Raw genomic sequence first — 57,671 nt, 5'->3', positions numbered from 1 at the left:
GAGTTCTTTGGATTCAATATTTGCAGAGTTGTCTAAAAAAAGTAAATAGTAAGTGATATGAAAAAAATATATAAATTAGCATTGACGGAATTGCAAACGTTGTTTTATTCCCCGGTAGCCTGGTTAATTCTGGTTATTTTCTTGTTTCAAGTTGGAATGACTTATTGTTCTATTCTTGAGCCGAAAGTGATGGGGCAGGAGTTAGGGCGTGTGCAAGGGAATTTGACGATGTCTATATTTTCAGGACTGAGAGGGTTATTCGAGTCAATTCAACGAAATTTGTATTTTTACGTTCCTTTGCTAACGATGGGGTTGATGAGTCGGGAATTTGGTAGTGGTTCTATAAAACTTCTGTATTCTTCCCCGATCACGAATACTCAAATTGTTTTGGGTAAGTTTCTTGCCATGATGGTGTATGGGTTATGTATGATGGGGGGAGTTTTTATTGTGGTATTGTATAGTGCATGTATCGTTCAGAATTTTGATATGCCGGTTGTTCTGGTGGGTATGTTGGGCGTCTATTTGTTATTTTGTACTTATGCGTCTATTGGTTTGTTTATGTCTTGTTTAACTTCCTATCAGGTCGTTGCGGCAATTGGAACGATTGCGATGTTTGCCGTGTTGGGATATGTTGGGAATTCTTGGCAGCATGTTGAATTTGTACGGGATTTGACTTATTGGTTGGCTATTAACGGACGTGCTAATCAATTTGCTAATGGGATGATCTGTTCTGAGGATATCGCATATTTTGTTTTGGTTTCGGCCCTTTTTATCTCGTTGTCTGTCTTGCGTTTGAATGCTGTTCGGCAGAAAAGTACTTTAGCGATAAATTTGGGAAAATATATTGGGATTTGTGTGTTGGCTGTTATGCTCGGATATTTTACGACGTTGCCCGTGTTGAAATGGTATCATGATGCTACCCGAATGAAAGTAAATACATTAACTCAGAATAGTCAGGAAATCGTGAAAATGGCAGAAGGAGGAATGACAATTACTACGTTTTCGAATTTGATAGCCCCGTCGCGTAATGCGTATGCCTCGCCTGAAAATATAAATCGGGATAAAGAGCGTTTGTCTAAGTTCATTCGTTTTAAGCCTGAGATTAAATTGAAGTATGTTTATTATTATGATACGACCACGAATGTGGTGTTGGATCGTCATTTTCCGAATCATACTTTACGGGAGAAAATGGCAGAGGTAGCTGAAGTTTGGAAATTGGATACCGCAAAGGTACGCCCTTATGAAGAGGTGGTTGTACAATACCCGGAATTGGCTGGGGAGGCCAAGAATTTTGTACGTTTGATCGAGCGGGAAAGTGGAGAAAAGACTTTTTTAAGGATATACGATGATATGATCGTGCATCCAGATGAAAAAGAGATAGCTGCGGCGATCAAGCGGATCGTGATGAAACTACCCAAAGTGGGTTTTGTAACGGGACATGGGGAGCGTGATATTCACAAAGGAGGAGATCGTGATTATTTGCGTTTTTCTTACGATAAACCGGCTAGATATGCTTTGATTAATCAAGGTTTTGACGTGTGCGAAGTTCGTTTGGAACAGGATATCCCGGAAGAAATAAGTATTTTAGTTATAGCGGATGTCAAGACTGCTTATTCTCCAGAAGAATATGCCGTGTTAAGTCGATATATAGATCGTGGGGGGAATTTGTTGGTAGCAGGAGAGCCCCGGAGAGTTGAGGAGATGAATCCGATCGTGGAACCATTGGGTGTTCGTTTTCTGCCGGGCGTGTTGGTACGTCCGACAGAGGATTATCCGGCAGATTTGATATTAGGTAAAGCTACTCCGGCAACTGTTACGGATATCGCTTATGCTTTTACTTCTATGGTACGTTATGGAACGGTAGCTACAATGCCCTCTTGTTGTCCGATGGAATATGCTGAGGATAAAGGGTTTCGGGTGATACCAATGTTAATGAGCGATTCTATAGGAGTTTGGAATGAGTTGGAAACAACAGATTTTTTGGATGATACAGTGCGATTGAATACTGCTATCGGGGAAATAGAAAAGTCGTGGCCGCTAGCTTTAGCTTTACAACGTCAGGTGGGTGATAAAGTACAAAAAATAGTGGTGTTGGGAGATGCTGACTGTTTGAGTAACGGGGAGGGAAGTCGAAATCGTCGAGAGGTTGCTGCCACGAATTATTTACTTGTGTCCGGTTCCTTTTACTGGTTGTCGGATGGTGAGGTACCTGTTGATACTCGTCGGGATCCGGCTCCAGATAGAAAGATTGAGCTAGGAAAGGCGGGGATGCGTGTGACTACTTGGTTATTCTGGTGGGTGTTGCCGGGATTGTTGTTGATAACTGGAGTTATCGTGTGGGTAAGGAGACGAGGACGATAAATTTTTGGCAATTACCTGATAAACAGATTGTATTGCTCGGAAAGTTGGACATTTTTAATTCGAAACGAGGCGGTTTTTATCGTTGCGTTTCGAATTAGATTTAAGTATAGGTAAAATTATTTTTATGTATTGTACCTCTTTTTTGCTTGTTTGTTGTCTTATATAGAGAGGGAGGATAAGGAATTTGTGTGTCGAATAAATGAAATCAATGTGTAAATGAATGAGTGATGAAATGAATCTATGTGTATTTTTGTTGTGTTTCGGGGCAATGTTGCCAAACAAAGAAGGGAGGAAAGAAACAGTAGATTATGTGAATCCTTTGATGGGGACGCAATCCACGTATGAGTTCTCTACAGGGAATACTTACCCGGCTATTGCTCGTCCGTGGGGTATGAATTTTTGGATGCCTCAGACGGAAAAAATGGGTGATGGGTGGGCTTACGTGTATACGGCAAACAAAATACGGGGATTTAAGCAAACACACCAACCTAGTCCGTGGATTAACGATTACGGGCAGTTTGCTTTGATGCCAGTTGTGGGAGCGCCGGAATTTGATCAGGATAAACGGGCGAGTTGGTTCTCGCACAAGGGAGAAGTTGCCAAGCCTTATTATTACAAGGTTTATTTGGCCGAACATGATGTTGTTACTGAATTTACTACAACTGATCGAGCGGCTCTTTTCCGGTTTACTTTCCCAGAGAGCGAGCATTCGTATGTTGTTGTTGATGCGTTTGACCGGGGTTCATTTATCAAGATTGTGGGTAACAATCGAATCGAGGGATATACGACTCGGAATAGCGGAGGGGTTCCGGGGAATTTCAAAAATTATTTCGTGATAGAGTTTGATAAGCCTTTTGAGTATCAATATACTTTTGCCGACGGGAAGTTGAGTGATGAGTTATACCAACAGGCGAATCATGCGGGAAGTGTGATCGGATTCCGCACGGAAAAAGGAGAAAAGGTACACGCTCGGGTGGCTTCTTCGTTTATCAGCTTGGAACAGGCGGAAAGAAATTTGAAAGAGTTGGAAAATGATGATTTCGATGTGTTAGTGGAAAAAGGTCGGACGGAATGGAATAAAGTGCTAGGGGCAATTCAAGTGGAGGGCGGTTCGCTGGATCAATATCGGGTATTTTATTCTTGTTTGTATCGTTCGGTGCTTTTCCCGCGTAAGTTTTACGAGTTTGATGCAGCGGGAAATATCGTGCATTATAGTCCGTATAATGGCAACGTGTTACCGGGATATATGTATACAGACACGGGGTTTTGGGATACCTTCCGTTGCTTGTTTCCTTTGTTGAATCTAGTTTATCCTTCCCGTAACAAGGAGATTCAGGAGGGGCTGATTAACACGTACAAGGAAAGCGGTTTTTTCCCAGAATGGGCGAGTCCGGGACACCGGGGGTGTATGGTCGGAAATAATTCGGCTTCCGTTTTGGCAGATGCTTACTTGAAGGGGATTCGAGTTGCCGATGTCAAGGCGCTGTATGAGGGGGTAGTACACGGGACTGAACACGTACATCCTAAAGTTTCCTCCACGGGACGTTTGGGACACGAATATTATAACAAATTGGGCTACGTTCCTTATAACGTGGGAATAAAGGAAAGTGCGGCTCGTACGTTGGAGTATGCTTATGATGATTGGTGTATTTATCGGTTGGCGAAAGCTTTGGGACGTCCGGAGGTTGAAGTCAATAAATATGCAAAACGGGCAATGAATTATAAATACTTGTTTGATCCGGAGACGAAGTTAATGCGGGGAAAGAATCAAAATGGGAGTTTTATGACCCCGTTTTCTCCTTTGAAGTGGGGGGATGCTTTTACGGAAGGAAATAGTTGGCACTATACATGGTCGGTGTTTCATGATCCGCAGGGGATAATTGATTTGATGGGGGGAAAGGAGGTTTTTGTTCGAATGTTGGATTCTGTTTTTACTATTCCTCCTTTGTTCGATGCGAGTTATTACGGGGGAGTGATTCATGAAATTAGGGAAATGACTGTGATGAATATGGGAAATTACGCTCACGGGAATCAGCCGATACAGCATATGATTTATTTGTATAATTATGCCGGACAGCCTTGGAAAGCGCAGTATTGGTTGCGGGAGGTGATGAACCGGATGTATACTCCCGGACCGGACGGGTATTGCGGTGACGAGGATAACGGGCAGACATCGGCATGGTACGTGTTCTCTGCAATGGGGTTCTATCCCGTGTGTCCGGGAACGGACCAATACGTGTTGGGGGCACCGCTTTTCCCCAAAGTAACGATTAAATTTGAGAACGGTAAAAAAATACAGATTGTTGCCTCGGGTAATGATGATAGGCACCGTTATATCGCATGGATGAAATGGAATAAGAAAGTATACACGAAGAATTATATTACTCATGCAGATTTGTTGAATGGCGGTCGAATTGAATTCCAAATGAGCGAGCGGCCGAATAAACTTCGGGGTATTGGAGATGAGGATGTGCCTTATTCATTTTCATTGAAAAGAGAGTAGAAGAGTGTCATGTTATATTTAGAGGCTTCGATGGTAAAATGGAAGCCTCTTTTCTTATCTTTGCTCTAAATTAAAAAGGAATATATGGAAAAAGCAAATTTAACTCTTTACACGGTAATCGGGGATTTCAGTCGTGTTGCCGAATCTATGCGTGTGCGTTTTCAGGACGTGACGAAGATGTTTACTCCCGAAGATGATCGCTGGATGATCTTGTTGCAGGATGATACGATGATCCGTTGCTCTATGATGGAGTCGGGAAGTCAAGCTGATCAAGTAGCTGAACACACGGAAGGTATGGCAAATTATTTTGCACGGGTAGACACTCCCTTGACTGCCATTAAAGAGGAGGTGATTCGTCAGATACAGTGTTTTAATTGTATCGTGGGGATCGAGTTCGAACTGGATGATAACCAAGATCGGACGAGTTACATCATTAACACGTTTTATGACGTGGCGGGAGATGTGAATGGCTTTTTGCTTTATCCGAGTATGAGTCTTTTTGATAGCAAAGGAAAGTTGCTTTTTTCCGTCAAGGGCGAGAGTGAATACGAGACTTTCCGGCCGGTGGCGAATTCTGACTTGTTAGAGGTGGGACGTCCGGAGGCGGGAGACGTGGATCAAGCCCGTCGGGAACGTTCTTTCGTACGTTTGAAAGAGGCGGGAGTGCCTTATATGGAACATTTACCTTGCGAGGTATTGGATTGTGAGGCGATGATAAGAAAGCCGGAAGAAATAGCTCGTCGTGCAGAAACCTTGTTTGCCGTGGCCTTGTATTCAGAGGTGATGTTATCGGAAAACCCGGATCGGGAAGAGGCTTTAGGGTTTGTGGCCCGGGTTGACGAGGGGTATCATATCATGGATGAATTTACTCCGTTAGAAAGGGCTTATCTGGAAAATCCTTCTCCTGAACAATACGATTGTATCCAGTTTTTGTGGCGTTACGAGTGCTGTGCCGTGTTATTGTGGGCGTTGGGAATTGTCGAGTTGCCTTATCCTTCGACTATTTGTGATGTTCCATATATCGCTCGCTTATTTTTTGATCACAAGGAGAACGGGACGGTGTTGGGGTTGGGTGAAATTCGGGATCGGCAGGAGATTTTGGATGAGGCTGATCTGACGTTACGTTATGATTGGGCTTGCGTGGATGCCCGTGTAAAAGGCGAGGAGACCCCGGCGTCCTTGGATGGTGGGGTTGTGATGGAACGGCATTATGCTTTTAATTGGTTGATTGGGGCAAATGATGGGGCAGAATGGGATGAGATTCAGCCGACAACATGAATTAATATGTGAAAATATATTTGAATTATTATCTATTTAAAAGGAACTTTGGCGATACCTCAAGAGTGTCGCCAAAGTTTTCTAATATCAGAGTTCGGATTATAAATTATAAGGAAATAAGGGAATCCAGTAACTCCGTTGTTCGAGGATCCGTAGGACGACTCATATCTGCTTCAATAATTTTCCCCTCCCGATCCAATAATATAAAGCGAGGGATACTGCGTACGACAAAAGATTCTATAAAAGAATTTCCCCTTCCTCCATATAATTGTATTCCTTGCAGTTGTTCTGTTTTCACGAGTTTTTCCCAAGCTTTTTTGTCTCGGTCTGTCGAGATACTGACGAAGGCAATATCTTTTCCTTCATATCTTTGTATAAGTTGTTCCAGATAGGGTTGTTCGGCACGGCATGGACGACACCAAGTTGCCCAAATGTCGATATAAACGTACTTCCCAGCTAGATCGGTTAAGTTGACCTCTTTTCCTTCAATATCCAGACAGTTAAATGTCGGAGAGGGTTGTCCTTTTACCAATTTTAGCCATTTCTGGCATAAATCGTCGAATTTCAGCTTTTTTCCCGATGCTTTAACATTATCGTGATAAAAATGAACAATCTCTTCCAAATGGTCAGTTCCATTTTTTTCCACATAACGAGTTGTTATTTTATCCATCAAGAAGTCCTTGATTATTTGATTTTTGACCTGTTTGTCTATATATTCCATTTGTTTTTTCAAGAACCTCCATTCATTCTGTTCTCGTAAGCCCTTTAAGCCGAAAGCTTGCACTAAATTTTGAAGAGCAGTTTGGTATTCGGGCATATCTATCAACTCTTCTTCTTCCGGAATCTGTTGGGATATATAGGTGTAAAATGCATCCGAGGCTTCATATTCCTGTTTTTGAAGTTGATATTTCTGATAAGAAGGATAACGAGGTAGATAAGCATATATCAGGTAATGAATTCTTTTCTTCTCTATAGCTGTGAAGGCAGAGTCGAAATGCATACTATCTAACATCTCCGATAATTTTGTTTCCCATGTTTTCAAACTTTGTATGATCCCAGCCTCATCCGTTTTATAATCGGGATAAAATTCACGTAAAGTTTTATTATTCAGGTATTCATTCTTGGGAGCTCCGCTTCCTGCGAATTTGACCTCCATTTCCCAGTTTTCAATTTTTAGAAAAATCTCAAGATTTTTGTTCGGTTCGATGTAAATAGGAACAGAAACCCCGTGATAACGGAAAATGGCATAATCAGCCTTTTGTTTAGGATCCAATGTTAAAGCGGCACCACAAGTTTTATCAAGATAGGCTGTATAAACAGAATCCCGGGTTATAACAGAAACTGCAGAATCATTTTCCATCAATCCTTTCACGTGCATACGTACATCGGTTACAGGTGCTTGATAGCACGCTGTAACCATTGTGAGTAATATGACATAAATATACCACTTGCTCATATCAATACGTATTCTGTTCTAATTCGGGGTTCAATTTCAGTTCTTCTGACGGAATAAGGAAAACAATCCGACGGGAAGAGAGAGGATCAATTTCATTGTACTGATGACCGATATAATCCGGATAAACAGTTGTTACCTCCTCCCGTGACAGCTTTATTCCATTACGCGTGTAGTCATAGAATACTTGCGCTTCAAATGCTAATTCTCGACGTCTTTCCATAAAAATGGAATCTTTCAGTTGTTGCCCTCCAATTCCACTTAATGTGGTTAAGCCCGAGCGTTCTCGAATCTGGTTGAGGTCTATCAAGGCTTTTCCATCTTCTCCTAATTTAGCATAAGCCTCGGCTCGGTTCAAAATGACTTCTCCTGTACGAATGAAAATTGTCGGACATTCAAAGTCCACGAATCCAGGAAATAATTCAAATTCCCCTCCATCATATTTTGTTGTGGTATATCTTCCTTGATGTCGGATAGAAGGGGTGGTAAAGTATTTCCATCGGAGATCTTTCTCTTTATCCATAATTTTCTCGTAATCTTTGGAGATAACTGCCGGACAGGGAAATTCCTCTTTAGAGTCGGTAAATCCTGACCATGAATAATAGGAATGAAGATAGCTGGGACTATCTGAGGGAAAGTTTGCAGGATTGAATGCAAAAAGTACTTCCGGGTTAGTTTTCGGATCTTTCAAGTATAAATCCTTATATTCCTCTCCCTTGAGAATGTCTATTACGTCATTCTGAATTTCAAATACTTTATCTGCGTAAGTAATAGCCAGCTTGTTATACTCTTCATTCGGAGTGTTGGGCAGGCCTCCCATGTAAAGGTATACCCGGGAAAGCATTCCATAAGCGGCAGCTCGGTTTGCAAATGATCGATCTATTTTTTCATCTGGTAAGTATGATGCAGCTTCTTTGAAATCTTGAATAATACGTTCATAACAATCTTTTACACTACTTCTGGGTAACAATCGGCCGCTTCCAGTCGTGTCCAAAGGTATGCCCGGATTTTTTTCAGGCTCGTTCCAATATGGTAGTCCGAAAGCATTGACCGCATGGAAAAAGAGCAGACCACGAATAAAGTAATTTTCACCTTTTAATTGTTTCAGTTCATCTAGGCGGGACTGTTCGGTCGGTTCGGTTTCTAACAATTTTATGGCTTCGATATTTTTAGATGCTCCTATAACAATCTGGTTCATTTTAATCCACATTGGCCAGGCAAAAGACTGTTCTTTTTGATCGCTGTATAAATAAAAATGTGCATCCGGAGCTCCCAAGGAAATATCCGAAGTACCTTCAAACGGTTCTGCGAAGACGACATTGTTTCCTCTAAATTCTCCTAGGGTATGATAAACGACTTCATAAATATAGTCGAAATTAAAGCCTCCGACTTTCCCATAAAATAAGGCATACAAACCGGATGTTGCATTTACTACATTCTCAAATTTTTTCAGATAGGTAGAGGCATCCGACATATTGTGAGGTCGCATTTCATCTAGACGGGCATCACAACCTAAGAAAATCAGAATCCAAATGAAGCTAATATATCTTTTCATAATCAGTTATTTAACCATTAAAAAGTAAAATTCAAACCAAAGGCATAACGACGGGGAGCTGGCCAGTCTCCCAGGTTCTCCGGATCAGCTCCGATAAAATTGCGAGAAGTGATCACGCCGACATTATCACAGGTAAAACTTAATGACAAGTGCTGAATCCGTATTTGGCGTAACCATTTCTCAGGAAAATTGTAAGACAAGCGGATCTTAGAAAATCGAACGTGTCCGGAATTGATATATCCAAAAGAAGTTGTGCCATAAAGATTTTGTGTATACGAAGGATCGCTATTGACCATAGGAATATCTGCATCATCTCCAGGTTTTTGCCATATTTTTAATCCCGATGGTATTTTGTACATATTGTTATACAGCCAAGCAGTTCCGTCCGTGTAACTTGTTTTGAGAGAACTATATGCCTTATAACCAAAACTATAAGTCATGTGTAGGTAAAGTTCAAAGTTTTTGTATTGGAACGTGTTGGTAAATCCTCCGTAGTAGGGAGCCCGTTTTAATCCAATGTTCTGATAACTTAGTTCTCCGTTTCCAGAAGTTGCGTTGGTCAAGGTGTTTACGTACTCGATTGTACCATCCTCGTTTACCCGTTCGTAAATTGGTTTCCCGGTTTCTTTATCCACGCCGTTCACCTTCACTTTTTTCAACATATCGATATTGTCGCCTTCATAAAAAGTACGGCCTTCTCCGTCTACAAAATATCCATCATATAATTTTGTCAATTCATTCTTGTTGTGACTGAAGGTGAAAGTGGTATACCAGTTGAAAGTAGGTGATTTTAGAGTATGAGTGTTTAAAGTCAGTTCCACACCTTGATTTAACATTTCTCCTACATTTTTGTATTGGGCTCCTACTCCGATTGCAGCAGCGGTTGCAACACTCATGATTAAGTCACTATTGCGGCGTCTGTAGTAATCAGCATTTAAACGAATTCGGTCATTTAAAAATCCCATATCCACTCCTAGGTTAAAAGTATAGGCGGTTTCCCAGGTTAATTGGTCGTTCCCCAACTGATTGATCACGGCAGGATAAGAAGAGGGGTATAAGGGATGTTCACGGTAATAATCTTCGTAATCTTTCCCGATAGCATATAGAGTGTAGTTCAAGTAATCTATACCGGCTTCTTTACCTGAAGTTCCGTAACTTAAGCGTAATTTAAGGAAAGATAAAGCCTTTTGTTTTTGCATAAATTTCTCCGAGGATACTAGCCAAGCACCACTTATAGAATAGAACTTCCCGTAACGGTTATCCTTTCCGAAATTGGTAGAGGCATCTGTACGGAAAGATACCGAAGCCATATATTTGCCTTTATAGTTATAATTGGCCTCAGCAAAGAGAGAAAAACTTCCCGATTCACTCTCACTTCCGTCCGGCACGTAAGAGGATTGAATCTTTTTTCCAACTTTTGAGAATCCTCCTACATTTCTTTCACCAACAACACTTTGGTCATACATGGATAGATTTGAACTACGGGAGTGGCGTTCGTAATACTCTTGTCCTAGAAGTCCCGATATGTTATGGTCATTAAAACGATATTCCATCCGGAGAATGTTAGAAGTTAGGAAACTATCGTCTCGGGCATCACTGATATCCAAAATTCCGTTACTGAAGTTATTGTTGCTGTAATTTCCGGAATAGGTTCTACTATCCTGATAATTATTGGTATTGGAATAAATCCGTGTATAGGTATTTACGGAAGTGAAACTCATCCAACTAAAAGGATGTAACGTTCCGCTAAAAGAGCCCATTAGGTTGTCATTGTGGCTGATACTGCTGTTATATTGATTATCCATGAGGGGATTCACGAGGTCAACATTATACATGGCAAACCTTCTCCATTGTGGGATGCTCTTTTTTAGCTTGCCATCTTCGTCGTAAGGAGAAAGCCAGGGATGGTAGTCTTCAAAAGAACCGCTATTAGGACTTTCATACTTGGAGAATGTTCCGCTCAGATTGATTCCTAGGGTTAAGAATGGAGTAACATCATAATCCATACGTAATTTTAAAAAATTGCGAGTCAGGTAATTATCGATTTTTGTTCCCTTTTCATCAAAATAATTATAGGATAAATAGTAACTAGCTCGTTCGCTTCCCCCGGAAATATTGACACCTATACTTTTGGTAATCCCGTGTTGATATTGTAGATCTCGCCAATCGGTTGTATGGGAAAGATCAAAATTCTGGGATAAAGAGCTTAGCGTGTCTCGGATAAATCCATCTCGATCGGGATATTTAGCTTGTAAACTATTATTCCCATTCCACCAGTTCGTTAGGCTCATTTTACCGTAATCAAGTAGCTCCTCTGAAGTCATATATCGTAATCCTCCGAAGTTCTGAACGCTGAGACCAAATTTCATATCTACAGAAGTTGTTTGTCTACTTTTCTGACCTTTTTTCGTGGTAATCACGATTACACCCATGGCAGCGCGTGATCCGTAAATTGCAGAAGATGCTGCGTCTTTTAATACCGTTATTTCTTCTATGTCATTGGCTGCTACGACCCCGTTGATGTTGGTAAAATCAGTAACGATCCCATCAATCACGATCAAAGGATACTGTTTACTATCATATAACGTACCGACACCTCTTAATAGTAAAGAGTTGTTTCGTGCCGGGTTCCCGTCACTACCTGAAATTTGTAAGCCCGTCGTGTGTCCTTTCAAGGCTGACAAGATATCTCCATTAACCATGTTTTGGGCAACTTCTTTTCCATGAAACTGTTGTGCGGCCCCGGTCAATTCATTTACTTTTCGGACAGAATAACCAGTTACAACTACTTCATCCATTTCTGTGATATCTTCTTCCATTGTCACGTTAATTTCAATTTGCCCCTTATAAGGGATTTCTTGAGTTTTCATCCCGACAAGTGAAAATACTAAGGTTTGGTTACCTTGTGGGATTTGGAGGCTATACGAACCATTCACATCAGTTGCAACCCCTAACGTGGTTCCTTTGAGTAAAACGGTAGTTCCGGGTAGAGGAGTGCCCGACTGATCTAGCACAACTCCCTTTACTGTTCTATCTTTCTTTGCCTCTGTTTGGGGAATAGATTTTAATACAATCAATATCCGCTGATCTTTGTACTCAAAATCATAATTACTGTTCTTGAAAAGAATCCGCAATGCTTCTTCTACCGGGACCCCGGAAACATCCAAAGAAAATTTCTGATTTTTATCAATCACGCCCTCTTGATAACCGAAGGAAATATTTGTTTGTTCATTCATTAACAACAGGATTTCATCTAAAGATACATCCCGGACATGAATAGTTACCACTTTATTTTCAATAGAGAGGCTTAAGATCGGCTGAGCCGGATCGATTGCAGCCGTTGTCTGAATCGGCAGTAAAATTACCGCCAAAAGGAAATAAATACACCAAGCATTTTTTGCTACATACTTTTTTTTCATAATTTTGTATAGCATTTGGTAATACAAATTAAGTTCAACTTATTCACACATTACTGAATCACTGCTTTCCGACAGATACTGACGCCAATCTGATTCTGCGGGAAAGTCTGAAAAGGGCATCCCTGGGATGCTCTTTTATTTACTACTCTGTTTTATATTCCATATCTCCGGTTTTAGTTATTTTTATGTTTGTAATTTTTGTGATAAATTTGAGGATGTCCTCTAATGAATTATCCTTGTTCGTAATTAAAGTCAGTTTCATATCTTTTACGTCTACTTGGATGTCTATCTGTACTCCGTACCATATTGACACTTCTGATAAAATCCGTTCTAGAGTTTGCCCTTTAAAAACAAACATATTTTCCATCCACATGATGTAATCCTTGGGATTAATCTCTTTCACTTGAGTCTTTCCGGTCTCTGGCTGACAAACGACTATTTGTGAAGGCTTAATTCTGATTTCTTCTTGGTTTTCTGCTTTAAATCCGATACTTCCTTTGACTAATACGACTTCAAGGTCACTGTTAGCTCTGGAACGTATATTAAATTGAGTTCCGTAGACGGTTACATTATTCTTTCCCAGTCGTACTAAAAAAGGTTTATCTGATTTTGCCACTTTAAAAAATGCTTCTCCAATTAGTTCAACCTCCCGTTTATCTCCTGTAAAACTTACTGGATATCGGAGTATACTCCCCGCATTTAGTATAACCTCTGATTGGTCACTAAGTTTTAGTGTGTAGGTATATTGTTTAGGAACAATTAGTTTGTTGTAGCGAAGAGTTCCGGATTGGCTCGTTACTGTATATTTTAGGGAATTTCCTTGCGATTTTTTAATTTCATAATCTTGGCTAACGATTGCTTGGGCATCATCTGCTAAAATCAAGGAACTGTCGTTCTCTAAAATCAAAGTTGGTTGGGTATATTGTTCTGTTATCGTCTGGCTATACCAATCATCATATTTTTCCACTTGTCGTTCAGATTGCGTCCAAAAGATAATGGCTATAATGGCAGCTACTGAAGCTGCGATATGATACCATATTCTGAATCTTTTTTGTTTCGGTTTTTCTTTTCTCATTTGTGCTAATAATAAAGCCAGATTTTCTTCTTTATTTTCTTGAGCCAAACGATTATAATATTCCCGGTGAATTTCAGAGGAAGTCAAACGATCAATTAATTCTCCAGAAAGATGATTCTCCTTTAAAAAAGTGTCGACCTCCTTATTTTCTTCCAAACTCAGATTATTATTATAGGTTGATAATAACTCATTCGTGAGATGATGAGCCCGATGATAATAATCTTCAAATTCCTTATCTTCCAATTTCATAGAATGTTCATTTTTTACCGATTTAATTTCCCTTCTCCGGGATGTTTAAATACTCGAAGAACTCTGAACTTGTTACTTCGGGATATTTATAAAGGAAACGCGTGACACGAAAAAATTTACTTCAAAATCGGATATTTTTTTTCTAAAAAAGAAAATATATAGAAAATGTAGCTGATTTTTAGTTGTTTGTGATGTGCAAATTCTTTTGTTTTTTTGCTATAATATATTCGTTTTTTCTATGCTAATAGGGATAAATAAGATAAAGAAACTATAACAACTTCTTTTTGTATTTGCAAGTTTCTGATTTTATGAATTAATTTGCTATTTAAAACAAGGTTCCCGTACTAATGAGGTGAGTATTTTTATCGGCAATATATTTAACAAGGATGATGATACCGGAAAAAGAGGAAACTATTTTGCTAAAAAATTTTAACCGTAGGATAGAGAAAGATTTCGGAAAAGTCTATTCTCTGTTCTATAATGATTTGTTTTATTTTACAGCAAAATTATATCAGCATACAGAAGTGGAACCCCGTGATGCCATTCACGATGTTTTTTTAAATTTGTGGCAATCACCTTCACTAAAATTTGAACGTTTAACCGATATAAAGGCTTATTTATATGTTTCTTTACGGAACCATTTTAAAAGTTATATCAGACATCATCAATGTGTCGAAAAGTATAAAGCTGGCCAGTTGTTGGATAAAGATTCATTTGAAGTAGATATTATTGAAAGTGAAACTCTTTCGACTTTTCATTATATCTTGGGATTATTGCCTGAAGAGAGTGCTGAGATTCTAAAACTATTTTTCGATGGTTGGAAAGTGGAGGAAATTGCTCAAAAATTAGGTAAAAATAAACAGACAATCTATAATAAAAAGTCGGAGGCTATCGCTTATCTTAAAAATAAACTTTCTAAAGATTCATTACTCCTTTTATTTATCTTGGTCAATTCCGAGCGGTTACAAAGGGAAAAATGGGGACAGAAAGATCTCTAATTGGGAGATTCTTGCTTTAGAAAATGAGTTATCCCTTTTTCTCCGTTAGGTATTTCCAAAAGCGGGCAGGGAGATTTTGACGATGTAGTTTAGGATTCAGGCGTTCTTTTATAGTAATTGCCTTGAAATAGGTCTGCCAGAGTTTTTGAAAAAGTTTTTCGTCTTGATCCATGATGCTTTCGTCGAGGAATCCGCTTTGAAGATGTCCTTCTTTTTGTTCAAAGTGTACTTCGGTGATGGTTGACAGATCGTGATAATAACCGTATTCCCGTTTGAGGTCATAGAGTAGCCATTTTTGATCGGCAAAACGATCTTGGAGATAGGGAATCACGAGCGAGATTACGTTATATAGCGGTTTCAATGCGGCAAAATAGGTGCCGTCGGCAGCTTTCTGAAAGCGCAGGAATTGCATGACCCGTAACCGTTCGTTGTTTACCTTTTTCCAGACTTTGGAAAGTTCCAGCACATCGGGATCCCCGAAATTGAGTTCGATGGAACGGGGTGCGTCGATGGCTTTGTGAATGTAACGGAATAGTACGAGGTCAATCTCCGGGAGTTCGGATAGCCAGCAGGTTGTAAGACTGGTAAGGGCCGAGGCGGATAGTTTCTTTTGAAGTCCTTTCCATACCCGGCTACTTCTTTCCTCATCCGTAACGACTGTGATGATTTCATCATAAAATAAAGGAGACGTGTCTTCTGCTGCTAGCAAAACATCGGGAAATCTTTTGATGCTATAAGCGTCAAAAATCGCTGTTAACAGTCCTTCAAAGGTTTTGTCGTACCGGAATATGAGCATATTAATTTTAGATTTATGATTTTAGATTTACGATTTCAAGTGCCATGAAGTCGAATTAATTCAATTAATAAACGAAGGGGATGATCAGTTGACCATCGTCGATACGGTTTGCTTTTCTTTGTGTCAGAATCCGCCTTACATTTTCGGGTTTTATTTCGTTAACGGTTCGGGTAGGCAGTTCATTGCACGTGATGAAATACTGGGCTTTTTTGAGAACGACACCGATTTGTTTCAAATGTGATGTCCCCAAGCGGGAATAGCGGCGGGCCGTGAGAATCATCTTGGCAGACTTCACCCCAAGTCCGGGGACACGTAATAACATTTCGTAATCCGCCCGGTTGATGTCCACGGGGAATGCCTCCGGGTGACGAAGAGCCCAAGCCAGTTTCGGGTCGATCTCTAGGTCTAGATCAGGATAGGAGTCATCCACGATTTCATCTACTTTGAAATTGTAAAATCGGAGTAACCAATCGGCTTGATACAATCGGTTTTCTCTTACAAGAGGTGGTTGCTTCAAGGCCGGCAGACGGTTGTCGTACCCGTTGACGGGGACGAATCCCGAATAATATACTCTTTTCATGCTTGGACGTTTGTAGAGTGCAGAGGTTAGGTGTAGAATGTCCTTATCCGAATCGGAAGTTGCTCCCACGATCATCTGTGTGCTTTGTCCCGCGGGGACAAAGCGGGGGGCATGGCGGTATTTCTTTCGTTCCTCGGCGCTTTGTAACATACCTTGTTGGATATAACGCATGGGGGTGAATACACTTTGAAAATCTTTTTCCGGGGCAAGAAGTTGCAGGCTTTGTTCGTTGGGGATTTCGATGTTTACACTCATACGATCCGCGTATAAACCAGCCTCGTTTACCAGTTCTTGGCTGGCCCCGGGAATACTTTTCAAATGGATGTATCCGTTAAAGCGGTACACTTGCCGCAAGTCCTTTACCACTTTCACCAAACGTTCCATCGTGTAGTCTGGATTGCGTACTACTCCCGAACTGAGGAAGAGTCCCTCGATGTAATTCCGGCGATAGAATTCTATCGTCAGGTTCACGAGTTCCGTGACGGAGAACGTGGCTCTCGGCAGGTCGTTGCTCCTGCGATTGATGCAATAGGCACAATCGTAGATACAGTTGTTCGTGAGCATGATTTTCAGTAGAGAGATACAGCGTCCGTCTTCTGCGAAACTATGACATATACCCCACCCTTCTGCGCTCCCGATCTGTCCTTTTTTGTGAGAACGGGAGGTCCCGCTAGATGCGCAGGATACATCGTATTTCGCTGATTCAGCGAGTATTTTTAGTTTATCGAGTACTCTTTCATCCATTGTGAACCGGGGTTATGTCTTCTTCACAAAGATAAGAATAAAAAACAGAAGGTAGTGTGTTTTACTCCTATATCGAAAGGGATTTTCAAGGGGAATTCCGGTATGTCTCGTAGGTAGGTCAACGATAGGTTAACGAAAGGTTAACGATAGGTCAACGATGTGGCGGGTTGATCTGCTTTTGATTTTTTCTTGAAATTTAGTTTATGTACTAGTGAGAGTACGACGAGACACCGTGGAGAATAATACGAGATACTATAGATTCAATGAGGGGGCTCAAAAGTTTTTGACACTCCCTCATTGGTTGCTATTTTTGTTAGGCTAACGTGATATTTTTATCCAGGTAAACGTCCTGGATAGCATTTAGTAATTCTACACCTTGGTTTATCGGTTTCTGGAAGGCTTTCCGTCCGCTGATAAGTCCCATTCCGCCGGCTCGTTTGTTGATTACGGCTGTTATGACAGCTTCTTTTAAATCGGACGCTCCTTTAGATTCACCCCCGGAGTTGATCAGGCCAATGCGTCCCATGTAGCTGTTGGCCACTTGGTAGCGGCAGAGGTCTATCGGGTGGGAGGACGTAAGTTCGGTATAAACTTTTTCATTCGTTTTTCCGAATTTAAGTTCGGTAAATCCCCCGTTAACCGTCGGGAGCTTTTGTTTTACGATGTCAGCTTGGATCGTTGCCCCTAGGTGATTGGCCTGTCCTGTCAAATCTGCTGCCGAGTGGTAATCTACTCCGTCTTTTTTGAAACTTCCGTTACGAAGGTAACACCAGAGGATGGTTGCCATACCTAGTTCATGTGCATGGGAAAATGCCTCTGATACTTCTAGTATTTGTCTGCGACTTTCCGGTGAGCCGAAGTAAATTGTGGCACCTACCGCAGCGGCTCCCATATTCCATGCCTCTTCCACCGTACCGTATAGTGTTTGGTCGTATTGAGTCGGGTAGGTTAGTAGTTCATTATGATTGATTTTCACTATGAACGGGATTTTGTGAGCGTATTTACGAGCCACGGCTCCGAGTACTCCGAATGTTGATGCCACGGCGTTACACCCGCCCTCGATAGCAAGTTTTATGATGTTTTCCGGATCAAAATAGAGAGGATTTGGGGCGAAAGACGCTCCTGCCGTGTGTTCAACTCCTTGATCCACGGGGAGAATGGACACGTAGCCGGTATTTGCTAAACGGCCGTGACTCAGGATGCTTTGCAGACTGTTCAGAGTACGGGTATTTCTATCGGATGATATCCAAATTTCATCAATAGTATTGGGTGACGGGATGTGAAGTAACGATTTATCAATGGTTTTACAGGTGTGGTTCAATAGGAAATCACTTTGATCTCCTAGGATTTCGATTATTTTGTTTGTACTCATATTAATTGATATTATATTATTTAGTTTCATACGTGAATAATTAGATTTTTGTTGTCTAAATGAGAAAAATTGTTTATTTTTACATTTATTATAACAATAATTGTGACTGCTGTGAGAATATGCTATATGATTTGGTGTTTTTTATGCGTGATTTCTTTGTCGGCCGAGGCTCAGAAGGGGAAATATTTTGAAAAAAATGTTCGTTTTCCGGAGAAGGTTACACTGGAGGAGAAAGTGGAGATGGCAGCAAGACTGGTCCCGACAAAGCAGCAATTAGCCTGGCAGCAGTTGGAATTGACAGCTTTCATCCATTTTGGAATAAACACGTTTACCGGGAAAGAACAAGGTGACGGCAAGGAGTTTCCGGTGATGTTCAATCCGGTAGCGCTGGATGCGGAGCAGTGGGTGAAGGCGTTAAAGGCGGGAGGCCTCAAGTCCGTCGTGCTGACCGCCAAACATCATGATGGTTTTTGTTTGTGGCCGACAAAAACGACTCGTCATGCTATCACGGCCTCTCCGTGGAAAAACGGGAAAGGCGATGTAGTTCGGGAATTGAAAAAAGCGTGTGACCGGAACGGGATGAGATTCGGAATTTATTTATCCCTTTTGGATCGGAACATTTCTTATTACGGGGACTCTCCCCGGTACAACGAGTTTTTCGTGAAACAACTGACGGAATTATTGACCGAGTACGGGAAAATAGATGAAATTTGGTTGGATGGGACTAGTGAGATAGGCATTGACGGGAAAAGACAGGAATATGACTGGGAATTGATATTGAAAACGATTCATAAGTTACAGCCTAACGCGGTTACGGCTTTTTATGGTGATGATATTCGTTGGATCGGGAATGAAAGTGCGAGAGGGCGTGGGGCCGAATGGAGTTCCGTTGCGTTGGTCCCGGGGTGTTATCCGGATGCGAAAAAGCGTAATGAAGAGATGCGTTTAAGCGTGTTTTCCCGGGATCTTGGGGGAAAAGAGATTATTGATCGTGCGACGGAATTGTTCTGGTATCCTTCGGAGGTGTCGGTCTCTATTCGTCCTAGCTGGTTTTATCACGAGAGGGAAGATTTGAAAGTGAAATCTTTGTCGGAATTGGTGAGGGTTTATTTCCAGTCCGTGGGATGTAATTCTTCTTTATTGCTGAATGTGTCACCAGATAAGCGGGGTGTGCTTTGCGAGACCGATGTCACTCGGTTAAAAGAATTCGGAGAGTATCTGGAAAAGATGTATGCGAAAGATTTTGTTTCCCGGTGGGCTCGGGCGTGGACAGCCCGGCAGGGGGAAAGTAAAGAATATACCTTGGGGAAGGGATGTACGATAAACACGATCTTGTTGCAGGAAGATATTAGCCGGGGACAGCGGGTGGAGTCGTTTACCGTGGAAGGGTTGGTGAATGGTACTTGGCAGGTGTTGGGAAAAGGGGGTACGATTGGTTATAAACGTTTGTTGCATATCCCGGATGTTGCCGTGGAGACTATTCGTGTCACGATTAATGACTGTCGTAAAGAGGCAAACATATCACGGGTGGGAGCGTTTCTGGCTCCTAAAATATAAACTTTTCTTTTTATTTTTCGTTTTAGCCATAGAGACTAAAAACAATATAAAATACAGGATCTATGGCTAAAAAAGTTGCAGAACAGTTGGTTGATATGCTGGTTGAGGCCGGTGTGAAAAGAATTTATGCCGTCACGGGCGATAGTTTGAATGAGATAAATGATGCCGTAAGGAAAAATGGTAAGATTCAGTGGGTTCACGTGCGCCACGAGGAAGTCGGAGCCTATGCGGCTGGGGCGGAGGCTCAATTACACGGGCAATTGGCTTGTTGTGCCGGAAGTAGTGGTCCGGGACACGTTCATTTGATTAACGGGCTATATGATGCGCATCGTTCGGGTGTCCCGGTGTTAGCGATTGCCTCCACGATGGCCACGAGTGAATTCGGGACTCGTTATTTTCAGGAAACGGACACGATGAAGTTGTTCGAAGATTGTAGTTATTATAACCAGGTGGCGACCACGCCCTGCCAGATGCCTCGTATGTTGCAGGCTGCCATGCAAGCGGCAATTTCCGGTTCGGGAGTAGCCGTGATCGGGGTTCCCGGGGACGTGACTGCTCGTGGGGCAGAGGAGATATTTTCTGCCGTTAAGACATTTCCGACACATCCTTCCATACGTCCCTCGGATGAAGAATTGGATGCGTTGGCTGATTTATTGAATGGGAAGGAAAAGATAACTTTGTTTTGTGGGATCGGGGCCAAGGATGCCCACGCCGAAGTGGTGGAATTGTCCGGGTTGCTGAATTCTCCCGTGGCATATTCTTTTAAGAGTAAGATGGAGATACAATATGATAATCCTAACGAGGTGGGAATGACCGGTTTGCTAGGGATGCCTTCCGGGTATGACAGTATGCACGAGGCGGAAGTGCTGGTGATGTTGGGAACAGATTTCCCGTATGCAGCCTTTATGCCGGAAAACAACACGATCGTGCAGGTGGATATTAAGCCGGAACGTTTAGGACGACGGGCCAAGGTGGCTATGGGGCTATGTGGGGATGTGAAGAGTACGTTACAGGCATTGTTGCCTCGTATCAAGCAAAAACAGACAGATGATTTTTTGCAGAAACAATTGAAAGGGTATGAACGGGTGAAGGAGAACTTGAATGCTTACGTGGAGGAGAAAGGACAAACAGATAAAATTCATCCGGAGTACGTGATGTCCGTCGTGGATCAATTGGCGTCGAAGGATGCGATTTTCACGGTTGATACGGGGATGACGTGTGTATGGGGAGCGCGCTATCTGCACGGGACGGGAGAGAGAAAAATGTTAGGCTCTTTTAATCATGGTTCAATGGCAAATGCTGTTCCGCAAGCGATCGGGGCCTCGCTGGCCTTTCCGGAGCGGCAAGTTTGGGCTTTGTGTGGGGATGGGGGAATCTCCATGTTACTGGGGGATCTTTCGACAATCGTGCAGTATAAATTACCCGTAAAAATTGTCGTGTTCAATAATCGTTCTTTGGGAATGGTGAAGTTGGAAATGGAGGTTGCCGGGTTACCGGATTGGCAGACGGATATGGACAATCCAGACTTTGCGCTTGTGGCAAAAGCGATGGGAATGGAGGGATTCACGGTGAACGATCCGGAGAAGGTACAAGCCGTGCTGGAACAGGCGATGAATATTGACGGGCCGGTACTTGTAAACGTGATGACAGATCCGAATGCTTTGGCCATGCCGCCTAAAGTGGAGTGGAGCCAGATGATGGGGTTTGCCCAATCCATGTATAAATTGATGATAAACGGACGGACGCGGGAGATACTGGATACGATCAGTTCTAATTTTAGACATATGAAGGAGGTTTTATAAATGAGAAAGATCGTATCTTTGTGACGGAAATTAAAAGTAATTATATGATAGATTTTAAACCGATCAGAATAGAGGATAAAGAGTTAATAACGACTTATTTTTTGGCATGTGGGAACCGGGATTGCAATCTTTCGTTTGTGAACTTGTACACGTGGCAGTTCTTGACCAATAGTCATTACGCTGTGGTCGATGACTGTCTCGTGGTGCGTTTTACATTGGATGAGGAAAGTGTCGTGTACACGATGCCCGTGGGAACCGGGGATGTGAAGAATGTGATCGAGTTGTTGAAACAGCAAGCCAAGACCGAAGGACACGTTTTACGTGTACATGGAGTTTTTCCGGAGTTGGAGGAATGGTTCAACCGGGAGTTTCCGGGAAGTTTTGATTATCGGTTGGATCGGGATTATTTTGATTATATTTATTCCCGTCAAGAGCTGGCTGAATTGAAAGGTAAAAATTTTCAGCCTAAACGGAATCACGTGAATAAGTTCAAACGCACCTATAATTACAAGTACACGCCATTAACAGTAGATTTGATCCCGCATTGTTTGGAACTAGAGGAAAAATGGTGTGAAGAGCATGATTGTGAGGAAGAGGAGAGTTTGATAAACGAGCGAAAAGCATTGAATATTGCGTTGCGAAATTTTGATGCTCTTGGTTTGGTTGGAGGAGCGCTCTGGGTGGATGATGAAATCGTCGGGTTCACGTATGGCGCCCCGGTAAATCATGATACCTTTGCCGTTCATATCGAGAAGGCTGATAGTCATATTGACGGTTCGTATAATATTTTGAATCAGGAGTTCGCACGGCATATCCCGGAACAATATGTTTATCTGAATCGGGAGGAAGATTTGGGAATTCCGGGATTGAGAAAGGCGAAACTATCTTATCGTCCGGTGATATTATTGGAGAAAGGGTATGCCGAATTAATTGAAAGTTGAAAATGAGAAAATCTCTCATTTCAAAGGTTGTTTAATTTAAATACGTGTATGATGAAACGGGAAGTCATGGAGTTATGGAGGGTGTGTTTTGATGATACGGAAGAGTTCATTCAATTCTATTTTGACAAAAAATACAAGGAGGAGAATGCTCTGGTGTATTGGGATGAACAAGGTGCGGCTATTGCTGCTTTACAAACTCCTCTTTACCCTATGACTTTTGGCGTGACACAAATTGTAACAGGGTATATTTCGGGGGCTTGTACTCATCCATTGGCCCGGGCCCGGGGCGTGATGACGAAGTTACTGCGGGAGGCTTTCTACGTGATGAGAGGAAGAAAGATTCCCGTGAGTACCCTGATTCCGGCCAGTGAATGGTTGTATGATTATTACGGAAAGATGGGGTATGCGACTGTTTTTGATTATACTCTGGAACATTACACGATTTTGGATAAACCGGTTGCGGATCATTTTCGGGTGGAAGCTATTCGGGAGGTGGGGTTGTTAACGGATGACTTGTTTAATTATTTTCAGTCAATGATGCGTTTACGTCCTTGTTGCGTGCAGCATGAACGGGAAGATTTTGAGGTGATCGTGGAAAGTTTGCGAATGGATGGAGGGGCGTTGATTGTCGTGTATAGCGATAAAAATATTGTTGGGATGGCTTTTGCCGAACCGAGAGGAAATCATGCTTTGGTACTGGATGGAATGTATGACTCCGAGGATGTCAAACGGGTGGCTTTGTGGGGAGTGATGAAATATCTGGATGCGGCGGAGATATATTGCCGTGTACTTCCTGCCGGAAAAGCGGATGAGCACCGGGGAATGGCACGTGTGTTGGACGTGGAACAAATGCTCCGTTTGTATGCCGTGAATAATCCGGAGCAGGATCTCGTGCTGAAAGTAACGGATGACTGGATTCCGGAAAACACGGGAATATACGTAATCGGGAAAGGAGATTGTGTTTGTGATAATGCAAAGCAGGTGGAGGCGGAGTTGTCCGTGCAGGAACTGACGCAATTGCTTTTAGGCTACCACCCGGAACATTTTCCCGAGTTGGAGCCTTATTTCAAAAAATGTAGTCCTTTCATAAGCTTGATGCTGGACTAGAATGGTCTTGATTTGTGCTTTGGAGGGGATTTAGTTTCCAAGAAATCCTCAATCTCTTTGGTGGAAAGTTTTTTCACGTTCGTGATGATGATGTTTTCGCTTAAAAAGTTCCCGTAAGTGTTACACTCGTCTATAATCGAATTGAAAATCTCTTTTAGGTTAGCCTCGATTGGTAACAGAAGGGTGAACGTGATGTATTTCTCGAATTGTTCGATTTGTTCGATCTCTCCTTGGCTTTTGCTAATGACCAATTCTGTCTCTTTTTGGGCAATATCCCACTGGAAAGGTTGTAGTGTAACCCCCTCGTTGGCAACATAAACACAAAAATAACGTAACAGCGTGTCGTGACCGCCTAGGCCGGTGGATACGAACACGGTCGATTCGTCCAGCAGGTTGGATTGAATCAGCATCCGGGATTGTTGCAAGGCTATGGTTGCCCACGGTTTGATCGGGGTATCTTGTTTCTGGAACGATTCAATGCTTCGGTATATAGAAATGTCATCGACCATGGACAATAGGATTAACAAAGTTTTTTTCTTTTCGGCATCAACGGCCTCGTCAAATAGATCTTGGACGTGTACTATCGCGTCTTCTCTCAACGCTTTGAAGTCACCACCTTTGATGAGATGCTCCAAAAGATCCATATACTGATGTTGTACTTCTACATCAATTTCTTCTTCTAGGATATTTAAGCGCGAACCCGCCCGTGATAGCAATTGATTCACGCTTTTCCATTTTTGCTCGTCCTGGTTTTCTATATCTTCTGTTTTCATGTTACAAAAGTAAACTATTTGTTGGTTATACGGAGTAAAAAAGAAAAGATTCGTTGTTTTTCTCTATAAATTTCGGAAGACACTTAGGCTGGAAAGTCTTTTATTAATAAATTTTATAATTATTAATGATGAAATTCTCGTTATTATTCTGTGTTTATTTAGAAAAAATAAAAATAAAGTTTTTACATTCGCGATACTAATTACAAGATGTTTATATGTTACTGTCAGAACTGAAAACCGGAGAAAGTGCCGTTATTACCAAGGTGAAAGGATATGGGGCCTTTCGGAAACGATTAAACGAGATGGGATTCGTGAGGGGAAAAGTGGTGAAGGCCGTGAAGAACGCCCCTTTGAATGATCCGATTGAATATGCAATTATGGGTTATGAAATCTCTTTAAGGAGGCAAGAAGCAGCGTTTATTGAAATCGTATCTCTTGAGGAGGCTACTAATATTGTCGGGGTGTCAGGGAGCGCCCGTGATGCGGAAGAAGCTTTCGCCAAGCACTGGGAAGGTCGAGATAAACATATACATGTTGCTTTTGTCGGTAACCCCAATGCGGGGAAAACAACACTGTTCAACTACATGAGTGGTTCTCAGGAACACGTGGGAAATTACGGTGGGGTTACGGTGGATGCGAAGAGTGCCACGTTTCGATTTGAAGGTTACGAGTTTAACGTGGTCGATTTACCGGGAACGTATTCCATTTCTGCTTACTCGAATGAAGAAAAGTATGTGCGGGAATATATTATGAATAACGCACCCGATGTGGTGATTAACGTGGTAGATGCGTCTAACTTGGAACGTAATCTCTATTTGTCCACGCAGTTGATTGACATGGACGTGAAGGGCGTGATCGCTTTGAATATGTATGATGAGCTGGAACGTTCCGGGGCAACTTTCAATTATCAGGAGATGGGACAGATGATCGGGATGCCGATGATGCCTACTGTCGGGTCAAAGGGGAAAGGAATTAAGGAGTTGTTACGGGAAGTTATCGAGGTGTACGAGGGAAGAAGTGAAACGGTACGCCATATCCATATAAACTACGGGAAAGAGATTGAGGACAGCATCGTGGCCATTCGAGCCGAGTTGAAAGATGAAAAAGATTTGATCTGTAATATGTCTCCCCGTTTCCTGTCTCTGATGTTATTGGAAGGGGATAAGGACGTGTTGGAATTCGTACAACGGGATCATTCACGGGAGAAATTATTGAAGGTCGTAAAAGAGGGAGTTGAACGGATTGAAACAACCTATGGAGAGAAAGTCGAGTCGGTTGTTACCGATACGAAGTACGGTTTTATTTCCGGGGCGTTAAAAGAAACGTACAAGGAAAGTCCCGTGAATCGAAGACGTAAAACGGAGTATATTGATGCTATTGTCACGCATAAATTGTTCGGATTCCCGATCTTCTTGTTATTCCTGTTCGTGACATTTTTTGCCACGTTTAGTTTGGGAAGTTATCCGATGGAATGGATTGAGACCGGAGTCGGGGCTTTAGGTGAATTTGTCGATAACCAGATGAGTGCGGGACCTTTAAAGGATTTATTAGTGGATGGTATCATTGGTGGAGTGGGGAGCGTGATCGTGTTTTTACCGAATATATTGATATTGTTCCTGTTTATTTCTTTCATGGAAGACACGGGGTACATGGCTCGTGCGGCATTTATCATGGATAAGTTGATGCATAAACTTGGCTTGCACGGGAAAAGTTTTATTCCGATGATCATGGGATTCGGGTGTAACGTGCCGGCGATCATGTCAACGCGTATGCTGGAGAACCGGAGTGACCGGATATTAACCATACTGATCAATCCTTTCATGTCTTGCAGTGCCCGCCTTCCGGTATACATCCTGTTGGTCGGGGCATTTTTCAAAGATTATGCGGCGTTAGTTCTTTTTGGAATATACTTGTTTGGAATTCTAGCTGCTATCGTGATGGCTAAGTTGTTTAAACGGGTACTTTTCCATAAACAGGAAGTGCCGTTCGTGATGGAGTTGCCCCCGTATCGAATGCCAACCTTGAGAACGACCGTACGGCATATGTGGAGTAAAGGCGAGCAATACCTGAAAAAAATGGGAGGTATTATTATGTTTGCCTCCATATTGATTTGGGCGTTGGGCTATTTTCCCGTGGACAAAGAGCTAGAGGCTCAGTATGATGAAAAGAAGGCCGAGGTAACAAGGGCTTACGAGGCAACGATCGCTTCCGGGATCGGAAACGTGGATATGTTGAAGGAAGAACGGGAAGCGAAATTAGAGAACTTGCATCGACAAGAGGTAAGTGAACGTCAGGAAAATTCTTATATCAGTCGATTAGGGCGAACGATGGAGCCTATTTGGACACCGCTTGGTTTTGACTGGAAAGCTGGCGTTAGCTTGTTGACCGGGGTTGCGGCAAAAGAAGTCGTGGTTAGCACGATGGCCGTTCTGTACCAGGGGGAAGAGGTTATGGAGGAAGATGACGGGTCGAATGCGACGTTGGAAATGCGTTTGCGGGAACATGGGTTTACTCCGGTTACTGCCATTATATTTGTGATCTTCGTGTTACTTTATTCACCTTGTTTTGCGGCTTTGATTGCTATCGGTAAAGAGATTGGAATGAAGTGGGCGTTTTTCGTGATGGGATACACGACGGTACTGGCTTGGGGCGTATGTTTCGTGATAAAACAGGTATTGGACTTGATTATTTAGGACGAGTCCCCGGTATCATGAATTATTAATCTAAAATTAGAGAATAGAAATGCAACTAATATTGACGTATATAATTGTGGCGATAGCACTTGTTTTTGCGGGAAGAGGTGCTTATCGTTTGTTTCGGAATGCAAAGAAGGGGAAAGGATGCAGTTGTAATTGCGGTTGCGGGGGAAAAGGAACGAATAAAAAAAGCTGCTTGTAAAAGCAGCTTTTTTTATATTAATGCTTGTGTCTGCGCTCGTCAGAAACAGTCAATTTTTTTCTTCCTTTAGCTCTTCTTCTAGCTAGAACTGCTCTACCGTTAGCGGTAGACATTCTTTCTCTGAAACCATGTTTGTTTCTTCTCTTTCTGTTGGATGGTTGAAATGTACGTTTCATTGCAATATTTCTTATGTTATTATTTTCTCACTTCGGACTGCAAAAGTAGGTATTTTTTTTATTGTGCCAAAGATTTTTGCAAAATTATCTCGATTCAAATGGTGTTTTATTCTAATTATTCGAATGATTTCTAAATTAATGGCGTATGTTTTAATTAAATGGTGTTTTCAGACAACAAAGTTAATATATCCCCGTATATTTCTTCAAGTAGATACGAAAAAAAGAGCTCTAATATTTGTTTTACTGAAATAGATGATTAACTTTAAGCCAATTATACGAAGAGACCTATGAGACAGTTAAAAATTAGCAAACAAATCACTGGCAGGGATTCGTTCTCGATAGAGAAATACTTGCAGGAGATTGGGAAAATCGACGTGTTGACGCCGGATGAGGAGGTTGCTTTAGCCAAGAAAATCCGATCGGGAGACCGAGCGGCACGGGAGTTATTGGTGAAGAGTAACCTACGTTTCGTGGTTTCCGTGGCCAAGCAATACCAGAATAACGGTTTGAGTTTGGGGGATTTGATCAACGAGGGCAATCTGGGATTAATAAAAGCTGCTGAGTGCTTTGACGAAACGAAAGGATTCAAGTTTATTTCTTATGCCGTATGGTGGATTCGGCAATCGATTTTACAGGCAATCGCAGAAAATTCGCGTTTAGTTCGGTTACCATTGAACAAAATTAGTAGTATTAACAAAGTGAATAAGTTCTTTTTCCGCTTGGAACAAGAGTTTCAACGGGAACCCACGGCAGAAGAAATCGCCTTGAAAATGGATGTTCCCGCGAAGGAGGTTAAAGATAGCTTGCGGATTGCCAATCGTCCGTTATCCATGGATGCGCCTTTGTCGGCAGACGAGGATTCCTCCAACTTGTATGACGTGATGATTACCGGGGATAATGCCATATCGGATGCCGAACGGGAGATGAATGCCGATTCATTGCGGACGGAAATAGATCGTTATTTGACGATTCTGGATGAACGCGATGCTTTAATCTTGCGGATGTATTACGGCTTGGGTGGTTATACAGCCATGTCGTTGGAAGAAATTGGCGATCGGGTAGGTCTGACAAGCGAACGAGTACGCCAAATTAAATCCAAGGCTATCAAGAAACTGAAAAACTCGTGCCGTAGTAAACGGTTGAAGACGTATTTATAAGAGGTAGGTAAATTTTCCTTTTTGTAGAAAGTTCTTTACTCCACAAATTTCATGTTTAATTTATGGAGGGATTGGGGGTGTTTGATAAATTTAGACTTTCTATCTTTTCTTCTGATAATACATTTCATGTAAAATTTTTTGTGTTAGAGGGAATTGTGAGATGGGTAGTATTCTTTTAGATTGTTTGTATCTGTATTTTATGTACTTACAGTCTGCAACTAAAATATGCTTATAAAGTTAGTTTTTTCAACTAAATTGCTATATTTGTTCCCCGTTTTAGCGGGGGTGTTTTGAGTGATCGGAAACGTTTGAGGAACGGGTCTTTTCAGTCATAAATATTTGGCTCCCAGGAGCGTTAGAAGGAGAGGGGAATTATTATTATGAACACATTAATAAACGAGAACCTTATGGGGAACTATGAATTAAACAAAAATCTGGCACAAATGCTAAAAGGTGGGGTTATTATGGATGTAACCAATGTTGAACAGGCAAAGATCGCTGAAGCTGCCGGGGCATGTGCTGTAATGGCATTGGAAAGAGTGCCGTCTGATATTCGTAAAGATGGTGGCGTGGCTAGAATGTCTGATCCTCAGATGATCAAGGCTATAAAGAATGCCGTGTCTATTCCTGTAATGGCAAAAGTGAGAATTGGTCACTTCGTGGAAGCACAAATTTTGGAGGCCATTGGCATTGATTATATTGACGAAAGTGAAGTTTTAACGCCGGCAGATGATTTGTATCATGTTGACAAGACTGCGTTTAAAGTACCGTTCGTTTGCGGATGCCGTAATTTGGGTGAGGCTTTAAGACGTATTGGTGAAGGTGCTTCTATGATTCGTACGAAAGGAGAAGCCGGAACCGGAAACGTGGTAGAGGCTGTAAGACATATGCGTCAGTTGAACAATGATATTCATCAGGTACAAGTGGCTCCGGTAGAGGCTTTGATGACGATTGCCAAAGAGATGGGAGCCCCTTATGATTTAGTAAAATTCGTGCATGAGAATGGTAAATTGCCGGTAGTAAACTTTGCAGCCGGTGGTATTGCTACTCCGGCTGATGCAGCTTTAATGATGCAGTTGGGTTGCGAGGGAGTATTTGTGGGTTCTGGAATCTTCAAGTCAGGTGATCCTGCCAAGAGAGCGAGAGCTATCGTTTTAGCTACGACTTATTATAACGATCCGGTTAAATTGGCTGAATTGTCAGAGAACTTGGGAGAGGCTATGTCCGGATTGGAAATTAGCAAATTGGAAAACAAATACGCTGAAAGAGGCTGGTAAGAATAGTTTATAAAGTTCATAAGGTTTGTAAGGTTCATAAGGTAACTTGCTTTATAGATTTTATGAACTTTATGAACCTTATATTTTTTGTCATGAAGAAGATTGGAATTTTAGGTTTTCAAGGGGCGATTATTGAACATGAACGCCAGATTAAGGCTATTGGTCATGAACCCGTGATCGTGAAATACCCGGAGCAGTTGGAAGAGATTGATGGAATCATTCTACCAGGAGGGGAGAGTACCACTATGGGAAAGATTCTTAATCGGACCGGACTTATGGAGCCTTTACGCGGGAAAATCCAGAGTGGGCTGCCGGTATGGGGAACTTGTGCGGGAATGATCTTGCTGGCCAAAGAACTCGTGAACGATTCAGTGACTCATTTGGGCGTGATGGATATTGCCGTTCGGCGTAATGCTTACGGGAGCCAGATCGATAGTTTTGCCACGAAAAAGGTGATCCCTGCGGTAGATTCGAAAGAAATTGAGTTGGTGTTTATTCGAGCCCCTTATATCACGAGCGTGAAGGATGGGGTAAAAATTCTGTGTGAGCTTGATGGGCATATCGTTGCAGCGGAAGAAAAGAATATGTTGGTAACATCTTTCCATCCGGAGCTTACAGATAATACGGCATTCTTGAAATACTTTGTATCTAAGATTTAAAAAGGCTGTTTTTAAAACAGCCTTTTTTCTTATAGATTTGCGTTTAATTCTTCTACGCTGAGAGTTGCTGTTCCGATTTTCTGAACAACAATTCCGGCTGCCACGTTTGCGATGCGCATGGCTTCCGTGATTTCCTGACCTTGGGTTAAGGCTAGTGAAAGGGCCGCTACAACCGTGTCTCCGGCTCCACTTACATCAAATACTTCTTGAGAATGTGTGGGGAGATGCAAAATATTTTGATCGGAAATCAAGCTCATCCCTTGTTCGCTCCGGGTGACAAGTAATGCTGATAAACCGTAGTGATGAACGATTTCCAAGGCTGCCACGGCAATATCCTGGTCGTTATTTTTCACCGGGTGGCCAATGATGTCACTTAATTCTTTTACATTAGGAGTAATCAAGTCGGCCCCTGCATATTTCTTCCAGTTTTGCCCTTTCGGGTCCACGATAACACGGGTTCCATGTGATTTTGCCGTTTTTATCAAAAACGAACATAATTCTTCCGAGATCATGCCTTTTCCATAATCAGAAATAACAAGGGTAGGGAACTCTTGGAAGAGTGAGGCAAGATGGATTTGAAAATCTTCTCTTGCTTTTTCAGAAAGTTCCAAATGTTGCTCGTAGTCTATACGGACAATCTGTTGTCTTCCACCGATGATGCGCGCTTTCGTGATCGTGGGTTGCTCGGTTTTGACAAAATCGGTTTTGATCCCTTTCCGGTGAGCCATGCGTTCAATCTCTTTCCCGAAAAAGTCATAGCCGATAGCCCCGCATAACGTGGCCTGCCCACCAAGACTTGTGATGTTGTTGGCCACGTTCGAGGCCCCGCCTAAGCGGGATTCCTCGGTCACGATATTTACTATCGGAACTGGAGCTTCCGGGGAAATACGTTCCACCTTTCCGAAATAGTATTTGTCAAGCATCACGTCCCCGACGATCAATATCTTGCAACTATTAAAGTTTAAATCCATCTATTCATTTTAGATTTTAGATTTATGATTTTAGATTCCCTCCAACAAAACTACGCTTTTTCTTTTCGTAAATCGTAATTCATAAATCATAAATTGATTGCTTTTATTCTTCTCCGCCACCGAACATCATCAAGTAGGCTTTGATGAACTCGTTGATCTCTCCGTCCATAACAGCCTGTACGTTTGATGTCTGGTAGTTGGTACGATGATCTTTCACCCGGCGGTCGTCGAATACATAACTGCGGATTTGTGATCCCCACTCGATCTTTTTTTTCGTTCCTTCCACTTTATCCCGTTCTTCCTGACGCTTTTGTAATTCCAGTTCGTACAATTGGGCTTTCAATAAACGCATGGCATTTTCACGGTTTTGCAGCTGTGAACGTGATTCCGTGTTCTCGATCATGATTCCGGTAGGAGCGTGGCGTAACCGGACTCCGGTTTCCACCTTGTTCACGTTCTGACCACCCGCACCACCACTTCGGAAGGTGTCCCAACTGATGTCTGCAGGATTGATCGTGATCTCGATCGTGTCATCCACGGCGGGATAAACGAACACGGATGCAAAAGATGTCATTCGTTTATTGGCCGCGTTATATGGCGATAAACGAACCAATCGGTGAACACCGTTTTCTGATTTCAGATACCCGTAAGCGTAGTCTCCCTCGAATTCGAGAGTAGCTGATTTGATACCGGCTTCTTCACCTTCCTGGTAATCCACGTGTTTTACCTTGTAACCGTTTAATTCTCCCCAGCGGATGTACATCCGGTACAGCATACTGGCCCAGTCCATACTTTCCGTACCTCCGGCTCCGGAATTGATTTTCATGATGGCCCCGAAGTGATCTTCTTCCCGGCGCAGCATGTTACGCATCTCGATGTCTTCCAGCACTCGTATGGTCTCCTGGTATTGGGCGTCCACTTCTTCCTCGGTTGCTTCTCCCTCTTTGGCGAAATCGAAAAGTACCTGTAAATCTCCCACGGCTGAGGTTACCTGTTCGTACCCCTCGATCCAAGATTTCAATTCCCGGACTTTCTTCATCAAGGCCTCCGCTTCCTTGGGATTATCCCATAGGGACGGGTTTTGTGTTCTTAACTCTTCTTCAGCGAGTTGTATCTTCTTGCCATCGATGTCAAAGATACCTCCTCAATGCTTCACCTCGCTCTGCCAATTCTTTGATATGGTCTATTGTGATCATTGTGTATTAAGTTTATAAATAAAATTCGTCCCTCCATACGAAGGGACGAATGATTCGTATATGTTATCTCACTTGTCTTGATTAGCCATCGGGAAATTTTTGTTTACCCGCTTGCTGGTTACAGGGCGTCCGCTTAACGTGCTTTCCACCATGTCCTGAATTTCTTGGGCAAAGGCATTTTCCCCGTTTCTTCTGGCCATGTCGACGAGCATTTGTAACGCCTGCATACTTCTTCTCTCGTCATTTCCCAATGCTTTTCTGCGATTCTGAGAAAGTGATCCGATATATCTCAACATTTGAGCGTTGTCAAGAGCCAGTGCCCATGCCAGATCGTTCCCCTTCTCTTTTTCGCCGGCAGCATAGTAGATCGAGATGTAATTTAACAAGAAGAAGTCAGCCGGAACTTGATATAACGGAATTTCTTCCAGAGATTTATCCAGCACTCTGACAGCCTCTTGAATTTTGCTTGAATCTGTGATTTCATTGATAATCGTGTCCCCGATAACCCGTGTTTCCGTGGCGGCCTCTTGCATTAATTGTTCTGCCAAACGCAAGAAGGTGTTCCGGTATTTCATCACGGCGATGGTGTTATCATGGAAATGATCGATATTTACTTTCGGGTCCTTGATGTTGCCCCAGACAAATTTATTCATCAGGTTGTCATACAGGATCTCCGTGTTGATACGTCCGAAATCATAATAAGCCTCGTTGTTTTCCGACTTAATAGGTACAACCCGGTAAGCAGCTCCTTCTAGTTGGAAATACTTATCGAAGCCCATGTAACTGTCTTGTCCCATACCTACTCCGAAGTATACCGGACGTTCCCAGTTGTTGGTAGCTAATATATCCAGTACCATTAATTGTGATTTATTCAAAGAGCTACCTTTTAATTGAATTTCTACTCTGTCTACAATTAATGCGGAATCTTTAGGTTGTACGGTTCCATTTGCCAAAACCTTTTCCTTATCCACCGGTATGTACAAGCTGCGTGTCGGGATGAAGTCCACGGCGCCTCCTTGGTAACGGTTGGATTTGGTTTCCGGTCTGTCGCTGGCAACAAATTCCATGACTTCTTTCATGCTGAAAGGTTGTTGCACTCGTTCTTCAATCGTGACAAAGTCCCGTACTCCGGCATGGTATTGGTCTTTCGTGAACGAAATGGGCACCCCGTCACTTTCGTAGGCTTTCCGTTTCATCTGGTCAATGTACCAGTCTCCGGCAAGCAAACTTAGGTTCACGATACGTACATCTCGGCGGAAACCTTCCACTTCCTGTGCGTACCATAGAGGGAACGTATCATTATCCCCGTAAGTGAACAGGATGGCGTTCGGGGCACACGTGCTTAGGTAGTTCTTGGCATGAGCAATGGTCGCATAACGTCCGCTACGATCATGATCATCCCAGTTTTGTGCTGCCATATTTACCGGAACGGCGAACAGGCAAACAGCGGTGACAATAATAGCTGCGTTGCGGGAATCCATCTTCTTCTGAAGTAAATCCCACAGATAGAGAACCCCGAAACCGATCCAAATGGCAAAGGCATAGAACGATCCGGCATAGGCATAGTCACGTTCCCGCGGTTGATACGGATATTGGTTCAGGTAAAGCACGATGGCAATACCCGTGAAGAAGAAGAGTAGCATAACCACCCAGAAATCTTTTTTCCCTTGTTTTCCCCGTTGATATTGATAGAACATACCCAGCAGCCCGAGGATAAAGGGAAGCATGTAATATTTATTGTTTGCCTTGTCATGTTTCAACGTGTCCGGCATCACGCTCTGATCACCGACCAGAATATTATCTATAAAAGGAATACCCGAGATCCAGTTACCATAACGGAAATCTCCATGTCCTTGAATATCATTCTGACGCCCGGAGAAGTTCCACATGAAATACCTGAAATACATGTGCCCGAGTTGGTAACGGAACATGAAACTTAGGTTTTGTCCGAAACTTGGTTTCTGAACAGGTTGTCCGTCTACCATGTACACGGGGCCTTTGGGTTGTCCCACCCACTCATAATATACCTGTGGTTCACGAGCTTGGCTATACATACGCGGGAGGATTGTGCAGAAACGAGGATCATATTTTACTTCTTTTTTATGATCCACAATATCATATTTACCCGTTTTTTCGTTTTGGTAATAAATAGGTCCGGCATCCTCTACGCCAATAACCGGGGCATTGAAGTAAGGGCCGTAAACCAATGGCTCTTGGCCGTATTGATCACGACTGATATAAGAAAGCAGGGCGAACACGTTGTCCGGGCTATTTTCGTCAATCGGGGGATTACTTACGGAACGGATAACGACCATCGCGTAGCAGGAGTACCCGATAAGCATGACCACGAAACAGGTTAAGATCGTGTTCACTACCGTGTGGTTGTGTTTTAACGTGTACCGGATTCCGAAAGTCAGTCCGGCGATTAAGAGCAACGCGTAGATGACAACACCCGTGTTGAAAGGCATTCCAAAGCCATTCACGAACAGCAATTCAAACCAGCCTGCGACGATAATCACGCCCGGGATAATACCCCACATGATTACGCCCAGTATGACGATAGAAAGGGCCGCTGATTTGATAATACCCCACTTGGTGGTTTCGTATTTTTTGAAATAATATATGAATACAATGGCAGGAATTACGAGCAAGTTCAACAAGTGAACGCCGATGGACAGTCCGACCATGTAGGCGATAAAAATTAACCAACGATTGGCATAAGGTTGAAAAGCAACATTTTCCCATTTCAAAATTGCCCAGAACACGACGGCCGTGAACAAAGATGACATGGCATACACTTCACCCTCGACGGCTGAAAACCAAAACGTGTCTGTAAACGTGTAGGTTAATGCCCCGATAAGTCCGGCTCCCATGATCCCGCACAGTTGCCCCATGGAACATTCTTCGCCTTCTTTTACCACGACTTTTTTAGCCAGATGCGTGATCGTCCAGAACAGGAACAAGATCGTGAACCCGGAACATAGAGCAGACATGATGTTGATCATGTAGGATTGTGTTTCGGGACTTGGAGCGAATATGGCGAATAGTCGGGAGATAATCATGAATAGAGGCGCTCCGGGAGGGTGTCCTACTTGCAGTCCGACTGAAGTTGTAATAAACTCACCACAGTCCCAAAGGCTGGCTGTTGGTTCGACCGTAAGAATGTAAGTAATACTGGCCACCACGAACGCCACCCATCCGGTGACATTATTGATCAACCTGTAGCTTAATGTTGGGTGATTTTTAATGTTGCACATGCTTCTCCTTAGTTTGAATTTATATTTCTTATTAATATTCAAGGCTATAACAAAAATGTCATTTTTCGACAGCACGAAAATAGCAATTTTCTTTTAATTTTTCTGCATTTTCTTTTGGTGAAATAAAAAAATGCTCTACATTTGCAGCGTCAAAATAACAACAGCGGTTGTTGAAGCGACATGAAGATTGTCCCATTGTGTAATGGTAGCACAGCAGATTTTGGTTCTGTCAGTCAAGGTTCGAATCCTTGTGGGACAACAAACATGAAGAGGGGCCTTGCAGCAGGGAAGTTGCAAGGTTTTTTCTTCTCGGTCTTTGAAATCATGCCCAGGTGGTGGAATCGGTAGACACGCTAGTTTCAGGGACTAGTGGCCGTACGGCTGTGCAGGTTCGAGTCCTGTTCTGGGTACAAGTACCCCTCTTAATCGTATGATTTCGAGGGGTATTTTTTTTGTTGTACATTTTTAGGGAACAATTGTGGTAAACCTAAACCATGTAAATTGGCATGATTTTGCATCCCTTTCTGCTTGAAAAACGTTACATTTGCTTTCATAATAAATAGCTATTTATGAAGAAGTCAATCGCTTTCCTGCCTAAGAAAAATCGGGAAGATCTGAAATACCTCGTTGAGTTAATTCTGGATAAGATTCCGGTGTGCGAAATGATCATCCTTTATGGGAGTTATGCTCGCGGTACTTACGTGAGTTATGATGAGCGCGAAGAATTTGGTATACCTACTTCTTTTAAAAGTGATTATGATATATTGGTCATTAATAGTGCATGGGGCTATGAAAAAATTGAAAATAAGTTGGTAAGCGTTCGCAATATTTACGACAAACGGGGGGATCATCGTTATCGGGTTCCCGTGCAGTTTATTCATGATAGCATAAAGAAAGTAAATGAAGATTTGAAATACAGTCGTTATTTTTATACTGAATTAAAGCGTGATGGGATAATGCTTTATAATAGTGGGAATAATAAACTGGCGAGACGGAAACCATTGAATTTTGGGGAAATAAAGAAACAAGGGGAAGAATATTTTAGAGAAAAATTCGCTAAAGCCAGACTTTTTATAGAGCAAGCTGTTTTTATGTATGATAAGGAAGAATATGTCATGTCTTCTTTTAATTTGCATCAAGCTTGTGAAAATTTGTTCAGCGCAATTTTGTTGACATTTACCCTGAAAAACGATAAGGAGCATAATTTAGAAGAGCTTTTTAAGGTTTCACGCGGATATGCTCCCGAACTGATTCGAGTTTTTCCTATTGGGAATGAAGAAGAAGAACGATTATTTAAAATACTTGTGTGTTCTTACATTGAAGCTCGTTATAATCCGGAATTTAAAGTAAGCCGGGAAGATGTTGAAGACTTGATGGTGAAGGTTGAAAAGTTTGGAATGGTTACAAAGGATGTGTGTGAACGGGGAATAAAGGAGTATGAAGGGTTGGCAAAGACAGAAAAGAAAAGGAGATAAGAATTGTGTAATTTAGAGGAGAAGTAATGGTCGTCTTATTGAGAATGGGGGAAGAAACTACCTTTTTTTCGAAGTTGATTCGGGGCTTGCTCGTGGTTCATACAATCCGGATTACATGAGCCACGAGTAAGCTCTGTTTGACGAACGAGTGAGGGGTATTTTCTCGATTACTCTACGGTTAAGTTACGGTTATTTTTTGACTGTGTTACGAACCCACCATCCCTTTGTTCGAATCCTTTAAAATACAAAAAGAGAGTCAGCTTTTGTGTGCTAACTCTCTCATTATTTGATTGTTTTTTGCGGAGAGGGAGGGATGACTCGAAGTCCTTCGGACTTGATAGTGTTTCAAAAAGTGTGTAAATTCCGAATTGATTATTTTTGTAATGCAATTTTCAAAAATGAATAATTATGGAATTTACACATGAACAAATCTCGGAAATAATTTCCGAAATCACAAACGGTGAACTAGGTTTACAAGGCTTGGTTAAACAAGGTTTAGAGAGTTTAATGTTATCGGAACGTGATCTTCATAACGAGACACGTGGTGACGTGAGTAACGGTTTTCGTGGTCGTCGAGTATGTCATGGCGGTAAGGTCTTCGAACTTCGGGTCCCGCGTAGTCGTAACAACCATTTTTACCCGATGTTACTGGGGGTGCTAAAAGACCAGGAAGAAGAGGCTCAAAAGCTAGTGAGTAGCCTTTATTGCAGCGGTTTAACCACGGAACAGGTGGGTAAAATTTACGAGCAATTTTACGGCAAACATTACAGTAAAAGCCAGGTTAGCCGCTTGTTGAACACGGCCCGCGAGGATGTAAATGCCTGGCTAGGTCGTGAACTGGATAATCGTTACCCGATAATTTACATCGATGCCACCTATGTCCTCACCCGTCGTGATGATTCCGTTTCCAACGAGGCTTACTACACGGTTTTGGGGGTGAAAGAAGACCGAACCCGCGAGGTGCTGGCCGTGGTGAATTTCCCCACGGAAAGTGCCACGAACTGGAAGGACGTGTTTGAAGACCTCAAGGAAAGAGGCGTGGCCGTGATTGATCTCCTGGTGTGTGATGGATTGCCCGGTATTGAAAACGTGCTGGCAGAAACCTTTCCAAAAGCAGATTTACAATTATGTACCGTGCACCTGAAGAGGAATATAGCTGGGAAAGTCAAGCCCAGGGACAAGAAACAGGTCATGGAAGAACTCAAGCAGGTTTGCGCTCCCGACCAGTGGGAGATCTCCCCGGAAAAGGCTTTCGAAAAATTTAAAGAGTTTATTGCCAGGTGGCAGAAAAGTTATCCCGTTTTGAAAAGATATTGCCACGACAGGTACAGGTTCTATTTCACCTACTTCAAGTACGAGAGGGAAATCAGGGGGATGATTTACACCACAAACTGGATCGAAAGGCTGAACAGGGATTACAAGAGGGTCATCAACATGAGGGGCGCCATGCCAAACCCCCAAGCCGTTATTCTCCTAATGGGAACGGTAGCCCAAAATGCAGATATTTATAAATATCCTATTTATAATTTTTTAGAATCAAGATTATTTTATTGAACTATTTATAATTTTGCAGTCATGAGAAAAGAAGGAATTTACACACTTTTTGAAACACTATCTCGGACTTCTCATGAACGCGTTACGAACCCACCATCCCTTCGTTCGAATCCTTTTAGATGCAAAAAGAGAGTCAACTTTTGTATGCTAACTCTCTTGTTCTTGCTCTTTTTTGCGGAGAGGGAGGGATGACTCGAAGTCCTTCGGACTTCTCATGAACGCATTACGAACCCACCATCCCTTCGTTCGAATCCTTTTAGATGCAAAAAGAGAGTCAACTTTTGTATGCTAACTCTCTTGTTCTTGCTCTTTTTTTGCGGAGAGACAGGCTCTCGAACTTATACTTTCACAGAATATCATAAAACTGCAAACAACTGATAATCAAGTGTAAATTACAATATAGAGTAAAACTAAATGTTTCTAAATGTCTTTTGCTATCTCAATAATTGGGTGTATATTTGGGTGTAGAATTTCAAACGCACCCAATTATGAATATCAAACGCAACATCATTTTTGCATTGGAGAGCCGGAAAAAGAACGGTGTGCCAATCGTAGAGAACGTACCCATCCGTATGCGTGTCATCTTTGCCAGCCAACGCATCGAGTTTACAACGGGCTACCGGATTGACGTAGCCAAATGGGATGCAGACAAGCAGCGGGTAAAGAACGGATGTACCAACAAGCTAAAGCAAAGTGCAGCCGAAATCAATACGGACTTGCTGAAATACTATGCCGAAATCCAGAATATTTTCAAAGAATTTGAGGTACAGGAGGTCATGCCAACGACCCAACAGTTGAAGGAAGCTTTCAACATGAGAATGAAAGACACCAGCGAAGAACAGCCGGAAGAAGCCCCTGTCAGCTTTTGGGAGGTGTTCGATGAGTTTGTAAAAGAGTGCGGTAACCAGAATAACTGGACGGCATCCACCTATGAAAAATTTGCAGCAGTGAGGAACCACCTCAAAGAGTTCAAGGAGGATGCAACGTTTAACTATTTCGACGAGTTTGGATTGAACGAATACGTCAACTTCCTACGTGATACCAAGGATATGAGAAACAGCACCATCGGCAAGCAAATGGGATTCCTCAAATGGTTCCTGCGCTGGAGCTTCAAGAAAGGACATCATCAGAACATTGCATACGATACATTCAAACCGAAACTGAAAACCACCTCGAAAAAAGTAATCTTCCTGACTTGGGATGAACTGAACAAGCTGAAAGACTACCAGATACCGCATGACAAACAGTATTTGGAACGTGTCAGGGATGTTTTCTTGTTCTGCTGTTTTACGAGTTTACGATATTCGGATGTTCGCAATCTGAAAAGAAGCGATGTGAAACCCGACCACATTGAAGTTACCACAGTCAAGACAGCGGACAGCCTGATAATCGAACTGAACGACCACAGCAAAGCCATTCTTGAAAAATACAAGGATGTTCATTTCGAGAATCACATGGCATTGCCCGTCATCAGCAATCAGAAGATGAATGATTATCTGAAAGAACTGGGTGAGCTGGCGGAAATCAACGAGCCTGTACGGGAAACCTACTACAAGGGGAATGAACGTATAGATGAAGTCACACCCAAGTACGCTTTGTTAAGCACCCATGCCGGAAGAAGGACATTCATCTGCAATGCGCTGGCTCTTGGAATCCCGGCACAGGTGGTCATGAAATGGACGGGCCACAGCGACTACAAGGCTATGAAACCCTACATTGACATAGCGGATGATATTAAGGCAAACGCCATGAACAAATTTAATCAACTATAAAAGTATCAAACAGTTTCATAGATAGTTACCAATGACTATATTTGTAGAAATTATCATCACAATATGAGCAACAAGGAATCCAATATAGAGAAAACGAATTTTGATGCATTCATTCAAGCGGTCGGTTCGGAAATAGAACAGGCACAAGTAAGGCTGATTGTTGCAGCCAATGCACAAATGCTGTTCCATTACTGGAAGGTAGGCAATTACATCCTTTATCACCAGCAGCTGCACGGATGGGGAAGCAAAATCATCAAGCAGTTGGCAAAGGCTATCCGACTGCATTACCCTGAAAAGAAAGGCTATTCGGAACGCAACCTTACCTATATGTGTCAGTTTGCAAAGGCATATCCTTTAAGAGCGTTGCAAAGTTTCATAGAAACGGATGCAAGACTGTCTGTCCCAACCATACAGAGTGTGACCAATGAAGTATTGAAACTGAATGACAAACAATTTACGCAGGAACTTACTGCGCAAATACAATCTATTGATTGTCAATCGTTAGCAATTACGCAGGAGGTTCCTGCGCAATTTGAAGATGTGGGAAAAACCGTTTCTGCCATTTACAGGATGGGAATCAGGGAAATAGAAGAAATTTTCTTGACCTCTCCTATAGCCAAAATAAACTGGACAAGCCAAATGACTATACTTGACAGTTCGCTACCTTTAGGTCTAAGCTACTGGTACACGAAGCAGTCCATAGAAATGGGATGGAGCAGCAATGTATTGAAATTACAGATTGACAGTGATTTGTACAGCCGACAAATCAGCAACAACAAGGTAAACAATTTCACGACCACACTTCCGGCTCCACAAAGCGACCTTGCCAATTACCTACTCAAAGATCCGTACATCTTTGATTTGGCAGGAGCCAAAGAAAAAGCAGACGAAAGGGATATTGAAGAACAGCTGGTGAAACACGTTACCCGCTACCTGTTGGAAATGGGCAACGGTTTTGCCTTCGTTGCCCGGCAGAAGCACTTCCAAGTAGGAAACAGCGATTTCTTTGCCGACCTGATTCTATATTCCATTCCGTTGCACGCATATATTGTCATAGAATTGAAAGCCACTCCTTTCAAGCCGGAATATGCCGGACAACTCAACTTTTACATCAATGTGGTGGATGATAAACTGAGGGGAGAGAATGACAACAAGACTATCGGGTTGTTGCTATGCAAGGGAAAAGACGAAGTTGTGGCACAATACGCATTGACAGGCTACGACCAGCCCATCGGCATCAGCGATTATCAATTGAGCAAAGTGATTCCCGAGAAACTGAAATCAGCGTTGCCCAGCGTGGAAGAAGTGGAAGAAGAACTGGCTTCTTTCCTTGACAAAGACAATAACACTCAAAAATAGTTGCGTCCATGAAAGATGTAATTACAACGCTGATTCCCCGATACGGAGAATTGAACAGAATATACAAAGACTGGTCTGATAATAAAGGTTTCTCTTTTGAAAAGCAGAAATTCATTACCAAGTTCTATCTGGACTACAATGATGTAACGGTTCTTGAAACAGCCATTCTTGAACTGGTATTTCATCTTCCACAGGAGCAATACACACTGATTCTGAACAGCCTGAAAAAGGAAGTATGCGAAAACATAAGTTATTACAAGAAAGGATGTATGCCGGATGAACAGACCGTTTACAATATCTGCTTCCGAGTTTCAGAAATCTATAAAGAAGCCATAGAAGAACAGCAATACAAGACGACCAAGCTCCATGCTCCGCTAAACGAAGCATACCACCGATACGATTCCATAGGTTATCGGGAACACACCGCAGAGGATGAAAAGCGTGCGGAAATGGAATATGAACGGTTCAAGGCTGAATACGAGGAGGAAAAAAACAAGCTGACCGAACTCTACGATCTGCAAAAACAGACCAGAGAGAAAGCCCTGCAATATGCAGAAAGCCGTTTCAATGAAATCTATCGGCTGGGCTGCCACCTCAAAGAGACATTGGCGAAATATGTATTTGATGAAACAAACGAGCCGGAAGAGCCAGCCAAACAAGAACCAAACGCCCCCAACATACAGGAAGAAGTGCTGGGAACGAAACAGACTGAGTATTTCAATATGGAACTGCTTTCGCTCATTCATGTAACCTGCGTGGGAGAACAGTTCGAGAATATTTCCGAACATAATTTCTATACCTGCATGAACCTGCTACCAAGCGACACCAAACCCCAAATCAGACCGAGAGAAAAAATACGTACCTGCTATCTGATATTCCTGATGAGCGAAAAACTGCCCAAACAGGACAGGGAGAATTGGAAGAGGAATATCCTGAAAATATTGGATATTGAGGAAAGCTACTACAAGTCAAAGTACAAAGAGCCTGTTTCCGATTTCCCCAGTGACAGCAACCGGAAATTTGCCAAAGAAATGGACGGTATATTCCGATAATCTGTGATATGCCCTGACATTTTACAAAACAACCACTTTTACCACTCAAATTAAATTTTTGAGTGGTATTTTTATTATCTGATATTCAGATAAATAACAAGATATTCCATTTGTATCAACCACATCCTTACCACTTACAACCCTACCTAATTTTGCATCGTTCGAGAACAGAGATAACAGCCAGTGCGCAGGGCTGATTGTTAAACGACTAAATAGATTGAACGATGAAAAATCTTCAAGAATTATTATCAAAACCCGTCTGGCAGATGACAGGTGAAGAGTTCATATTCCTAAGCAAGCACGCTTCCCGTCAAACGGAAACGCAGCCACAGCCCGTTACAGACACAGAAAGAAAATATGTGTACGGAATACTGGGCATAGCCAAACTGTTCGGGTGCAGCCTACCCACCGCCAACCGTATCAAGAAAAGCGGAAAGATTGACAAGGCAATCACTCAGATAGGACGTAAGATTATCGTGAATGTTGAGCTTGCCCTTGAACTGGCTGGAAAGAAAACAGGAGGACGGAAATAACGGGAGACATGGCTATGGACTATATGAAAGAGACTAAGGAAATATCGGCTGAAGAAGCCATAATCCTTTGGCAAGCCTCACGTTTGAGCTTGTCGAAAAGTTATGAGAAAGCACCTGAAATCCTTAAAGTACATGATTCTGTCATTGGGACATTGGGTAATTTCAGCGCATCCATCGGCAAAGCCAAAAGTAAAAAAACGTTCAATGTATCGGCTATCGTAGCCGCTGCATTGAAGAATGGCACAGTGCTGCGGTATGTAGCTGAACTGCCTGAAGATAAGCGGAAAGTGCTTTATGTTGATACAGAGCAAAGCCCTTACCATTGTCTGAAAGTCATGACGCGCATTTTGCGAATGGCTGGTTTGCCAGATGATAGGGACAATGAGAATCTTGAATTTCTTGCCTTAAGAAAATACACGCCTGAGCAGCGTATCAGGATTGTGGAACAGGCTATTTACAATACACCCGAAATCGGTCTTGTAATTATAGACGGCATACGGGATATGGTGTATGACATCAACAGCCCCGGTGAATCAACACGCATCATATCCAAGCTGATGCAGTGGACGGACGACAGGCAGATACATATCCATACGATACTGCATCAGAACAAAGGGGATGAGAACGCAAGAGGGCACATCGGTACGGAGTTGAACAACAAGGCGGAAACCGTATTGCAGGTAGAAAAGGACAAGGGCAACGGTGACATCAGCCATGTTTCAGCCATTCACATCCGGGCAATGGACTTTGAGCCTTTCGCATTCCGTATCAACGACAAAGCCCTTCCCGAACTCATTGAGGGATACAAACCTGAAACAAAGAAGCCGGGAAGACCCGAAGAAGAGAAGTTCGACCCTTACAGGCATATCACCGAGCAGCAGCACCGTATCGCATTGGAAGCCGTTTTCGGGCTGAAAGAGGAATACGGCTACAAGGAACTGGAAGATGCCTTAATCAAGACCTATATGTCAGTGGGTGTAAAGCTGAACCATAAAAAGGCGGTATCGCTCATCACCATGCTTCGCAACAAACGGATGATAGTGCAGGAGACAGGCAGAAAATACACATTCATGCCTGACTTCCACTATTAGCCCATTTCCCTGCAATCACTTCACTTTATTCTCGGGGTGTATATATTAGGAATATAGTGAAGTGCTTGGGGAATGGGACTAAATCACTTCACTTTATTACCGTATCCTATATATACGAGAATTTAGTGAAGTGATTATAGACCGTACTTCCTAAAAAGGTACGGGCAAAAAGAAAAATAAACCAATTCACCAACTACTAAAACAATCATTTTATGGATATACAGACAGCCAAGCAAATCAGAATAGCGGATTATCTGCATAGTTTAGGATATTCTCCCATCAAGCAACAAGGTGTCAATCTGTGGTATAAATCACCGTTAAGGGAAGAAGCCGAAGCCTCGTTCAAGGTAAATACCGAACGTGAACAATGGTATGACTTCGGTTTGGGTAAAGGTGGTGGCATCATAGAACTGGCTGCACACCTGTACGCTACCGACCATGTACCTTACATCTTGAAACGGATAGCAGAGCAGACACCGCACGTGCGCCCGGTATCTTTCTCTTTTGGAAAGCAAAACTCTTCCGAGCCGAGCTTCCAACAGTTGGAGATTGTTCCGCTGTCATCTCCTACCCTGCTTGCCTACTTACAAGGTAGAGGAATTAACATAGAACTGGCGAAAAGAGAATGTAGTGAAGCACGTTTCACTCACAACGGCAAGCGGTACTTTGCCATCGCCTTTCCCAATGGTTCGGGTGGATATGAAATCCGCAACCGCTATTTCAAGGGCTGCATCGCCCCAAAGGAAATCTCCCACATCAGGCAGTCGGGAAAAGCGAGGAACACCTGTTATGTGTTCGAGGGATTTATGGACTACCTCTCCTTTCTGACATTGAGACAAGAGAACTGTCCGAATTATCCGGAGCTGGATGGACAGGATTACATCGTATTGAATTCCGTATCGAATGTGAACAAGGCTCTCTATCCGTTGGGCAATTACGAACGCATCCACTGCTTTTTCGACAACGACCATGCAGGAATGGAAGCACTCCGGCAAATCCGTGAGGAATACGGCAGAGACCGATACATCCGTGACGCTTCTCAGACTTACAGCGGATGCAAGGACTTGAACGAATATTTACAGGAACAGGCTGAAAGAAAAAGGCAAGTTCAATCCGCCAAAGGGGTGCGCAGCCAATCACCGGAGAAGAAGAACGGCTTCCGGTTATAGCCCACTATAACTACACGCTCCGCTTTCGTAGTTGTGGGCTCTCCCGAGGGGATTAGGGCTTTGCCCTAATGACCCACTCAAGGCGTTTCACCCCTGAGAACCCCGAGCAAAGAGTGACCCTCTCTTTGCAATCTCCGCTTATGGGTTACCCCTAAGAACCCCTCTGCGAAAGCGAGCAAAGTAAATCAATTGTAAACAAAGAAAAGAAGCTATGGCAACAAAATCAAGCATACACATCAAGCCTTGCAACATCGCATCGAGCGAGGCGCACAACCGAAGGACTGCCGAGTATATGCGTAACATCGGGGAGTCCAGAATCTATGTCGTTCCCGAACTTTCCACCAACAACGAACAGTGGATAAATCCCGACTTCGGCACTCCCGAACTGCGAACTCATTATGACAATATCAAGCAAATGGTCAAGGAAAAGACCGGACGTGCCATGCAGGAAAAGGAAAGGGAACGCAAGGGAAAAAATGGAAAGATTATCAAGGTGGCGGGATGTTCACCCATCCGTGAAGGAGTATTGCTTATCAGACCGGACACCACACTGGCTGATGTACGCAAATTCGGTGAAGAGTGTCAAAGACGCTGGGGCATCACTCCGCTACAAATTTTCCTGCACAAAGACGAAGGGCATTGGCTGAACGGTCAGCCGGAAGCGGAAGACAAGGAGAGCTTCCAAGTCGGTAACAGATGGTTCAAACCAAATTATCATGCTCATGTCGTATTCGACTGGATGAACCATGAAACTGGAAAAAGCCGAAAGCTCAATGACGAGGATATGGCAACCATGCAGACCCTTGCTTCCGATATTCTCCTGATGGAACGTGGACAGGCTAAAGCTGTTACAGGTAAAGAGCATCTGGAACGGAACGACTTTATCATTGAGAAGCAGAAAGCCGAACTGCAACGTATAGAGGAAACCAAGCGACACAAGGAGCAACAGGTAAGCCTCGCCGAGCAGGAACTCAAACAGGTAAAAGCAGAGATACGTACGGACAAACTCAAAAGTGCAGCTACCGATGTAGCCACAGCCATAACCAGCAGTGTAGGTTCTCTTTTCGGAAGCGGTAAATTAAAAGATTTGGAACAATCTAACGAGAATTTACGTCATGAAATTGCCAAGCGTGACAAAAGCTTTGATGACTTAAAAGTTCAGATGCAACAAATGCAGGAACAGCACGGTAATCAAATTCGTAACCTGCAAGGAATACATAATCAAGAGCTTGAAGCCAAAGACAAGGAAATATCACGATTGAACACCATTCTTGAAAAAGCGTTCAACTGGTTCCCACTGCTCAAAGAAATGCTGAGAATGGAAAAATTATGCTATGCCATCGGATTTACCAAAGATATGGTAAACAGTCTTTTGACAAAAAAAGAAGCTATCAGATGCAATGGGAAAATCTATTCCGAAGAGCATAGACGAAGATTTGAAATCAAGAATGATATTTTCAAGGTTGAAAAAAGTCCGATAGATGAGAATAAATTGGTGCTGACCATAAACAGGCAGCCGATAGGCGAATGGTTCAAAGAGCAATGGGAGAAATTAAGGCAAGGTTTGCGACAATCTACAGAAGAACCAAGAAAAAGTAGAGGATTCAGAATGTAATTTTGATAGTATTTGATTGTATCTCAATAAAATTAAATATCTTTGTAAACGGATTGAGACTACTCTTTCCAAAACATATTAGAATTAAGAAGAAGCGTTATGCTTATCTTGTACTTGAAAACGTAGGAAATTTTCAATTAGATGCAAGGATAGCATAGTGGTTCTCACGCATATAGCGTGGGCTGCTATTGTTACATCTGCATCTATGGTTTCCTACGACCTTCAAGTAAAGAATGTGGCATACAGTTCCACGCTTCTTTAATAGGTTAAATTCCTTTTGGAACTGGAGATTAAAATATGTAGTGTATGAGTGTAATAAAAAAATGGTTATTTGCTATTTGCGCCATTATATTAATGAATGGATGTGCACCACTTCGAATGCCTGTAATAGTAAGGAATGCTCCTATTGAAATGTATAAATACGCATACATTTCCCCAACAAAGGAATTGACATCAAGCATAGGAGGTACATATGGTGGGCAATACGGTATCTATGGTTCTTCAACCACCAAAAGTGTTAATCCAAGTGATGTAATAGCAGGAATACTAATAAAAGAAGGATATATCATATTACCCGAACTTAAACCCGAATTATCTAATGAAACTCTAATCGTCAATTATGGTGAGAGTGGCAGGCGTAATAGAGGTTTAGGTTATACAATAGAAGTAACTATACAGTTTAGCTCTGCAAAAACCAATGAAATGATATGTTCTTGTACAGCAGAAGGACAAGGCGAAACAGAAGCTGATGATATCCGTCAAGCCATTAGAAGAGCCTTAACAAGTTTATTCCCTGAGAAATAACCCAATAATACGACAGATTATGAAAAAGTTTTTAGTATTATCCGCTTTAGTTATAACTTCTTGTACACTCTCTAACGAGGAAAAAGCTGAGAAATTGGTTAAAGAGACGCTTAAAGACTATCTCTATCACCCTGATTCTTATGAGCCAATATCAACAAGAGTTGATAGTATGTTTATTGATGTAACTACTATTGAGCCTATTATGAAAATTAGCGATGAAATCAAGAATTTGATATCTAAAATAAATCGCTGTGAGAGAAAAATTGAATCAGCAGAATCTTCTATGGATATTTTTGCCCCCAATGGTTATTCTTCTCAATACTCTCGTGGAGAGTATTCACGAGCAAAAAAAGAAAAGGAAGAAGCCAAATCTGATTTGAACAAATACACCAAGAAACTTTCAGAACAACTTGCTTCTCTAAAAGAAAATGTCGCTAAATATCACAAAGGAGAATTTACAGGTTGGGCAGTAAGCCATAGATTTAGGAGTCTTAATGGAGCAGGCTCAATGACCATTCCGGGAGAAATGATTTTCTTTTGCGATGAAGAATTTACAACTTGTGGGGGTTGTGAAACAGATAAGTTTGAGGACTTCGTAAAAATTTTAAACGCAGTAGATGAAGCAACTTCGGATGAAGATGTAATAGATTATTTTAAAGAAAATAATTTTTTGCTATAAATTCCGTATTTCCGTAGTACGCTAATTTTTATGCAAAGCAAATATTATTAACTGCTATTTTTTTAATATGCAATGGGCGTTTATTTTGGTTATTTGTATAATTGCTATTTCGGTTATTGTAATAGCGATGGTACGAACACGCCTAAAAAACAAATCCAAAGAGCTTGCAGAAAAGCTAAACCATATATCTGCATATAGCGAGAAATCAAATTATGAGCAAGCAAGAGAGAGATTATCGGCTCTTAATGAGGGGACGTTTATAGATATTCCCTCAGACTTAAATAATGGCTTTTATGGCAGGGTAATCTCCGCAACGCAAGAAAAAGATTTCATCAATCATTATAAGGTACATTTCCAAGAGGCATATTCACTTCTGAAGAAACTTGAAGCCTTTAACATCACTCCATCAGAAACCATATCCAAATTCATTAACGACTTTGGAAGAATCAACAAACTTGTAAAACAACATAATGATGGTGTTATAACCTTTCTACTTGACACGCACAGGGACTTTTTCGACCATTGCCTAAAATACCCATTAGACAAGCAACAAAGACGCTCAATTGTTTCAGAAGAGGATAATTGTTTAGTAGTCAGCAGTGCAGGTAGTGGTAAAACCTCTTCAATTGTCGGTAAGGTTAAATATCTCACCGAAATCAAGGGTATAGCACCTGAAAGAATTTTACTTATCAGTTATACCAACAAAGCAGCAGCCGAACTAACCGAAAGAATGGCGACCAATGGATTGAAAGGTTACACATTCCATAAGTTAGCCATTGATATTATAGGCAAAACAACAGGCACAAAACCATCGATTTGCGACAATACAGATTCATTGTTTGTTGATATATATCACAAATTGTTAGATAAATCGTCTTTCAAGAAAAGTATAGTAGAATACTTTATTGATTACCAAACGAATGAAGCCGATTGGGAACAACGCAAGAATGAAAGACGAGAGCAATTATCAGAGCAAAAGAATGTGCAGCTAAAGGCGATGTTCCCCGATATGGACGGCAGAGCCATATATGTGAGAAGTGAACAAGAACAAAAAATATGTTTTGCTTTGTCCTCGCTGGGAGTGAAATTCAGATATGAAGAACCATACGAACATCAATTAGCAGATGAGATGCACTCACAATATCGTCCCGACTTCTCAATATATTTTAAGCAAGGAGGAGTAACCAAACGCATCTATCTTGAACATTTCGGAGTTGATGAACACGGGCTTGTTCCTGCTTGGTTCGCAAAAGACAAGGGTATAACCTACGAAGAAGCCAATCAGAAATACAATGATGGTATAACTTGGAAAAAAGCGGCTCACGAGAAATTTGGTACACAACTTTTAGTGACATCAAGTGCAGATTTCCATTATTCTGATATTAGGGATAAACTCCGTAAACTATTAGCTGAAGCAGGTGTACCAATTCAAGAAAAAACCGATGAGGAGTTATACGATTTAGTACTACCCAAAGGCAGCAAGCAGGAAAAGGCGTTTATACGACTTGTTGTTACTTTCGTTACATTGGTAAAATCAAGTTGTAAATCAGTTAAAGAGGTTTTGAAACAAGCCAAAAATGCAGATGATGAACGAAGTGTGTTTATCATCAAGAATATATTTCAACCTGTATATGAACGCTACATAAATGCGTTAAGCGATAGTAACCAAATTGATTTTACCGATGCTATTCTTCAAGCCACTGAGATATGTCGTACTTCACACCCTGTTGAATATGATTATATCATAGTGGATGAGTTTCAAGATATTTCAGTTGACCGTTACAATTTCTTGAAAGTATTGCGAGAAGGGAATCCTCCTGCAAAGTTGTATTGTGTGGGTGATGATTGGCAGTCTATTTATCGTTTTTCGGGAAGTGATATGGCTCTATTCAATCAATTCCCCGAATATTTTGGAACAACGGAGATAAACAAGATTGAAACGACATACAGATTTGGAGAACCTTTGGTTTCTTTGTCTTCGAACTTCATACAACGCAATAAAGCCCAAATACAAAAGAATATCCATTCGTTCAGTTCTGAAATGAGAACTGAGTTGGAATTCTATGCTTACGATAGACGAGATTACTGCAATACGATAGGGCAACTTGTGGCTTCTATTCCATCGGATAAATCAATATTCCTATTAGGGCGTTATTCTTTTGATGATTACTACCTCTCCTTTATGTATCAATCTATAAAGGAGGGTAATAGATTCTACTATGTGATAGGAGGACAAAAAATAGAGTTTTTGACCGTACATAAGTCAAAAGGTCTTGAAGCAGATTATGTAATACTATTGCAATGTAACAAGGATACTTATGGCTTCCCGTCTCTTGTTAGTGACGACCCTGTGCTTAACTATGTACTAACTAAAAGCGACCAATTCCCATATGGAGAAGAACGTAGATTGTTTTATGTAGCAATAACAAGAGCAAAGATGAAAACTCTTGTGCTATATGACAAGCGTTTTCCCTCTGTATTTGTGGATGAATTTTTGCATCCTGAAAAGGTTTCAGAAGATAGCTATGTGAAGCACCCCAATGCCAATAAGAGATGGACAAGAAGTGCAGACCAATTTCTATTGAAACTGCATAATGAGGGAAAGAGCGTCAAATATATTGCAAACAAAATGGGCAGAAGTCAAACGTCAATCGTTATGCGATTGAATAAACTTAATCAATAACAATGCTTTAAATAACTTTTTGCAATTATACCACCAATAACATTGGGGTGTGTCCTTATTAAGGGTATAATCTTAAATAATACAAAAACACCCAACTTTACATTCTTGGGTGTAAAATTGGGTGTTTGTTTTGTAATTTACTGATTTTCAGCATTTATTGCGGAGAGGGAGGGATTCGAACCCCCGGTACCTCGCAGTACAACGGTTTTCAAGACCGCCGCAATCGACCACTCTGCCACCTCTCCAATGCGGATGCAAATATAAGGACTTTATTTGACTTTCAAAGCGATTTTTGAGTTTTTTTATTCAAGGCATATTTCAAGTAGAAATAACCGCAAACTCCAGCAAACAGGGAGCCTCCGATGATGCCGATTTTTGCCTGATTCAATAAAATGGCTCCTTCTGCGCCCATTCCCGTGTAGGAAAGAGTAGCGATAAACAGAGACACGGTAAATCCGATTCCTCCTAATAAGGATACTCCGAAAAGGGAGTGCATATCCATTTTGTCCGGCATAGTTAACCAGCCGCATTTTATAAAGACGTAGGTGAACGAGAAGATGCCGATGAGTTTTCCGAGTACAAGGGAAACAAAAATCGTTACTGATACGCCTTCTAAAGAGGCAAGCGTGAATCCTTCGAATGAGATACTGGCATTAGCGAATGCGAAAAGGGGCATTACCACGTAATTCACAAGGGTACGCAGATCGTCATCCATGGCTTGCAGGGGACTAACTACTTTATCCGAGGCAGATTCGATATTTTTCAATATGGAAAGTTCCGAGTTACTTAATATGATGTCATTTGAATTCTCCGGTAGTCTTTTCAAGCTTTCCCGGATGCTGTTCACGTACTTGTATATGTGTAGTTTCGGACGAGCCGGTACTGTAAATGCCACGATGACTCCCGCAATTGTGGGATGGATTCCGGCATTAATGAACAAGCACCAAACGACGATTCCGAAGAATATGAAAAACAATTTGTTATGAATCCCCTGTCGTCCGCCGATATATAGGAGTGCAACAATAATTATGGCAGCAATTAAATACTCCACGACCAGATGCGAACTGTAAAACAGAGCGATAATGATAATCCCACCGATATCATCCACGACGGCAAAGGCGGTGAGGAATATCTTTAGGCTCAAGGGGACTTTCTTGCCTAGGAGTGAGAGAACGCCTAGAGAAAAAGCGATGTCCGTTGCCATGGGTATGGCAGCTCCCCGCATGGCAGGACCGGATGGACTGATCAGCCAGAAAAGCAGGACCGGGATGATCATGCCCCCGCAGGCTGCCACAACCGGAAGTAAGGCTTTCCGGGGAGAGGAGAGTTCCCCAACAAGTAGTTCCCGTTTGATCTCTAATCCTACCGAGAAGAAAAAGATAGCCATGAGGGCGTCGTTAATGAAATCCAGCAATGTCATTGGATTGCCATCATGACGATCAAAGAGATTGAAACTTCCGATCGTGAGTGTGATGTTTTTAGAAAGTAAAATATTGTAATATTCCTGTAAAGGGGAATTAGCGATAAGCATGGCGGCAAGGGCCACGAATAAGAGAACTATCCCTCCATTTATTTTCGTTTGAATCAGTCTTCTAATGGAGAATTTAAATATTTCTTTGACCATTGTCCTGTTTATTGGTTGACTATGTTGTGTGCTGCAAATTTAATAAAAGTTGTACAAATTTTCAAATAAAAAGGGTGTTTTCTGCACGTCGGGTCAATCCTTCTTCCAATTCGTGCTGGTGATATAAATATCCCGCGTCTTCATAATATTTTGCTTGTTTGGGGCATTTCTTGATACACGCCCCACATTTGATACAGATTCCTGTAAATTCTCTTACATTTTCATAGCTAATAGATCCCATGGGGCATACTTTTGCGCAATGCTTGCAGTCATTACAACGGTCGTTGGTAAGCGGTTTCACTTTACGGATGTCTACCGGGGTGCCTTGTCGGTCACGAGGTGTGTAATATCCTCGGTAGGGATATGGGGTTCCGGAAACCGGAATGGGGTGTGATAGCGTGTCTGTCTTGTGTTTTTCACAGATTTTGCGAACGAATTCATCCACTATATCCATGTCTTTCATGTCCGGCCTGTCTTTTGCCAGTATCCGGGAGAAAGAGTGTTCACCCACGAATGCCCCTGCAGCTATCGTGTGGAGTCCGTTGTTTTCAAGAATGTCTCGTAATTCGATTAGCGCATCGTCGTAATCCCGGTTTCCGAACAGCACGACTGGAACGGCTAAAGCCCCGTTGCCTTGCATCGTGTTCAAGTAGGGTAACAGTACGTTTGGAACTCGCCCGGCGTATACCGGGGTGCCAAACACCACGAGATCGGAGTCCATGAATCGCAAGGCTTGTGTCCTTGCCTTGGGTAAGGTAAAATCGTATTCTTCGAGATCGGTTTTTAATGCCCTTGAAAGGCCCTTGGCCGTGGCGGTTACAATCTTGCGGGTTGTCCCTGTCGGGCTGAAGTACACGGCCCGGATCTTGTTGATTATTGTCATTTGTTATATGATTTGAACCATTCGGCAAAGCGGGTAATTCCTGTTTCGAGTGATATTTGCGGGGTATACCCGTAGTCTTCCTGCAAGCGGGTAGTATCGGCCCATGTTTGGTAAACGTCTCCCGGTTGCATCCCGACAAACTCTTTACGGGCCTCTTTTCCTAGGTTCTTTTCCAGCAAGTGGACGAAGTCCATAAGCTGGATGGGGGTACCATGTCCGATATTGTATATCGTGGCGGGGGTGCCGGGTACATCTTCCCGCAGGATTCCAGGTGTTGACACGATTTTCTCGATTCCTGTCACGATGTCTTCGATATAGGTGAAATCTCTGGAGAGATTCCCGTTATTAAAAATGCGAATCACCTCGTCATGTTGAATGGCGTTGGCAAAAAGCATGGGAGCCATATCCGGACGCCCGAAGGGACCGTATACCGTGAAAAATCGTAAACCGATGGTTTGTATGCCGTAGAGATGAGCGTAGGCATTTGCCATCAACTCGTCACTCTTTTTCGTGGCAGCGTAAATGCTGATCGGGTGATCCACGGTGTCCGTCTCCTTGAAAGGAACGGATTGATTGTTCCCGTAGACGGAAGAGGACGAGGCGTATATGAATTTCTTACAGTTCGTCTTTTTACAGGATTCCAGTAAATTAATGAATCCCATCACGTTACTTTGCACGTAACTTTCCGGGTGTTTCAAGCTATACCGTACTCCGGCTTGTGCGGCAAGGTTCACCACGCAGTCGAAAGCATGTGTGGTGAATAATTTATGAATGGCCTCGGCGTCACACAGGTCCAACTGGCAGAACGTGTAATTCGTGTTCAGGGAAGATACGATTTCTTTGTCGGGAACGGGATGGTCTATGCCACAGGCGTGCAGGCGGTCGTGTTTCAAGGCAACATCGTAATAATGGTTGATAGAATCGATTCCATAAACGGTGTGTCCTGCATCCAGTAATTTCTGAACAAGATAAAAACCGATAAACCCCGCTGTTCCAGTAACTAAGACATTCATAATACCTTGTTTTTTATTAAATACAATTTTTACAGCAACAAAAATATAAAATTACTCCGTAAAGTTTGTATTCTTCCGGAGGTTTATGCCGCGTGAAGTCCGGCATTTACGAGCCGAAAATGTCGGTTTTTAGCTCCACGGGCACGATCCGGTTCGCGAGGGAAGGGTCATAGGGGACTTCCACCCGGATGTAGTTGTCCGTGAATCCGCCGATTGATCCGGCAATGTCGCTTTCTTCAAACAGCACCGGACGGGTTTGTCCCACGTGTGCCGTGTAGAAATCGTGCAACTTCTGTTCGGAAATGTCTAGGAGTACGTTCACCCGACGATGCTTTTCCGCTTGCGGGACTATATACGGGATGTCCAGTGCTTTTGTTCCGGAACGTTCCGAATAAGGGAACACGTGTAACTGGGAAACATCCAGTCCGGCAATGAATTGGCGGGCATCTTCGAAGGCCTCCGGTGTTTCTCCGCGCATTCCGGCAATCACGTCCACCCCGATAAAGGCATCGGGAATAAGTGTCTTGATTTCCTGCACTTTCTCGGCAAAAAGTTCTCGTTCGTAGCGTCGCCTCATTAAGTGTAACACTTCGTTACTTCCGGATTGAAGAGGTACGTGGAAGTGTGGCATGAAACGCCGGGAGGAGGCCACGAAATGAATGATGTTATCTGTCAGTAGGTTGGGTTCGATGGAGGAGATCCGGAAACGCTGGATTTCTTCCAGCTCATCCAGAGTCCGTATCAAGTCGAGGAATGTTTCCCCTGTCTCTCTCCCGAAATCTCCCGTGTTTACTCCCGTGAGAATGATTTCCTTGATACCCTTGGATGCCACGTCACGGGCTGCCTTGATCACGTCTTGAATGGCAGCACTGCGGCTACGTCCGCGAGCGAAGGGAATTGTACAGTAAGAACAGAAATAGTCGCATCCGTCTTGAATTTTCAGGAAACACCGGGTTCTGTCCCCGTACGAGTAAGCAAGATCGAAGTTTTTAACCCCGAAAATATCGCAAGAATGTGGTTCGTGCCGTTCCTGTTCTTCGAGGTGGTTCAAATAGTGGGCCACGTTGAACTTGTCTCGTGCGTTGAGTACCAGGTGGACACCTTCAATGTCCATGATTTCTCGCGCTCTGAGTTGGGCATAACAACCAACCACAACAATGTAGGCTCCGGGGTTTCGGTGGATGATTTTCCGGATCATCTGCCGTCCTTTTTTCTCAGCAATATCCGTGACGCTACATGTGTTAATCACGAATATATCTGCACCATCTTTTTCTCCCACAGTCACGGCTCCTTCTTGTTCAAGGCTGTGCTTGATCGTGGAGGTTTCGGAGAAATTCAACTTGCATCCTAATGTGATGTATGCCACTCTCTTCCCTACAATGTTCATATGCGATCTACTTTAAATTTGCTAGCGAGGGGCAAAGATAGAGTTTTTTCATTTCTTATCCATGAATTCCTCGTATAAAGCTACGGAACCATAATGCCATAATTTGGTGTTCTCTTTCTCTAGCGCCTTGTAAGTATTGGAGTGATAAAATTGTCGAATGGCATCTATGATAGAACCGCCATGTTCTTTTATATACAGTTGTACAAAAAGGCTGACTTTGGAAGGCAGTAACAAGTAAAGATTTTTGTCTGTAATTTCCCGGTTCATTAGAATATCTTTATCTAAACTACCATGGTATAGTTTCATTGATTTGCCTTCTTTTGTTTGGTAATGTATTCTTTGATTTCTTCCATCAGCCATTGTTGACTTTGTGTATGTAATACTTCAAAGTTATCCGATAAGTATGATAAGACGTTATATTTTTCGAACAAGCTAATCGCCTCTTCACCAGATAATTCTTGTTTCATTTTGTATTGTTCAATACAAAATGAAAGGAAATAGGCTATATCTAATTTTTTTTATCCATAATAATATCGTTCTCCCAAAATCAGTTCTTATCATGTGTTCATCTAATTGCAAAAATAAAAAATTTATAATGAATGAGAGCATGGAAATTGGAGTTTTATATTCGTGATCAGTTCTTGTAAAGGTATTATCAACTGCTAACCCGGTATTGACTGGGGGTAATGCCTTCGTACCTTTTGAAAAAACGAACGAAGTGTTGTGGGTATTGAAATCCCAGTTTGTAAGCAACTTGCGTGATGCTCTTTTCGGGATGCAACAAATATTCCTTGGCTACATCGAGCATTTTTAACTGGATATAT

Annotated in this window: 46 protein-coding genes and 3 tRNA genes (2 of these 49 running past the window's edge); 28 read left to right on the top strand and 21 right to left on the bottom strand. The window is 42.3% G+C overall.

Annotated elements, in window-relative coordinates:
* The 4 genes from F1644_RS05640 to F1644_RS05625 all read left to right on the top strand — a co-directional run.
* A protein-coding gene (locus tag F1644_RS05640) for an ABC transporter ATP-binding protein (protein WP_118304746.1) crosses the window boundary here: on the top strand, positions 1-49 show its end. It extends 878 nt beyond the left edge of the window; the window shows 49 of its 927 coding nt (coding positions 879-927); the start codon falls outside the window, past its left edge; its stop codon occupies positions 47-49.
* 8 nt (positions 50-57) lie between these two features.
* Positions 58-2,361: a Gldg family protein gene (locus tag F1644_RS05635; RefSeq protein WP_118304745.1), complete on the top strand. Its 2,304-nt coding sequence runs from the start codon at positions 58-60 to the stop codon at positions 2,359-2,361.
* Positions 2,362-2,629: 268 nt separating this feature from the next.
* Entirely contained in the window at positions 2,630-4,864 is a 2,235-nt protein-coding gene (locus F1644_RS05630; protein WP_229782440.1) for a GH92 family glycosyl hydrolase, read from the top strand.
* A gap of 84 nt (positions 4,865-4,948) precedes the next feature.
* Positions 4,949-6,142: a DUF4272 domain-containing protein gene (locus F1644_RS05625; protein WP_118304744.1), complete on the top strand. Its 1,194-nt coding sequence runs from the start codon at positions 4,949-4,951 to the stop codon at positions 6,140-6,142.
* A 106-nt stretch (positions 6,143-6,248) separates the two neighbouring features.
* Here the strand turns inward: F1644_RS05625 and F1644_RS05620 are convergent, their stop codons facing one another.
* From F1644_RS05620 to F1644_RS05605, 4 genes are all read right to left on the bottom strand, one after another.
* Entirely contained in the window at positions 6,249-7,562 is a 1,314-nt protein-coding gene (locus F1644_RS05620; protein WP_158571899.1) for a TlpA family protein disulfide reductase, read from the bottom strand.
* Positions 7,563-7,599: 37 nt separating this feature from the next.
* Entirely contained in the window at positions 7,600-9,150 is a 1,551-nt protein-coding gene (locus tag F1644_RS05615) for a RagB/SusD family nutrient uptake outer membrane protein (RefSeq protein WP_118304743.1), read from the bottom strand.
* Between the two features lie 17 nt (positions 9,151-9,167).
* Positions 9,168-12,569, bottom strand: coding sequence for a SusC/RagA family TonB-linked outer membrane protein (locus F1644_RS05610; protein WP_158571898.1), 3,402 nt, complete (start codon positions 12,567-12,569; stop codon positions 9,168-9,170).
* Between the two features lie 142 nt (positions 12,570-12,711).
* Complete coding sequence (locus tag F1644_RS05605) at positions 12,712-13,893, bottom strand: FecR family protein (RefSeq protein ID WP_087421256.1); 1,182 nt, start codon at positions 13,891-13,893, stop codon at positions 12,712-12,714.
* Between the two features lie 386 nt (positions 13,894-14,279).
* Here F1644_RS05605 and F1644_RS05600 point away from each other — a divergent pair, with 386 nt between their 5' ends.
* Positions 14,280-14,891 carry an RNA polymerase sigma factor gene (locus F1644_RS05600; RefSeq protein ID WP_087421257.1) on the top strand — a complete coding sequence of 204 codons (612 nt, stop codon included), beginning with the start codon at positions 14,280-14,282 and terminating at the stop codon, positions 14,889-14,891.
* Between the two features lie 28 nt (positions 14,892-14,919).
* On the opposite strand, the gene F1644_RS05595 is transcribed toward F1644_RS05600, so the two are convergent.
* The 3 genes from F1644_RS05595 to F1644_RS05585 all read right to left on the bottom strand — a co-directional run bounded on the left by F1644_RS05595 (position 14,920) and on the right by F1644_RS05585 (position 18,383).
* Complete coding sequence (locus F1644_RS05595; protein WP_118304741.1) at positions 14,920-15,687, bottom strand: TIGR03915 family putative DNA repair protein; 768 nt, start codon at positions 15,685-15,687, stop codon at positions 14,920-14,922.
* A gap of 64 nt (positions 15,688-15,751) precedes the next feature.
* Entirely contained in the window at positions 15,752-17,011 is a 1,260-nt protein-coding gene (locus tag F1644_RS05590) for a putative DNA modification/repair radical SAM protein (protein WP_118304740.1), read from the bottom strand.
* Positions 17,012-17,324: 313 nt separating this feature from the next.
* Positions 17,325-18,383, bottom strand: coding sequence for a class I fructose-bisphosphate aldolase (locus F1644_RS05585; RefSeq protein ID WP_118304739.1), 1,059 nt, complete (start codon positions 18,381-18,383; stop codon positions 17,325-17,327).
* A 126-nt stretch (positions 18,384-18,509) separates the two neighbouring features.
* On the opposite strand from F1644_RS05585, the gene F1644_RS05580 reads away from it, so the two are divergent.
* From F1644_RS05580 to F1644_RS05565, 4 genes are all read left to right on the top strand, one after another.
* Positions 18,510-19,940 (top strand): alpha-L-fucosidase, encoded by a 1,431-nt coding sequence (locus tag F1644_RS05580; protein WP_087421261.1) that lies wholly within the window; start codon positions 18,510-18,512, stop codon positions 19,938-19,940.
* A 62-nt stretch (positions 19,941-20,002) separates the two neighbouring features.
* On the top strand, positions 20,003-21,742 hold the full coding sequence (locus tag F1644_RS05575; RefSeq protein ID WP_118304738.1) for a thiamine pyrophosphate-dependent enzyme: 1,740 nt from the start codon (positions 20,003-20,005) through the stop codon (positions 21,740-21,742).
* A 44-nt stretch (positions 21,743-21,786) separates the two neighbouring features.
* Positions 21,787-22,683 (top strand): DUF2156 domain-containing protein, encoded by an 897-nt coding sequence (locus F1644_RS05570; protein ID WP_087421263.1) that lies wholly within the window; start codon positions 21,787-21,789, stop codon positions 22,681-22,683.
* Between the two features lie 48 nt (positions 22,684-22,731).
* A complete protein-coding gene (locus F1644_RS05565) occupies positions 22,732-23,790 on the top strand; it encodes a GNAT family N-acetyltransferase (protein WP_118304737.1) in 1,059 nt (352 codons plus the stop codon).
* Here the strand turns inward: F1644_RS05565 and F1644_RS05560 are convergent.
* Positions 23,787-24,563 (bottom strand): hypothetical protein, encoded by a 777-nt coding sequence (locus F1644_RS05560; RefSeq protein WP_087421265.1) that lies wholly within the window; start codon positions 24,561-24,563, stop codon positions 23,787-23,789. The genes F1644_RS05565 and F1644_RS05560 overlap by 4 nt on opposite strands.
* Positions 24,564-24,778: 215 nt before the next feature.
* Between F1644_RS05560 and feoB the strand changes: the two genes are divergently transcribed.
* Both feoB and F1644_RS05550 read left to right on the top strand, forming a co-directional pair.
* Positions 24,779-27,256 carry a ferrous iron transport protein B gene (feoB, locus tag F1644_RS05555; RefSeq protein ID WP_118304736.1) on the top strand — a complete coding sequence of 826 codons (2,478 nt, stop codon included), beginning with the start codon at positions 24,779-24,781 and terminating at the stop codon, positions 27,254-27,256.
* A 49-nt stretch (positions 27,257-27,305) separates the two neighbouring features.
* Positions 27,306-27,461, top strand: a complete 156-nt coding sequence (locus F1644_RS05550; RefSeq protein ID WP_087421267.1) for a FeoB-associated Cys-rich membrane protein — start codon at positions 27,306-27,308, stop codon at positions 27,459-27,461.
* 17 nt (positions 27,462-27,478) lie between these two features.
* On the opposite strand, the gene rpmH is transcribed toward F1644_RS05550, so the two are convergent.
* Complete coding sequence (gene rpmH / locus F1644_RS05545; RefSeq protein WP_071595963.1) at positions 27,479-27,637, bottom strand: 50S ribosomal protein L34; 159 nt, start codon at positions 27,635-27,637, stop codon at positions 27,479-27,481.
* Between the two features lie 287 nt (positions 27,638-27,924).
* Here rpmH and F1644_RS05540 point away from each other — a divergent pair, with 287 nt between their 5' ends.
* The 3 genes from F1644_RS05540 (at position 27,925) to pdxT (ending at position 30,730) form a co-directional block, all read left to right on the top strand.
* Complete coding sequence (locus F1644_RS05540) at positions 27,925-28,794, top strand: sigma-70 family RNA polymerase sigma factor (RefSeq protein ID WP_118304735.1); 870 nt, start codon at positions 27,925-27,927, stop codon at positions 28,792-28,794.
* Between the two features lie 407 nt (positions 28,795-29,201).
* On the top strand, positions 29,202-30,071 hold the full coding sequence (gene pdxS, locus F1644_RS05535) for a pyridoxal 5'-phosphate synthase lyase subunit PdxS (protein WP_027201445.1): 870 nt from the start codon (positions 29,202-29,204) through the stop codon (positions 30,069-30,071).
* A gap of 92 nt (positions 30,072-30,163) precedes the next feature.
* The gene (gene pdxT, locus F1644_RS05530; RefSeq protein WP_164719626.1) at positions 30,164-30,730 is read left to right on the top strand and encodes a pyridoxal 5'-phosphate synthase glutaminase subunit PdxT; all 567 of its coding nucleotides are present in this window, start codon (positions 30,164-30,166) and stop codon (positions 30,728-30,730) included.
* 29 nt (positions 30,731-30,759) lie between these two features.
* Here the strand turns inward: pdxT and rfaE1 are convergent, their stop codons facing one another.
* From rfaE1 to F1644_RS05515, 3 genes are all read right to left on the bottom strand, one after another.
* Positions 30,760-31,701, bottom strand: a complete 942-nt coding sequence (rfaE1, locus tag F1644_RS05525; protein ID WP_118304734.1) for a D-glycero-beta-D-manno-heptose-7-phosphate kinase — start codon at positions 31,699-31,701, stop codon at positions 30,760-30,762.
* A 103-nt stretch (positions 31,702-31,804) separates the two neighbouring features.
* A protein-coding gene (prfB, locus tag F1644_RS05520) for a peptide chain release factor 2 (protein WP_118304733.1) occupies positions 31,805-32,897 on the bottom strand; the annotation gives its coding sequence in 2 pieces (ribosomal slippage) (positions 31,805-32,833 and positions 32,835-32,897; 1,092 coding nt in all).
* Positions 32,898-32,965: 68 nt separating this feature from the next.
* Positions 32,966-36,154: a glycosyltransferase family 117 protein gene (locus F1644_RS05515; RefSeq protein WP_118304732.1), complete on the bottom strand. Its 3,189-nt coding sequence runs from the start codon at positions 36,152-36,154 to the stop codon at positions 32,966-32,968.
* A 188-nt stretch (positions 36,155-36,342) separates the two neighbouring features.
* Between F1644_RS05515 and F1644_RS05510 the strand changes: the two genes are divergently transcribed.
* Positions 36,343-36,413 (top strand) — tRNA-Gln (locus F1644_RS05510).
* Between the two features lie 67 nt (positions 36,414-36,480).
* Positions 36,481-36,564: transfer RNA gene (locus tag F1644_RS05505), tRNA-Leu, on the top strand.
* Between the two features lie 12 nt (positions 36,565-36,576).
* Here F1644_RS05505 and F1644_RS05500 read toward each other — a convergent pair.
* Positions 36,577-36,708 carry a hypothetical protein gene (locus tag F1644_RS05500; RefSeq protein ID WP_255378866.1) on the bottom strand — a complete coding sequence of 44 codons (132 nt, stop codon included), beginning with the start codon at positions 36,706-36,708 and terminating at the stop codon, positions 36,577-36,579.
* A gap of 15 nt (positions 36,709-36,723) precedes the next feature.
* Here F1644_RS05500 and F1644_RS05495 point away from each other — a divergent pair, with 15 nt between their 5' ends.
* The 12 genes from F1644_RS05495 to F1644_RS05440 all read left to right on the top strand — a co-directional run bounded on the left by F1644_RS05495 (position 36,724) and on the right by F1644_RS05440 (position 51,940).
* Entirely contained in the window at positions 36,724-37,629 is a 906-nt protein-coding gene (locus F1644_RS05495) for a HEPN domain-containing protein (protein ID WP_118304690.1), read from the top strand.
* A gap of 408 nt (positions 37,630-38,037) precedes the next feature.
* On the top strand, positions 38,038-39,183 hold the full coding sequence (locus tag F1644_RS05490) for an IS256 family transposase (RefSeq protein ID WP_273493712.1): 1,146 nt from the start codon (positions 38,038-38,040) through the stop codon (positions 39,181-39,183).
* Positions 39,184-39,671: 488 nt separating this feature from the next.
* Positions 39,672-40,955, top strand: a complete 1,284-nt coding sequence (locus tag F1644_RS05485; RefSeq protein WP_117588494.1) for a site-specific integrase — start codon at positions 39,672-39,674, stop codon at positions 40,953-40,955.
* A 63-nt stretch (positions 40,956-41,018) separates the two neighbouring features.
* A complete protein-coding gene (locus F1644_RS05480) occupies positions 41,019-42,314 on the top strand; it encodes a PDDEXK nuclease domain-containing protein (protein ID WP_117677824.1) in 1,296 nt (431 codons plus the stop codon).
* Between the two features lie 8 nt (positions 42,315-42,322).
* On the top strand, positions 42,323-43,366 hold the full coding sequence (locus F1644_RS05475) for a hypothetical protein (RefSeq protein WP_005924019.1): 1,044 nt from the start codon (positions 42,323-42,325) through the stop codon (positions 43,364-43,366).
* Positions 43,367-43,590: 224 nt separating this feature from the next.
* Complete coding sequence (locus F1644_RS05470; RefSeq protein ID WP_117677823.1) at positions 43,591-43,899, top strand: DUF3853 family protein; 309 nt, start codon at positions 43,591-43,593, stop codon at positions 43,897-43,899.
* 14 nt (positions 43,900-43,913) lie between these two features.
* Complete coding sequence (locus F1644_RS05465; RefSeq protein ID WP_044097440.1) at positions 43,914-44,990, top strand: AAA family ATPase; 1,077 nt, start codon at positions 43,914-43,916, stop codon at positions 44,988-44,990.
* Positions 44,991-45,202: 212 nt separating this feature from the next.
* Complete coding sequence (locus F1644_RS05460) at positions 45,203-46,159, top strand: toprim domain-containing protein (protein ID WP_005924026.1); 957 nt, start codon at positions 45,203-45,205, stop codon at positions 46,157-46,159.
* A gap of 211 nt (positions 46,160-46,370) precedes the next feature.
* Positions 46,371-47,774, top strand: coding sequence for a mobilization protein (locus F1644_RS05455; RefSeq protein WP_117719656.1), 1,404 nt, complete (start codon positions 46,371-46,373; stop codon positions 47,772-47,774).
* Positions 47,775-48,080: 306 nt separating this feature from the next.
* Positions 48,081-48,578, top strand: coding sequence for a hypothetical protein (locus tag F1644_RS05450; RefSeq protein ID WP_117677821.1), 498 nt, complete (start codon positions 48,081-48,083; stop codon positions 48,576-48,578).
* 19 nt (positions 48,579-48,597) lie between these two features.
* Positions 48,598-49,257: a hypothetical protein gene (locus F1644_RS05445; protein WP_168044562.1), complete on the top strand. Its 660-nt coding sequence runs from the start codon at positions 48,598-48,600 to the stop codon at positions 49,255-49,257.
* A gap of 67 nt (positions 49,258-49,324) precedes the next feature.
* Positions 49,325-51,940, top strand: coding sequence for a UvrD-helicase domain-containing protein (locus F1644_RS05440; protein WP_117853852.1), 2,616 nt, complete (start codon positions 49,325-49,327; stop codon positions 51,938-51,940).
* A gap of 160 nt (positions 51,941-52,100) precedes the next feature.
* On the opposite strand, the gene F1644_RS05435 is transcribed toward F1644_RS05440, so the two are convergent.
* The 8 genes from F1644_RS05435 to F1644_RS05400 all read right to left on the bottom strand — a co-directional run.
* A tRNA-Ser gene (locus F1644_RS05435) sits at positions 52,101-52,185 on the bottom strand.
* Between the two features lie 35 nt (positions 52,186-52,220).
* Positions 52,221-53,564, bottom strand: a complete 1,344-nt coding sequence (gene nhaA, locus F1644_RS05430) for a Na+/H+ antiporter NhaA (protein ID WP_118305486.1) — start codon at positions 53,562-53,564, stop codon at positions 52,221-52,223.
* Positions 53,565-53,625: 61 nt separating this feature from the next.
* Entirely contained in the window at positions 53,626-54,447 is an 822-nt protein-coding gene (locus tag F1644_RS05425) for an EFR1 family ferrodoxin (protein ID WP_118305485.1), read from the bottom strand.
* Complete coding sequence (locus tag F1644_RS05420) at positions 54,444-55,460, bottom strand: GDP-mannose 4,6-dehydratase (RefSeq protein ID WP_118305484.1); 1,017 nt, start codon at positions 55,458-55,460, stop codon at positions 54,444-54,446. The genes F1644_RS05425 and F1644_RS05420 overlap by 4 nt, the downstream gene beginning before the upstream one ends.
* 106 nt (positions 55,461-55,566) lie before the next feature.
* Complete coding sequence (gene mtaB / locus F1644_RS05415) at positions 55,567-56,847, bottom strand: tRNA (N(6)-L-threonylcarbamoyladenosine(37)-C(2))-methylthiotransferase MtaB (RefSeq protein WP_118305483.1); 1,281 nt, start codon at positions 56,845-56,847, stop codon at positions 55,567-55,569.
* A gap of 48 nt (positions 56,848-56,895) precedes the next feature.
* Positions 56,896-57,153, bottom strand: coding sequence for a hypothetical protein (locus F1644_RS05410; protein WP_229128368.1), 258 nt, complete (start codon positions 57,151-57,153; stop codon positions 56,896-56,898).
* Entirely contained in the window at positions 57,150-57,353 is a 204-nt protein-coding gene (locus tag F1644_RS05405) for a DUF3791 domain-containing protein (protein WP_262891438.1), read from the bottom strand. The genes F1644_RS05410 and F1644_RS05405 overlap by 4 nt, the downstream gene beginning before the upstream one ends.
* Before the next feature lie 149 nt (positions 57,354-57,502).
* On the bottom strand, positions 57,503-57,671 hold the final stretch of the coding sequence (locus tag F1644_RS05400) for a helix-turn-helix domain-containing protein (protein ID WP_087422232.1). The gene runs 725 nt beyond the window's last position; the window shows 169 of its 894 coding nt (coding positions 726-894); its start codon lies off the right edge, out of view; it ends in the stop codon at positions 57,503-57,505.

The organism is Butyricimonas paravirosa (assembly GCF_032878955.1).
Classification (GTDB): Bacteria; Bacteroidota; Bacteroidia; order Bacteroidales; family Marinifilaceae; genus Butyricimonas; species Butyricimonas paravirosa.
This window is presented reverse-complemented; position numbering and strand designations above follow the sequence as displayed.

Excerpts from the sequence above, each read along its gene's own strand:
- F1644_RS05580 (WP_087421261.1), top strand. The coding sequence starts at position 18,510 with ATGATTTGGTGTTTTTTATGCGTGATTTCTTTGTCGGCCGAGGCTCAG.
- F1644_RS05500 (WP_255378866.1), bottom strand. The coding sequence starts at position 36,708 with ATGAAAGCAAATGTAACGTTTTTCAAGCAGAAAGGGATGCAAAATCAT.
- F1644_RS05460 (WP_005924026.1), top strand. The coding sequence starts at position 45,203 with ATGGATATACAGACAGCCAAGCAAATCAGAATAGCGGATTATCTGCAT.
- F1644_RS05550 (WP_087421267.1), top strand. The coding sequence starts at position 27,306 with ATGCAACTAATATTGACGTATATAATTGTGGCGATAGCACTTGTTTTT.
- F1644_RS05420 (WP_118305484.1), bottom strand. The coding sequence starts at position 55,460 with ATGAATGTCTTAGTTACTGGAACAGCGGGGTTTATCGGTTTTTATCTT.
- F1644_RS05565 (WP_118304737.1), top strand. The coding sequence starts at position 22,732 with ATGATGAAACGGGAAGTCATGGAGTTATGGAGGGTGTGTTTTGATGAT.
- F1644_RS05515 (WP_118304732.1), bottom strand. The coding sequence starts at position 36,154 with ATGTGCAACATTAAAAATCACCCAACATTAAGCTACAGGTTGATCAAT.
- F1644_RS05495 (WP_118304690.1), top strand. The coding sequence starts at position 36,724 with ATGAAGAAGTCAATCGCTTTCCTGCCTAAGAAAAATCGGGAAGATCTG.
- F1644_RS05595 (WP_118304741.1), bottom strand. The coding sequence starts at position 15,687 with ATGCTCATATTCCGGTACGACAAAACCTTTGAAGGACTGTTAACAGCG.
- pdxT (WP_164719626.1), top strand. The coding sequence starts at position 30,164 with ATGAAGAAGATTGGAATTTTAGGTTTTCAAGGGGCGATTATTGAACAT.
- F1644_RS05575 (WP_118304738.1), top strand. The coding sequence starts at position 20,003 with ATGGCTAAAAAAGTTGCAGAACAGTTGGTTGATATGCTGGTTGAGGCC.
- rpmH (WP_071595963.1), bottom strand. The coding sequence starts at position 27,637 with ATGAAACGTACATTTCAACCATCCAACAGAAAGAGAAGAAACAAACAT.
- F1644_RS05480 (WP_117677824.1), top strand. The coding sequence starts at position 41,019 with ATGAGCAACAAGGAATCCAATATAGAGAAAACGAATTTTGATGCATTC.
- F1644_RS05450 (WP_117677821.1), top strand. The coding sequence starts at position 48,081 with ATGAGTGTAATAAAAAAATGGTTATTTGCTATTTGCGCCATTATATTA.
- F1644_RS05600 (WP_087421257.1), top strand. The coding sequence starts at position 14,280 with ATGATGATACCGGAAAAAGAGGAAACTATTTTGCTAAAAAATTTTAAC.
- feoB (WP_118304736.1), top strand. The coding sequence starts at position 24,779 with ATGTTACTGTCAGAACTGAAAACCGGAGAAAGTGCCGTTATTACCAAG.
- F1644_RS05465 (WP_044097440.1), top strand. The coding sequence starts at position 43,914 with ATGGACTATATGAAAGAGACTAAGGAAATATCGGCTGAAGAAGCCATA.
- F1644_RS05620 (WP_158571899.1), bottom strand. The coding sequence starts at position 7,562 with ATGGTTACAGCGTGCTATCAAGCACCTGTAACCGATGTACGTATGCAC.
- F1644_RS05470 (WP_117677823.1), top strand. The coding sequence starts at position 43,591 with ATGAAAAATCTTCAAGAATTATTATCAAAACCCGTCTGGCAGATGACA.
- F1644_RS05610 (WP_158571898.1), bottom strand. The coding sequence starts at position 12,569 with ATGAAAAAAAAGTATGTAGCAAAAAATGCTTGGTGTATTTATTTCCTT.
- F1644_RS05590 (WP_118304740.1), bottom strand. The coding sequence starts at position 17,011 with ATGGATGAAAGAGTACTCGATAAACTAAAAATACTCGCTGAATCAGCG.
- F1644_RS05635 (WP_118304745.1), top strand. The coding sequence starts at position 58 with ATGAAAAAAATATATAAATTAGCATTGACGGAATTGCAAACGTTGTTT.
- F1644_RS05475 (WP_005924019.1), top strand. The coding sequence starts at position 42,323 with ATGAAAGATGTAATTACAACGCTGATTCCCCGATACGGAGAATTGAAC.
- nhaA (WP_118305486.1), bottom strand. The coding sequence starts at position 53,564 with ATGGTCAAAGAAATATTTAAATTCTCCATTAGAAGACTGATTCAAACG.
- rfaE1 (WP_118304734.1), bottom strand. The coding sequence starts at position 31,701 with ATGGATTTAAACTTTAATAGTTGCAAGATATTGATCGTCGGGGACGTG.
- F1644_RS05625 (WP_118304744.1), top strand. The coding sequence starts at position 4,949 with ATGGAAAAAGCAAATTTAACTCTTTACACGGTAATCGGGGATTTCAGT.
- F1644_RS05490 (WP_273493712.1), top strand. The coding sequence starts at position 38,038 with ATGGAATTTACACATGAACAAATCTCGGAAATAATTTCCGAAATCACA.
- pdxS (WP_027201445.1), top strand. The coding sequence starts at position 29,202 with ATGGGGAACTATGAATTAAACAAAAATCTGGCACAAATGCTAAAAGGT.
- F1644_RS05585 (WP_118304739.1), bottom strand. The coding sequence starts at position 18,383 with ATGAGTACAAACAAAATAATCGAAATCCTAGGAGATCAAAGTGATTTC.
- F1644_RS05560 (WP_087421265.1), bottom strand. The coding sequence starts at position 24,563 with ATGAAAACAGAAGATATAGAAAACCAGGACGAGCAAAAATGGAAAAGC.
- F1644_RS05445 (WP_168044562.1), top strand. The coding sequence starts at position 48,598 with ATGAAAAAGTTTTTAGTATTATCCGCTTTAGTTATAACTTCTTGTACA.
- F1644_RS05410 (WP_229128368.1), bottom strand. The coding sequence starts at position 57,153 with ATGAAACTATACCATGGTAGTTTAGATAAAGATATTCTAATGAACCGG.
- F1644_RS05425 (WP_118305485.1), bottom strand. The coding sequence starts at position 54,447 with ATGACAATAATCAACAAGATCCGGGCCGTGTACTTCAGCCCGACAGGG.
- mtaB (WP_118305483.1), bottom strand. The coding sequence starts at position 56,847 with ATGAACATTGTAGGGAAGAGAGTGGCATACATCACATTAGGATGCAAG.
- F1644_RS05455 (WP_117719656.1), top strand. The coding sequence starts at position 46,371 with ATGGCAACAAAATCAAGCATACACATCAAGCCTTGCAACATCGCATCG.
- F1644_RS05570 (WP_087421263.1), top strand. The coding sequence starts at position 21,787 with ATGATAGATTTTAAACCGATCAGAATAGAGGATAAAGAGTTAATAACG.
- F1644_RS05485 (WP_117588494.1), top strand. The coding sequence starts at position 39,672 with ATGAATATCAAACGCAACATCATTTTTGCATTGGAGAGCCGGAAAAAG.
- F1644_RS05540 (WP_118304735.1), top strand. The coding sequence starts at position 27,925 with ATGAGACAGTTAAAAATTAGCAAACAAATCACTGGCAGGGATTCGTTC.
- F1644_RS05605 (WP_087421256.1), bottom strand. The coding sequence starts at position 13,893 with ATGAAATTGGAAGATAAGGAATTTGAAGATTATTATCATCGGGCTCAT.
- F1644_RS05440 (WP_117853852.1), top strand. The coding sequence starts at position 49,325 with ATGCAATGGGCGTTTATTTTGGTTATTTGTATAATTGCTATTTCGGTT.
- F1644_RS05615 (WP_118304743.1), bottom strand. The coding sequence starts at position 9,150 with ATGAAAAGATATATTAGCTTCATTTGGATTCTGATTTTCTTAGGTTGT.
- F1644_RS05630 (WP_229782440.1), top strand. The coding sequence starts at position 2,630 with ATGTTGCCAAACAAAGAAGGGAGGAAAGAAACAGTAGATTATGTGAAT.